A 57671-nucleotide genomic window follows, 5' to 3' on the forward strand; every position below is an offset into this window, starting at 1 on the left:
CGCTTTCATTTCCTTGAGGATATCCGTCAGTTTATCCTTGTCATTCAGGGACATGCGGACGCGGATTTCTTTTTCCTGCAAGCGGTTCGGGCCGATTTTGCCGACGATCCACGGCAAAAACTCGACGCTGATTAAAATGAAAATGAGACTGACAAATGCTTCTTTATAAAAGCCCGCTCCGATGGCGACGCCAAGGCCGGCTGCTCCCCAGATCATCGCTGAAGTGGTCAGGCCGGAAATGACGTCGTTGCTTTTTCGTAAAATTACGCCCGCTCCGATGAAGCCGATCCCTGATATGATTTGTGCGGGAAGCCGCAAAGGGTCCATCATGATTCTGTTTGACCTTGGAAAATGGTATGCCGCATCAATGCTGATCATTGTCAGAACACAGGAACTGATCGCAATCACGATGCACGTTTTTAAGCCGAGCGGCTTGTTTTTCAGCTCCCTTTCGAGACCGATGACCATTCCGATTAATGTTGCGATTCCAAGCTTCAACAGCGTTTCTGTTTCAATATGCCAATCCATGCCCATGATCTCCTTTCCGACAATATCTTATATGATTGATATGATTTTCTCACAGACGCTATGGATGGACAACTGTTTTTGAAGTGCCGGTGGATGTCCTGGAACCATTCATCTGTAAGAAGCCCTATACTCCTACCATTATATTGCCGGCGTGGCATCAAAAGAATTCCGCCTGAGCAAAAAAGCCGCCGGATATCGCCCGGCGGCTTTCATAGCCTGATCATTTAAGAATGTTCTTCCTCATGCGTCTGTTCCATTTCTTCAAACATATCTCTTGCTTCTTTTGCCGGCTTGTTCGTGATCATGCTGACAGCGTAAACGACAATCAAGCTCAGGAAGAAACCAGGGATCATTTCATAGATTCCCGTCTTCTCCTGCAGACCCGTCAGAATGCAAATCAGCACGGTCACGGCTCCTGTGATCATACCGGCCAATGCGCCCCACTGGTTCATCCGCTTCCAGTACAAGCTGAGAAGGATGGCGGGTCCGAATGCGGAACCAAATCCGGCCCACGCATAGCCAACCAGATCAAGGATCGTGTTGTTCGGTGTCAGAGACAGAAGGATCGCGATGACGGCGACAAGCAGAACGCTTAGACGTCCGACAAGAACGAGTTCCTTATCCGAAGCTTTGCGCCGGAAAAACGTCCGGTAGAAATCTTCCGTCATGGCGCTTGATGTGACAAGCAGCTGGGAAGACACCGTACTCATAATCGCTGCGAGCAAAGCGGAAAGCAAAAATCCGGTAATCAGCGGATGGAATAATACCTTTGAGAACACGATAAAAATCGTTTCCGGATCTTTAAGCGCTGTACCCGTTTCATGGACATACGCCACACCGATCAGTCCGACAAGCAGTGCGCCGATTACGGAGATGATCATCCAACCCATTGCGATGCGGCGCGCAGGCTTCAGCTCTTTTACGGATGAAATCGCCATAAAGCGGACGATAATATGCGGCTGACCGAAATAGCCCAGTCCCCAGGCGAGAAATGAAATAATGCTAATGACGGTCGTTCCTTTGAAGAAATCGAGCAAGCTTGGATTGATTTCTTCGATCACATTGAAAGTCGGCGTAATTCCGCCTAATTGAGTAAAGGCAACGATCGGCACGAGCACTAAAGCGATAAACATAATCAAACCTTGCACAAAGTCAGTGAGACTGACGGCCAAAAACCCTCCGAACAGCGTATAAGCAATCACGACTGCGGCCGTTAAGAAAAGACCCATTTTATAATCGAGGCCGAACGCCGTTTCAAACAGTCTTCCTCCGGACACCATACCCGCCGACGTGTACAGTGTGAAAAACACCATAATGACGATGGCTGATGCCAGGCGCAAGATTCTCGTCGTATCATTAAACCGATTTTCGAAAAAATCCGGAATTGTAATCGCATCGTTTGCTACTTCTGTATATGTGCGCAGCCGGGGAGCGACAACCAAGTAGTTCACATAAGCTCCGATTGTTAAACCGACGGCAAGCCAGGCGCTCGAAAGTCCTGTCACATACATGGCTCCGGGCAGTCCCATCAGCATCCAGCCGCTCATGTCCGACGCGCCGGCCGATAAAGCCGTAACAGCAGGCCCAAGGCCTCTGCCGCCGAGCATGTAGTCATTCAAATTGGATGTTTTTCTGTAGGAATACCAGCCGATTAAAAGCATCGCGGCAAAATAAATCCCTAACGAAATAAATATTTCAACACTCACGTTTCATATCTCTCCTCTTTAAAAATAATGTGGCATCACCTCTTTAAAATTTTCGACAATACTGACTTGCGGTACGAAGAAAATTGCAGGGCCCCCTCTTTAAAAAATCAAGTATTGGAATTAAGGCGCTGCCGATTAGATCGTACTTAGTTACCTAACCTATCAAACTATTCCCCATCAATCAACCGTGAAAAACATCCGATTTTATTGAAAAAGGGCGTGATGGTTTTGATAAGCATCACAATGAAAGCGCTTACAAATATTATATAAAGTAAAAATATTCTGAATATTAGTACGTGCTATTTTACTGAATTTTCATGAGCGATGAAATAAAAGCCGCCAAATGGGGCGAAGATCGCGGTTTTGTTGATTTAGAAGGCTAAAATTTGATATGATCAGTATTATGACTAAGCGAGAATAACCTTGGAGGTGTTTTTAGTATGTCGCGTATTTCTATAGAAGAAGTAAAGCATGTCGCCCATCTTGCCAGACTGGCGATTACGGACGAGGAAGCGGCGATGTTTACCGAACAGCTTGACAGCATTATTTCATTTGCAGAAGAGCTGAACGAAGTCGATACAGAGAATGTTAAACCAACAACGCACGTATTGCAAATGAAGAATATCATGAGGGAAGATGTCCCTGATAAAGGACTTCCGGTTGAAGATGTCGTCAAAAACGCGCCTGATCATAAAGACGGCTACATCCGCGTGCCGTCAATCTTGGACTAAATAAAGGAGGGAGCGAGAAAACATGTCACTGTTTGACCATAAAATATCTGAATTAAAACGTCTCATACATAATAAAGAGATCAGCATATCAGATTTAGTCGATGAATCTTACAAACGGATTCACGAAGTTGACGGAAAGGTACAAGCCTTTTTGCAGCTTGATGAAGAAAAAGCCCGCGCATACGCCAAAGAATTGGACGAAGCGCTTGATACCCGTGATGAGCACGGCCTTCTTTTCGGGATGCCGATCGGCATTAAAGACAATATCGTAACAAAGGATCTGCGGACAACGTGCGCAAGCAAAATTCTCGAGAACTTTGATCCGATTTATGACGCAACCGTTGTTGAGCGTCTTCATGAAGCTGAAGCGGTTACCATCGGAAAGCTGAATATGGATGAATTCGCGATGGGCTCTTCCACAGAGAACTCAGGCTTTAAAAAGACAAAAAACCCGTGGAACCTCGAAACCGTTCCGGGCGGATCAAGCGGAGGCTCAGCGGCTGCGGTTGCGGCCGGAGAAGTGCCGTTTTCACTTGGATCTGACACGGGCGGATCGATTCGCCAGCCGGCATCCTTCTGCGGCGTCGTCGGCTTAAAACCTACATACGGACGCGTTTCCAGATACGGCCTTGTCGCATTTGCTTCTTCATTGGATCAAATCGGCCCGATCACAAGATCTGTCGAAGACAACGCCTACCTTCTGCAGGCGATTTCAGGCGTCGATAAAATGGATTCGACGAGCGCCAATGTGGACGTGCCCGACTATTTGTCAGCGTTAACCGGCGACATTAAAGGACTTAAAATCGCCGTGCCGAAAGAATATCTCGGCGAAGGAGTGGGAGAAGAAGCGAGAAATTCCGTGCTTGAAGCGCTGAAAGTGCTCGAAAGCCTTGGCGCGACATGGGAAGAGGTATCGCTTCCGCACAGCAAATACGCGCTGGCGACTTACTACCTGCTTTCTTCATCTGAAGCATCAGCAAACCTGGCGCGCTTCGACGGCATCCGCTATGGCTACCGCACGGACAATGCCGACAACCTGATCGACCTGTACAAACAGACGCGTTCCGAAGGATTCGGAAACGAAGTCAAACGCCGCATCATGCTCGGTACGTTCGCGCTCAGCTCGGGCTACTATGATGCATACTATAAAAAAGCGCAAAAAGTCAGAACACTGATCAAAAAGGACTTTGAAGACGTATTTGCAAACTATGACGTCATCATCGGACCGACTACGCCGACGCCGGCATTTAAAATCGGCGAAAAAACGAGTGATCCGCTGACCATGTACGCCAATGACATCCTGACGATTCCTGTCAACCTTGCGGGCGTCCCGGGAATCAGCGTACCGTGCGGATTGGCGAACGGCTTGCCGCTCGGCTTGCAAATCATTGGCAAACACTTTGATGAGAGCACAGTATACCGCGTCGCCCACGCATTCGAACAGGCGACAGACCATCATAAAGCAAAACCTGAACTGTAAGGGGTGAAAAAACATGAACTTTGAAACGGTAATCGGACTTGAAGTCCACGTGGAGCTCAAAACAAAATCGAAAATTTTCTCCAGTTCTCCAACGCCATTCGGCGCAGCGGCCAACACGCAGACAAGCGTTATCGACTTAGGCTATCCGGGTGTACTGCCTGTGTTGAACAAAGAAGCCGTCAATTTTGCGATGAAAGCCGCAATGGCACTCAACTGTGAAATTGCGACAGAAACGAAATTCGACCGGAAAAACTATTTCTACCCCGACAACCCGAAAGCTTATCAAATTTCACAATTTGATAAACCGATCGGTGAAAACGGCTGGATCGAAATCGAAGTCGGCGGAAAAACGAAGCGGATCGGCATTACCCGCCTTCATTTGGAAGAGGATGCAGGAAAACTGACGCATACAGGCGACGGCTACTCCCTTGTCGACTATAACCGCCAGGGAACTCCGCTCGTTGAAATCGTCTCCGAGCCCGATATCAGAACGCCTGAAGAAGCTTATGCCTACCTTGAAAAACTGAAATCAATCATTCAGTATACAGGCGTTTCCGACTGTAAGATGGAAGAGGGCTCGCTCCGCTGCGACGCTAACATCTCGCTCCGTCCAATCGGACAAGAGGAGTTCGGTACAAAGACAGAGCTGAAAAACCTGAACTCATTCGCCTTTGTTCAAAAAGGCCTTGAGCACGAAGAAAAACGCCAGGCGCAAGTTCTTTTGTCAGGCGGTGTCATTCAACAGGAGACGCGCCGTTATGATGAAGCGTCCAAAACGACGATTTTGATGAGGGTCAAAGAGGGATCTGACGACTACCGCTACTTCCCTGAGCCTGATCTTGTCGAGCTTTACATTGACGATGAGTGGAAACAGCGCGTGAAAGACAGCATTCCTGAGCTTCCGGACGAGCGCCGCAAGCGCTACATCGAAGAGCTTGGCCTGCCTGCCTATGACGCGAAAGTGCTGACTTTGACAAAAGAAATGTCCGACTTCTTCGAAGCGGCCGTCGAAAAAGGCGCAGACGCGAAGCTGGCATCGAACTGGCTGATGGGTGAAGTGTCGGCTTACTTGAACGCCCAGCAAAAAGAGCTTGCCGATGTCGAACTCACACCTGAAGGCCTTGCCGGATTGGTCAAGCTGATCGAAAAAGGAACGATTTCATCGAAAATCGCGAAAAAGGTCTTCAAAGAATTGATTGAAAAAGGCGGAGACGCAGAAAAAATCGTCAAAGAAAAAGGCCTTGTGCAAATCTCTGACGAAGCGACGCTCAGAAAGCTTGTCACAGAAGCGCTCGACAACAATCCGCAATCGATTGAAGACTTCAAAAACGGAAAAGACCGTGCAATCGGCTTCCTTGTCGGCCAAATCATGAAAGCTTCAAAAGGACAAGCAAACCCGCCGATGGTCAACAAGCTTCTTCTTGAAGAAATCAATAAACGATAACCCAAAAAACCTTGGAGTGAAATTCTCCAAGGTTTTTTCATTATTCCACGACAGGCGTCAAAGAATCACCGTCCCATATCTCTCCCTTATTCAGCGTCCATGGATGAAGATAGAGGGTGTCCGCTCCCTTATTCACAGCTGGGCTCCACTCATCGTTCCACGCCAGGAAGAACGCCGTTTTCGGGTATTTTTCTTTGATTGCATGGATAAATCGCGCGTAATCTAGCCCGCCGTTTGTCTTCTGCGGTCCGACCTCTGTAAAGGCAAACGGCTTGTTCAGCGATGTGAGCTCTTCGTATCCATCAATGGCGTACGGGTCATCAAAATAAGCGTCTAGCCCGACAATGTCCACATATGATGCGCCCGGATAAAAGTCTGTTTTAAAGTCTCTGTTGGCGTCTGGCGCATACACCCACAACAGATGATCTAAGCCCCTTGTCTTTGTCATATAGTCATAGATTTTCACATAGAGCTGTTTGTACAAGGAGATTCTCTCGCTGTCTTTTTGATTATATTGCGTCAGCCCCCACCAGAACCATTCGCCGTTCATTTCGTGAAGGGGTCTGAATAGAACGGGCACACCTTCATTTTCAAGCTCCTGGAGGCCATCCGCGATTTTGTTCAGCATCGCTTCAAGCCGTTTTCCTTCGGGCGTGGAAGAATCTAAAATTCTCTCATACTGGCTGTTTGAAATCTGAGTTTTATAATGTCCAGAAGTAAACGCGGGGTTTGCGAGGTGCAGGCTGATTTGCGGAATGCCTCCGCTTTTCCAATATGCGATCAAATCACGGTTGCAACTGTAGTCAATCGTATCGGCGATCTCCTCCGGCTCCAGCCATCCTCTTGCATAATCGCAGCCGTAAATGGCTGGCAGCTGTCCTGTTGCCTGTTTGATCCGGTCGGCTTCAGCCATTGAAAATGTGTCGAGGCTGTATCCTCCGAATGCCCCGGACATCACCCGGCTTTCCGTCCGATTGGCCAGGTGGGCGAGCCAGTTCATCACCGCTTTCGTCGTCAGCTGGGCATTTGGATTCACCGGAGAAACGGTGTGTGCGTAGCTCGGCTGCGAAACGGCAAAAGCGAGGAGCAGCGCGAAGATGGAACAAACGATGTTTTTTTTCACTAAGGTAAAACCTCCTGAAACATATAGATTGTCTTAAGCGATCTTATTATACATGCTGCTTCCAAAATATACATGATCAGATTGTCGGATTGTAAGGGAAGAAAAAAGCAGCCGCAGGGCTGCTTTACGAATGAAGGAAACGGGTGATCATTCCATATAGATGCTGGACATTGTCCTGATGCTCCAAGTTTGTCAGCATACCTTGAAGCACGGGTGTGCGGGGCGAATCTTTTCTCAGCTCTTCCTCGATCACATCTAGTGTAATGAGAATGTCTTCCGGCAGCGCCGGCTGACGTTTGGCATCTTCAAGCTCCCGTAAAATCGTATGTTTATCGGCCGTATTGCCGGCGTTCCGATAATAGCTGTACGTCCGTCCGGCCAGGATCGGCTGCTCCCCGTTTTGAACCATGCCATCAATCATGTCATCGATTCTTCTCATAATAAAATCTGCAAGTTCGTAAAAATCGATGTCCAGTTCATTAAAGATAAACAAATTTTGATAAGACTGCACGATGCCTTGAACGATCACGGACAAGTCTGACAGATAAGGCTTCACAATGTCACCGTAGGCGGCTGACAGCGCATTTTGATACGTCTCGTGGAATTTTTGGCTGACATTTTTAAAATATTCTTCGATCTTGCTGTTTTCCGGTATGCTGTGTTCGCTGATCATCACGAGAATAAAGTCGCGGTGCTCTTTGCTCTCGCTGAATTGATAAGCAATCTGCTCCTTGAACGTTTCCTTTGGAGGGAAATTCTTTTGCTGGATGATCTTCATATTTTCCATCGTTCGATCGATATAATACTTAATGATCGCAAGCAAAAGCGCTTCTTTCGACTTGAAATGCAGGTAGAAAGCTCCTTTTGAGATATTGCATTCATTGGCGATGTCCTGAATCGTTGTGGAAGCAAAACCGTTTTTCGCGAACAGGTGCAGGCCTGCTTTAATGATTTTTTCTTCTTTTTCTGTCATGAATGTACCCCTTTAACACTTCTTTAAAATTGAATAAATTTTAACATATATAAGTTGACGCTGTTTACTTTTGAAGTTTATTATTGTATAGAATGACCAGTCAGTCAATCTGTATTCTGAAAATGATATACACAATGGAGGTCGTAATGAATTCTATCATTAATTTTGTACTAAAGAACAAGTTCGCTGTGTGGCTGATGACGATTATTGTTACGGTTGCCGGCATTTATGCGGGTTTAAATATGAAGCAGGAATCAATTCCTGATGTGAACATGCCTTATTTGACCATCAGCACGACATACCCCGGAGCCACTCCGAGCCAGGTAGCTGATGAAGTCACAAAGCCGGTTGAACAAGCCGTGCAAAACCTGGACGGCGTCAGCATTGTAACGTCCACTTCGTATGAAAACGCATCATCGGTGATGATTGAATACGAGTATGAGAAGGATATGGACAAAGCGAAGACGGAAGCCGCTGAAGCATTGGCGAATCTCGATCTGCCGGACAATGCAAAAGAGCCGAGCATTTCACGCTACAGCATGAATTCTTTCCCGATCCTCGCGCTCAGCGTGTCCAGTGATAAAGACGATCTTCAAAGCTTGACGAAAAAAGTGGAAGACAGCCTCCTGACGAAGCTTGAAGGCCTTGAAGGCGTAGCTTCCGTTCAGCTTTCCGGACAGCAGGTTGAAGAAGTCGAATTTTCATTTAAAAAAGACAAATTGAAGCAATACGGGCTTGACGAGGATACAGTCAAGCAAGTGATTCAAGGTTCTGATGTGACGACTCCGCTTGGGTTGTACACATTCGGCAAAGAAGAAAAATCGGTCGTCGTCAGTGGCGATATCGAAACAATTAAAGACTTGAAAAATATGAGAATTCCAGCGGCGTCTGCCGGAGGCGCAAGCGCTCAAGCCGGAGCGCAAAGTGCGCAAGCGGCCCAGGGGGCGCAGGCTCAAGCCGGAGCACAGAGCGCCGCGCAGGCTCAGCAGAGCACGGGAATCCCGACGGTTAAGCTGTCTGACATCGCAACGATTAAAGATGTCAAAAAAGCCGAATCCATTTCACGAACCAATGGTAAAGACAGCATCGGCATCAGCGTCATTAAAGCCAACGACGCCAATACCGTCGAGGTAGCCGACAACGTAAAAGCTGAACTCGAACAATTCAAAAAAGACCACAAAGGCTTTAAATACAGCTCGACATACGATCAAGCCGAACCGATCACCGAGTCGGTCGAGACGATGCTGAGCAAAGCGATTTTCGGAGCGATCTTTGCGGTTGTGATCATTCTCTTATTCCTAAGGGATATCAAGTCAACGTTAATCTCGGTCATTTCGATTCCATTGTCATTGTTAATCGCACTGCTCGTCCTGAATCAGCTTGATATCACGCTGAATATCATGACGCTCGGCGCCATGACGGTCGCCATCGGACGGGTTGTCGACGACTCGATCGTCGTTATCGAAAACATTTACCGCCGCATGAGGCTGAAAGATGAGCCGCTGCGCGGAAAAGCGCTCGTGCGCGAAGCAACGAAAGAAATGTTCATGCCGATCATGTCATCAACGATCGTGACGATCGCGGTATTCCTGCCGCTCGCACTCGTCGGCGGTCAAATCGGCGAATTGTTCCTGCCGTTTGCCTTAACGATTGTATTCGCGCTTGCTGCATCCCTCTTGATCGCGATCACGCTCGTGCCGATGCTTGCGCACACCCTCTTCAAAAAATCGTTGACAGGTGCGCCGGTGAAGGCGAAAGAACACAAGCCTGGGGTACTGGCCAACTTCTACAAAAAAGTGTTGAATTGGTCGCTCAGCCATAAATGGATCACATCGATCATCGCGGTTCTGATGCTGGTCGGAAGCTTGTTCCTCGTGCCGCTGATCGGAGCGAGCTACTTGCCTTCTACAAAAGAAAAAATGGTGCAGATCACATACACTCCTGAACCGGGAGAAACGAAAAAAGAAGCGGAAAAGGAAGCGCAAAAAGCTGAAAAAATCCTATTGGACCGCAAACACGTCGATACGGTTCAGTATACGTTAGGAGCGGGAAATCCGCTGATGGGCGGAAGCTCAAACGGCGCGTTGTTCTATATCAAATATGAGGAAGACACGCCTGATTTTGATAAAGAAAAGGACAATGTTCTAAAAGACATTCAGAAGCAATCCAAACGCGGAGAATGGAAAACTCAGGATTTCAGCTCTTCAGGCAATAACAATGAGTTAACGTATTATGTGTACGGAGATTCAGAAAAAGAGATTAAAGGCACTGTAAAAGAGATCGAAAAGATTATGAAAGACCAAAAAGACCTGAAAAACGTAAGCTCAGGCCTGTCCAGCACATATGACGAATTTACTTTTGTCGCTGATCAGGAGAAGCTGAGTAAACTTGGGTTAACGGCATCACAGATTTCTCAGGCGCTCATGAAAGAAACATCGCAGGCGCCGCTTACAACCGTGAAAAAAGACGGAAAAGATCTTGATGTCACGATTAAAACAGAAGAAGAAACATATAAAAGCGTCAAAGATTTAGAAGACAAAAAGATCACAACTCCGACCGGCCAGGAAGTGAAAATCGGCGATGTCGCGAAAGTGAAGGAAGGCACGACATCTGACACGATTTCAAAACGCGACGGCAAAATCTATGCCGATGTCACGGCGGAAGTCACATCAGACAACGTCACGGCCGTATCAGTCGACGTACAGAAAAACATCGACAAGATCGACCTGCCTGACAACGTCACAATCGATACCGGCGGCGTATCCGCTGATATCGAAGATTCCTTTACAAAACTCGGACTCGCAATGCTTGCGGCGGTTGCGATCGTCTACCTCGTGCTTGTGATTACATTCGGCGGAGCACTGGCGCCATTTGCGATCCTGTTCTCGCTGCCGTTTACCATCATCGGCGCCTTGGTGGGACTTTACGTATCAGGAGAAACAATCAGCTTGAACGCAATGATCGGAATGCTGATGCTGATCGGTATCGTCGTCACAAACGCGATCGTCTTAATCGACCGAGTCATCCATAAGGAAGCGGAAGGGCTCTCAACGAGAGAAGCACTCCTTGAAGCCGGCTCTACAAGGCTCCGTCCGATCCTGATGACGGCCATCGCCACAATCGGCGCCCTGATTCCATTGGCGCTCGGATTTGAAGGCGGCAGCCAGGTCATTTCAAAAGGGCTCGGCGTCACCGTTATCGGCGGTCTGATCAGTTCAACGCTCCTTACCCTTCTGATCGTACCGATCGTATACGAAGTACTGGCGAAATTCCGCCGGAAAAAACCGGGTATGGAAGAAGAGTAAGATGGTATAACATCAACCCCTTGGAATGGACACAGGAAATGATCCATTCTAAGGGGTTTTTTCTTTGAAGAGACGATCGTCGGTGTTTAACAAAAATATCCTGTGTTATGCTTTGTTAGAAAAGGCAACTTGATGAGGAGGCATTGAATGGAATCGAAAGGAAACAGCGAACCAAGCCCCAAAATCGTAAAGCGGCTCACCTGGATCATACCGATCGTGTTGATCGGAGTCATTTTTCTCTTAAAAAATATGAGAAATCCTGTGACTGATGTTTTATTTTATATTGTATGTGCAGGTGTCATCATCTTAGTGATTTTCAGCATCATAAAAGAGACAAAAAGCAGATGAAGCAAGTTTTGAACTTGTCGATAAAGGTTGAAATGATCTTCATCGACAAGCTTTTTTAATGCTGGTGATTTCTTTACCGATCCCGGCGAAGAAGTGGTTAATCATTCGGATTGATCACAGCCAGCAACTGATGATCTTCCCATTTTCCGTTAATCTTGACGTTTTTCCGGGCGATGCCTTCTTTGTGAAAACCCGCCTTCTCCAGCACCCGGATCGAGGCAATATTATGGGGCATGACGCCAGCTTCGATGCGATGGAGCTTGAGATCGTTAAAGGCGAACTCAACCATCAGCTTGACGGCTTCGGTCGTGTAGCCTTTGCCATTGTGCTTCTGATCCAAAAAATAGCCGATGAAGGCGCTTTGCAAGGAACCGCGCAGCACCTGGAAAAGGTTGATCGTTCCGATCAGCGCATCGTTTGCAGGATCAAAGATGCCAAAATAATAATCTTCATCATTCTGCATATTTTCATATAATCTTTGAAGCCTCTTCTTTTGTCCTTCGATTGTATAAAACTCCTCGTTCCGCTCCATTGAAAACTGTTCAAAAAACGGGCGGTTTGCGTTCTGCAATTCGAGGCATGCCTCGGCGTCTTCAGCCGTGAGCGGCCTGATATAAATGTTTGTCCCTTTTTTGATCATGGAAAGTCTCCTTTTATAAAGATGGAATACGGTCGGCTCTTTTCATCAACTCTTCAAAATACGCAAAAAATTGATCCCTGTCGACTTGATCAACGACTTTGACCATTCTGCCGTCAGGATGCTCTTCTGTCGTTCCTTGGCGCGGGCTTTCCGTATGGACAACCGCCTTGACAGTGCGCGATCGTGTCATATCAACTGCGCCGAGTGTCAACGTCGTCAGCACATCCCAAAGGTAGTATGTCGAATTCGTTTCGTTATGGACAAGCGGCGGACACATCGCATAGCATTGGCCGATAAAGTCGATCCCGATATGTTTTCTGAGGCTCGCCCAATGGGAGCGGATTTCGTTTGTCAAAGGCACCTGGTTCGTGCTTTCAAGCGCGACCATTTCGATCTGAATGTCGCTCTCGAATACCGTCTTCACGCTGTAAGGGTCCCAAAAAGCGTTCCATTCCGCCGTCCCGTCGTGCTCAGGCTCTTCTACATTTCCTTTCTCAAGGAAGGTGCCACCCATCCAGACAAGTTTTGCAATGTGTTTTATGATCGCCGGCTCTTCCTCAAGCGCCCTCGCCAAGTCTGTCAGCGGGCCGGTGAACAGCAGTGTTACCGGTTCGGGGCTCTGCCTCACGCATTCAATTAGATGAAGGTGAGCGGGCAGGTCTGACACCGGAGTCCGGACTTCGCCTTTTTCATTTAAAATCGGCAGAGCGTCGACATAAAAGGCGTGCATGCGCCACTCCTTCGGGAACGGGTGCACCCCTCTCGAATCGGATGCCGCAGTCTCGACCTGGTACGAACCGAAGCGGTCAATGATTTTTCGACTGGCACTGAGAGCAGGCTCCAAATAGCAATCCGCCGGTATGACGGATGTTCCGATCAATTTGACATCTTCCATCTGCAATAGCAGAAATAAAGAGACGAGATCATCGACGCCTCCGTCATGGTTAAAATAAACGGGCTTTTTCACAGCAACATCTCCTTTTTCTTAATATTAATTATTTTACATCAATTAGATCCTAAAGTCTTTTTTACCATTAATTAGGATATTTTATCTAAAATTAAACAAATGATGATACCCATTTTGTTGCGATTTTTTCAACAACTAGTATAATTAAAGGTTGTTGGTAAAGAAATGATACGGATACTCTAATAGGATGATGAAAACATGAAACGTGCACGAATCATATACAATCCGACTTCCGGACGAGAAATCTTCAAAAAAAACCTTGCCCAAGTTCTGCAGAAATTCGAGCAGGCAGGCTATGAAACGTCATGCCATGCGACAACAGGGGAAGGAGATGCCGTACAGGCCGCCAGACACGCCGCTGAGCGGGAATTTGACTTAATTGTTGCGGCCGGAGGAGACGGCACATTAAATGAAGTCATCAACGGACTGGCGCCGTTGGAACACCGCCCCAAGCTCGGAGTCATTCCGGTCGGAACGACGAATGACTTTGCGAGAGCGCTCGGCATTCCGCGCGAGGATATTTTAAAGGCGGTTGACACAATACTAGAGGGAGAGGCCCGTCCGATTGACATCGGCCGCGTCAACGGCCAATATTTCATCAATATCGCCGGCGGCGGACGCCTTACAGAACTGACATATGACGTACCAAGCAAATTGAAGACGATGCTCGGCCATCTTGCCTATTATTTGAAAGGAATGGAAATGCTCCTTCCTTCACTGCGGCCGACCGAGGTCGAAATCGAATACGACGGCAAGCTGTTTGAAGGAGAAGTAATGCTGTTTCTCGTCATGCTGACGAACTCCGTCGGCGGCTTTGAGAAGCTCGCCCCCGACTCAAGCTTGAATGACGGCATGTTTGACCTCGTCATTTTAAAGCGGACAAACCTCGCCGAATTCATCAGACTTGTCGGACTTGCCCTCCGCGGCGAACATATCAATGACGAGCATGTCATCTACACGAAAGCAAACCGCGTCAAAGTGACGGTCAAAGACAAAATGCTCCTAAACCTTGACGGCGAATACGGCGGCGAACTGCCGGGCGAATTCGAGAACCTCTACCGTCATATCGACGTCGTCATGTCAAAAGAAAAAGCGAGAAAATTGGATGAATGAACTTGGTCTAAAGAGCTGGCCAAGTTTTTCTTATAGCAGGTGAAAAAGATGAAACAAAAAGCCCCCGTTCAAAAAAATGAATATTACAATGTCGTATTTGAAGATTTAACACACGAAGGAGCCGGCGTCGCCAAAGTCGACGGCTTCCCGATTTTCGTGCCGAACGCGCTGCCTGACGAAAAGGCGCAGATCAAAGTGACTCGGGTCAAAAAAGGCTTCGCCTTCGGCCGCCTCATCGACTTGAAAGAAGAAAGCCGCTACCGAACGGACGCGCCGTGCCCGATCTACAAACAGTGCGGCGGCTGCCAGCTTCAGCACATCAACTACGAAGGCCAGCTTCTTTACAAGCAGAAGCAAGTCAAAGACGTGCTTGAGCGAATCGGCAAGCTTGATTTAAGCCGAATCACCGTCCACCCGACACTCGGCATGGAAGACCCGTGGAACTACCGAAACAAAGCGCAGGTCCCTGTCGGCGAAAGAGAAGGCGGTCTGATCGCAGGCTTCTACCAGCAGCGCAGCCATGAGATCATCGACATGAACGAATGTCTGATCCAGCAGTCGGAAAACGACCGCGTCGTTCAAGCGATTAAAGAGATTTGCGGCAAATACGGCATCAAAGCGTACAACGAAGAACGCCACAAAGGCTGGCTCAGACACATCATGGTCAGATACGGCGCCGTCACAGGCGAAATGATGGTCGTCTTCATCACAAGGACAAACGACTTCCCGCACAAAGCGAAAATCGTCGAGGAGATCACCGCGGCATTCCCGCACGTCAAATCGATCGTCCAAAACATCAACCCGAAAAAAACAAACGTCATCTTCGGCGACGAAACAACCGTCATCTGGGGAGAAGAATACATTTACGACTCAATCGGCGGCATCAAATTCGCCATCTCCGCCAGATCGTTCTACCAAGTCAACCCAGAGCAAACGAAAGTGCTCTACGACAAAGCGCTTGAATACGCCGAACTAAACGGCGAAGAAACCGTCATCGACGCCTACTGCGGCATCGGCACGATCTCGCTGTTTCTGGCGAAGCAGGCGAAAAAAGTGTACGGTGTTGAGATTGTGCCGGAAGCGATTGAGGATGCGAAACGGAATGCTGAGTTGAACGGTATTGAGAACGCTGAATTTGCCGTCGGTGAAGCGGAAACTGTGATTCCTAGGTGGTATGAGGAAGGTATCAAGGCTGACACGCTTGTCGTCGACCCGCCGCGCAAAGGCTGCGATGAGGCTTTGCTGCGGACGATTATCGAGATGAAGCCGAAGCGTGTAGTGTATGTGTCTTGTAACCCGGGGACTTTGGCGCGCGATTTGCGGGTGCTTGAGGATGGCGGGTATTCGACGCTTGAGGTGCAGCCTGTTGATATGTTTCCGCATACGAGCCATGTAGAGTGTGTGGCTGTTCTTGTCAAAAAAGATAAATAAAGTTTAAAAATATAAGCCTCTCCAACCCAGGAGAGGCTTATAATGTTTATATGAATGTTCCATTTCCTGCATAAAGTCCTACTTAATAAAGAGGTGTATCAAAATAGACCATAAAATCTCGAATCAACTAACGATTAGTGAACAAATGAAATGCGTTTTATCAACATATCAACAAGCAAAAAATGAGGAGTTTAAGGGACATCCTCTTTCACACCTTATTTGTCATGAAATAAAGGATACTCTTTTTAAAGTTGTTGACTTAGATCCTAATATATATCATGTAGCAGGTTCGGTTGGAAAAGGCCGTTGGGCTGAGATTCCTTGGGTTTCAATTTTTATAAAGAACTTAACGACTTCGGCGACAAGAGGCTACTATATTGTTTACTTATTTAGTGCAGATGGAAGCGGTGTTTATGTTAGTTTGAATCAAGGATGGACCTACTTTAAAGAAAAGTATGGAACAAAAATAGGTAGGGCCAAAATCCAAAAAACAGCTTCTATTATTAGAGAAAAACTAAATACCATACCTCAAAATATGAATCTTTCAAATATCGATTTAAAGGGCGAAGGTGATCTTGCGAGAGGGTATGAGTTAGGACATGTATGTGGTCGTTTTTATGATGTAAGCAATTTTCCAAGTTCAGAAGATATCATAAGCGATTTACAAGCTTTATTAGTTACATACAAAGAAATAGAAGGTCTTATTGGAAATCGATCGATAGAACAGTTTAATGATTTTATTCTGTTGCAGGAAGACGGCCAATTTTTAGAAGACCGGGTTAACGAAGAGGAGTATCAGATAGCGGCTCAAACCTTCATCATATCCGAGAATACGAATGTGGGATATGAAGTCAGTCAAAAGAGAGAACGTCCGCAACCAATCATTAATCAAGGTGGTCAAAGGCAATGGACAAGACATGCAAGTCTTGCCTCAAAAGCTATGATGCTTTCAAACTATACTTGTGAAATTGACCATTCCCATCAAACCTTTATCTCTAAATCTACCAACAAGCCTTATGTTGAATGCCATCATCTTGTCCCTATCGCCAAGCAAGATGGATTCAAATATGACTTAGATCAATTGGCAAACTTGGTAAGCCTATGTCCACACTGTCATCGTCTTATTCATTATGGTCAAGATGAGGAGAAAGAAAAACTGTTGAAAAAATTGTATGATCAGCGGAAGGATCACTTGAAAAAGGTAGGAATTGAAATTACCTTTTCAGAACTTAAACGAATATATGAAATGTCGAATATTTAGATTCAAATTACGGGCCTTGGACAAGCGCTACCAAGGCTTTTTGATGTTTAACATAATAGACAAAAGGTTATTGCAAAAATTTACATATGTGATGAGATCATTTTAATAATAGATAACAATCTTAAAGGGAAAGAGGAGTTCGGCATGAGCAAGTTCGGTTCAGAAGTGGTTGCAGGGGTGTTAAACGAATTCCATTTGGCAATTAAAAAGCATAAATATTGAACAGGCGAAGTCAATGTTTTTCGAGATGGAAGAGAATTAAAATGTGCTCGTCTACTTCTCGCTGCTTGAGAAACGGTGTCAGTTGATACTTTGCTGCGGACGATGATTGAGATAAAGCCGAAGCGTGTAGTTTATGTGTCTGTAAACCTGGAGTCTTGGCACACGATTTGCGGGTACTTGAAGATATTTATCATCGCCATTGAGAATAAATGCAGGCCATTCGACCAAGAAATTTCCTTCTTCCGAAAAAACCAAAATAAATGTTGACGCTTTCATAAAACCGATATATACTTTAATCAAATCCAATATTGATAAATTAGACATGTGACTGGTCATGCAGGCAGGATCTAAAACCGATAAATTTTTTAATTTGTCGGTTTAGGTCCTTTTTTTATTGCCTAAATATAGGTCTCATGTTTTAGAAAAGGGGGAGAAACAGTGAATTACACACAAACAGCAAGAGACGTATTGCAGCATGTCGGCGGTAAAGAGAATATTGCCCACTTGGAGCATTGTTCGACACGACTCCGTTTTACATTGATTGATCAAAACAAGGCAGATGTACCGGCACTTGAGAAAACACCAGGTGTCATCGCTGTCCGTATGTCGGGCCAATGCCAGGTTGTAATTGGAAACGATGTCATTGAAGTCTATGAGAAATTGACTGGCCTTCTCGGAGGATCACCTTCTGAACAAAATGGGTCTTCCCATCAGCCGAAGGAAAAGCGAAAAGTGGGGACTGTACTATTAGACTTCATTGTCGGTGTTTTTCAACCGCTTGTTCCAGCCATTGCGGGTGGAGGGATTTTAAAATCGTTTCTCCTCCTATTATCGCTATTCGGATTAATTGATGCCAAAGGGCAAACGTATCAGATTTTAAATATGGTTGGCGATGCGCCGCTTTACTTCCTGCCATTGCTGGTAGCCGTGACGACAGCCAATAAGCTAAAAGTGAATCCGCTTGTTGCATTATCGGCAGTCGGCGCTCTTATTCTGCCAAACATGACGGCGATGCTGACAGAAGGCGCTCAATTATTTTCATTCGATGTGAAAAATATTGCGTATGCCTATCAGGTGTTTCCGGCGATTTTATCTGTCCTGTTGTATGCACAGATGGAAAAATGGTTTACTCGTATTTCGCCAAAACCCATTCGTATCTTCTTCGTACCGATGATGTCTTTGGTTATTACAGTTCCGATCACTCTCCTGTTGCTGGGACCAATCGGTTTTACAGCAGGGCAAGGCTTCACAGCACTCATCCTTGCTATGTTTGATAAAGTAGGCTGGGTTGCAGTTGCGTTCCTGGCAGCAGTCCTTCCATTTATGGTGGCATCAGGGATGCACAAAGCGATGGTGCCTTACGCTGTAACAACAATGGGCAATCTCGGAAAAGAAGCACTTTACTTGCCTGCATCACTTGCACATAATCTCGCTGAAAGTGGGGCGTGTTTCGCAATTGCCCTTCGTACAAAAGATAAAGTGCTCCGTTCAACTGCCATTTCCGCAGGGATTTCTGCATTCTTTGGCATTACCGAACCGGCATTATACGGGGTGACATTACAAAATAAACGTGTGCTGAGCAGTGTCATAATCGGTTCTTTCACCGGCGGCATCTTCGTTGGACTTGTCGGACTTCAAGCGTTTGTTCTTGTTGGACCTGGTCTTGCAAGTATGTCGATGTTCATATCTGACGAGCTTCCGCGCAACTTCATGTTTGCAGTTATCGGTTTTGGCATCTCATTTGTTGTTGCTTTTGCTGCTGCCTTTATTTTCGGAAAAGATCGAAAGATAGAAGAAAAGAAAAAAGAAGCAGAGCCAGGTGTTTTCGCTGAAAAACTTGGCGCAGATGAGACGTTCAAAAGTCCAGTCATCGGTCAAATGATTTCACTGTCTGATGTAGAAGATGACATATTCTCTTCAAAGGTAATGGGAGAAGGAATTGCCATTATTCCTTCAAAGGGTGAACTATATGCACCGATAGATGGCGAGATTTCTCTTCTCTTTGAAACAAACCATGCACTCGGTATGAAAACAGCAAACGGAGTTGAGGTTCTTTTCCACATTGGAATCGACACCGTTCAGCTAGAGGGCAAGTTCTTTAAACCATTGGTAAAAGTGGGGGATCAAGTCAAAGCGGGTGATCTGCTCATTCAATTTGAACTGGAGAAAATTAAAGAAGCAGGTTATGATCCAGTTACACTAGCAGTTATTACGAATACGGATCAATATGATATAAAAGTCACGCAATTAAAAGAGGTCAATCGTCAAGATACATTGATGGTTGTTACACAATTAGGAGGGTAATCATGATGACAAAAACAAAAGGATTTCCGAAAGACTTTTTATGGGGCGGGGCGATTGCCGCAAACCAAGCAGAAGGAGCCTGGAATGTTGATGGAAAAGGACCGTCTGTTGCTGATATTGCCATGTACCGTTCGAATTTGAGTGTAGAAGATTATGAAGGACACCTTGCTGTTTCTTCTGAAAACATTGATCGTGCAATGAAAGACCCAGACGTAAAAAAATATCCGAAGCGCAGAGGGATTGACTTTTATCATCACTATAAAGAAGATTTGGCTCTCTTTGCAGAAATGGGTTTTAAAACATTGCGTATATCGATTGCATGGAGCCGAATTTTCCCGACAGGAGAAGAAGCTGAGCCGAACGAGAAAGGCCTTCAGTTTTATGATCGTCTGTTTCAAGAAATGAAAAAACATAACATTGAACCGATCGTGACTCTGTCACATTATGAAATGCCATTAGCACTTAGTGTGAAATACAACGGATGGGTTGAAAGAAAAGTGATCGATCTCTTTGTGAAGTTCGCAAATGTGTGTTTTGAACGCTATAAAGATGTCGTAAAATACTGGCTTACCTTTAATGAAATTGACAGTATACATCGCCATTCTTTCATTACAGCGGGAATCATTCCTGATCGCTGTCCTGAAGGGAAAATAGAGGAAACGGTTTATCAAGCATTGCACCATCAATTTGTGGCATCCGCTCTTGTGACTGCAGATTGTCATCGCATCATTCCCGGCAGTCAGGTGGGATGTATGCTAACAAAACTCACGACATACCCGCACACTTGTCATCCGAATGATGTAGAACGCGCACTGAAGCAAAACCTTGATAACTATTTCTATGCAGATGTTCAAGTGTTTGGCGAATATCCGCCATTGATCAAACGCATGCTGGAACGAAAAAATATCAATATTAAGATGGAAGCGGACGATCTTGCCATTTTGAAAGAACATACGGTAGACTTCGTTTCGTTTAGCTACTATATGTCCCTGACAGAATCTGCACAGGAGGGGCTGGAAAAAACAGATGGCAATACGATTCGCGGTGTGAAAAATCCATATTTGCCGTCAACAGATTGGGGTTGGCAAATCGATCCGGTCGGCTTAAAGATTTCGCTCATTGAATTGTATGATCGCTATCAAAAACCTCTCATTATTGTGGAGAACGGTATGGGTGCGAAAGATGTTGTCGAAAGCGATGGATCGATCCATGATGACTATCGTATTAGCTATTTCAGAGAGCATTTCCGTCAGATGAAAGAAGCCATTGAAGAAGGTGTTGATCTCTTTGGATATACCAGCTGGGGACCCATTGACATTATTAGTGCGGGAACATCTCAAATGTCCAAACGATATGGATTTATCCATGTTGATCAAGATGACGATGGCAACGGGACATTGAAGCGCTCACGTAAAGATTCATTCTACTGGTATAAGAAAGTGATTGAGACAAACGGAGAAGTATTAGACTAAAAAACCGCATTCATGAAAAGGTGATGGCGATGTTTAAAATAAAAAAAGTTTTAAACTCGAGTGTGGTACTGGCTGTAGACCAGAACCGACAGGAGATGGTTTTATGCGGCAGGGGCATCGGTTACGGACGAAAACCTGGGAATATGATTGAAGAAAAACAGGCTGATCAAGTCTTTATGCCAGTAGACAATATGAAGGCAAAGGAATTTCTCCAACTGTTGGATTCAATTCCGCAAGAATTTATTGAATTGACCCAGCAAATTGTTCAGCATGCAGAAGAAAGATTAAAAACAAAGCTAAATTCCGGTGTATACTTCACATTAATGGATCACTTGAATTTTGCAGTAGAGCGTTATAAAAAGAACATCAATATTACGAATCGCGTCTACTGGGAAATTAAAAACTACTATACGGAAGAGTTTGAGGCAGGGAATTATGCGCTTCAGCTCATTAATGAAACATTTGGGATCCAATTGCCGAAAGAGGAAGCGGCAAATATTGCGTTCCACTTAATCAATGCATTAGGTGAAGAGACAGAGTCAAAAGATGGAATGAAATATGCAAAAATGATCGGGAGCATTGTCAACCTTGTCCGTTACACATTAAACATGAAATTAGATCAAGAAAACATCCACTACAGCCGATTTATCACACACGTTAAATTTTTCGTTGAAAGATTTTACGCTGATAAATTGCTGGCAAATCAGGAGAATGAATTATTTGAGCAAATTGCTAATTTATATCCGCAAGCAATGGATGTAGCTTTCAAAATTAAGGATTATATCAAGCAGGTACACGGAAACGTCATTCCGAATGATGAACTGACATACTTGGCAGTCCATATTCATCGATTGATTTCTTATCAGCAATTAAAATAAATGAAGAACCACTTGCCTTTGTGGAAGGCGAGTGGTTTCTTGTTTTTGAAAAAGAAGGAGCGTTTTTTGTTTATAGGCAAGATGAGTTGTTGATCACTACCAACAGTTGAAATTGACAACAAAAGGCTTTTTCAATTGTTGACAAAAACAGATTACTAATTGACAAAAGGTCATTACAAAAATTTACACGTGTGATAAGATCATGTTAAAGATAGAGAACAATCTTAAAGAGAAAGAGGGGGGTTCGGCATGAGCAAGGTCGCTTCAGAGGTGGTTGCGGGGGTGTTGAACGAATTCCATTTGGCCATTAAAAAGCACGATACTGAGCAGGCAAAGCATCTTTTTGATGAGGCGAAGTCGATGTTTTCCGAGATGGAAGAGGATCAGAATGTGCTGGCTTATTTTTCGCTTCTTGAGGAGCGGTACCGGATGATGCTTTATGATGCGAGGGGAGAGCGGCTGCCGCGGGAGTCTTATTTTAATGATTCGCAGATCGAGTGCATCGAGCAGACGGATCATATGATCGATTACTATTTCTATTTTTTTGAGGCGATGCATGAAGCGTACAACAAGAATGTTGAGCGGGCGATCAGCCTGTACAAGGTTGCCGAGAAAAAACTGGCGAAGGTGCCCGATCAGATTGAAGCGGCCGAGTTTTATTTTAAAGTGTCCTGGCTGTATATGTCTCTCCGGCAAAATGCGGTTTCTCTCAATTATGCGAGAGACGCGATGAATATTTACAAAATGCATGACGGGTACGAAAAAAAGCTGGCGATTTCCCAGGTTGTGATGGGGACAAATTACATGCAGATGCAGCGCTTTAAAGATGCGGAGAAGTACTTTGAAGAATCGATTGAAATTTCCAAAAAGATTGACGATTCGTTTTTAGAAGCGATGCTTCATCACAATATCAGCATTCTGTATTCCAATTCCGGCCGGTCTCAGGAATGCATTCTCGCCGTCCAGCATGCTTTGAGCAACGCCGAATGGTGCGAGTCATACTACTATATCAACTCGCTTTACATGCTGATCAGAGAGTTTTTCAAAATCGGCGAAACAGAAGCGGCCCTGTTCTATTATAAAAAAGGACAGGAGGAATTAAAGAAAAACGGGAATAAGCATTATGAAAAGAAAATAAATATTATTTATGAGCTGTATTGCCATGAAAACGTAAAAAGCATCAAAGACGACATCCATTCCTTGGACGAGATGAATGATTTAGACGGTGTCTGCGACCTTTCTTTGCTCATTTCAAGCTATTTTGAGAAAAAAGGAGATGACAAGAAAGCGCTGGAATTTGTTAAAATATTCATGAAAGCCGAAAACAAAATGAGATCATTAGGGAGTGAGGTATTGTCATGAAAAAATTGATTCTTTGCTTGTCGTTAACTGCTATGGTCTTAGGCGGAGCTGCTTTATCCCAAAGCCACAATCAGGCGTCAGGCGGCATTCAAACAGCGGAGCTGCCGGTTGGGGGTTAATGTTCGCTGAAGTCCTTTTACAGGGCTTCTTTTTTAAATCATGAAACGGGGTGTGGAATTACAATGAATCTGCTAGAGCATGAGATATAAAAACCTTCCATATTCGCGAGAGGCCCTCCAATCGTTTAAAACATATTAAAACATTAAAATTGGAGGGGAATATCATGAATGACAAAACATTTTTATTATTTTTAAAACACGCAGATAAGCCTTTCAGCGGCTGGGATTTTTCTTTCATTGAAGACACAGGACGAATGAAAAGCGACCTGCTTTCATGGTCATACGGAAGCATGGCTCTGTCTCTTATCCAGGATTCCGAATCAATGTTGGATATGGGGACAGGCGGCGGAGAATTTTTATCGAAATTGGGGCCGTTTCCTTCGTCAGCATACGCTACTGAATGTTATTTGCCAAATGTGCCAGTCGCAAAGGAACGATTGACGCCTTTAGGGGTTCAGGTCGTTCAAATTGATGATGATGAAGATCTTCCATTTGAATCCGACCAATTTGACCTGATCATCAATAAACACGAATCATATTCAGTACAAGAGGTGAGGAGAATCCTTTCAAAAGGAGGACGGTTTCTCACTCAGCAAGTCGGCGGGCTTGATTGCGAAGAAATAAATGAAAAACTTGGTGTGCCGCTAAATGAAGAATTTAAGGATTGGGACTTGGAAACAGCGTTAAAAGAGATGGAAAAGCATGATTTTAAGATTTTAAAAAGCAGAGAAGAGTGTCCGACTCAAAGGTTTTATGATATTGGGGCTCTGGTCTATTATTTGAAAGCCATTCCCTGGCAGGCGCCCGGTTTTGAAGTGAATCAATACAAGGATGAATTGTACGAGATTCATAAAATGATCGAAGAAAAGGGTTATTTTGACGTCACACAGTACCGGTTTATGATTTTAGCGGAAGCGATTTAAGAAGCAAAAGAGCCTTTTGACATTCGAAAAGGCTCTTTTTCATTCTACAGAAGGAGTACCAGGAATCAAGTCGAATCTTTAAAGGCATACGATTGTAAATCCGTCCGCAGGCGATTATATTCTCCCCGCCAAACCAACTATGGAGGCCGCCATCATGAACCACCGCCAATTAGACCGCTACCTGCGCCAATTAGACCTGATTGAAAAAATCCAAATCAAGACGGGGGAAAATGTTCCCGACTTTGACGGCAAGGAGCTGCTTGTGGAGAACGACAGTGATATTCCCCGTTTACAGGAAAACTATTTTTTTGATAAAGGGCCGATTTTTATCAGCAAACATCACCGTTTTGCGGATATGCCCCTCCATACGCATTCATTTATAGAAATCAATTATATTTACTCAGGCGAATGCCGGCAAATCGTGAACGGGCAGGAAATCAAGCTGGCAAAGGGACAGGTTTGCCTGCTTGACCAAGATGTGCCGCACAGCATTCCAGCGCTTGGCGAAAATGATATTTTAGTTAATATCATCATGAAAAAAGAAACGTTTTCGTCGGCCTTTTTTGGTCTTCTTCACAATACGGGAATCGTTTCAAATTTTTTGGCGAATGCCGTTTTGGAAGATCAATCCCATGACCGCTATATTTTGTTTCACTCACAGGACAATGGCAATTTGCAATATATCTTAAAAAATATGCTGTGCGAGTTTTTTGATCCGCAGGATTATTCGTTTGAGATGCTGAATTACTACATTCCCGTCATGTTTACCGAATTAATGAGAGTGTATCAAGTCGATAAAAACTTTGAATTCGCACGTACAGGCGGTAAAAGCAGCATCATCGAGATTCTGCATTATATTGAACAGCATTACCGCGACTGCACCTTGACGACGTTGGCGAAAGCGTTTAGTTTTAATCCGAATTACTTGGGCAATATGCTGAAAGAACGGACAGGTCAAACATTTGTCGAGCTGGTGCAGATGCAGCGGATGATTCGCGCAGCCGCGATGCTGAGAAAAACCGGAAAAACGATTGATGAAATTTCTTGCAAGGTTGGCTATGAAAATTTAGGCTATTTTTATCGTACGTTTAAAAAGCATTTTGGAGTGACGCCGAATCGCTATCGAAAAGGTTTATAAATGAAATTTTCGGATGAAATAGGACGGCGTGCAGCTCCAGGCATGGCAATAGCTGTTGATTAACTGGCTTCCGTACGGCGAAAATGATTTGTCGTTTGGATCGTACGCTTCCCAAAATGCATCCGCGCCGTCTTTGATCATTTCCCCCCAGTAGCCCTTGATATGGCTGACAGCTTGTTCCTTTTCGCCGACTTGAATAAGCGCTTCGACCAAATAATGGTGCATATACGGCGTTGTCAGGCCGATGCCGGGCTGTTCTGACAGTAGCCGCTGCATGAGCTGGCGATTTTCCGCTTCGGGCAGCACTTCCGCCAACACCATCCAAATCTGGCTTGCCCATGAGATCTGCTTTTCCTTTCCGCTGAGGAAATAACCCATTTGTTTATCCCATAAATGAGCAATTGCGACAGATGAAGTTTCTTGCAGCTGTTTTTGTAAGAAGCGCCCCTTGTCGCTCTTCAAAACTTCTGCCAGCTTCAGCGCCTGTTTCATTGCATAAATTAAGACTCCTTGTGAAGCTGCCTGCTTGTTAAGCTTTTCATGCCAGTCAATAAATGAATACCACGAATCATCGTCTTTGACGAGGCCGTCGTCGTCCAAACGATCAAGCGCAATTTCAATTTGTCTGAATGCAGTTGGCCACAGTTCAACAAGAGTGCTAAGGTCTTCTGCGGCAAAATAGTAATCATGCAGCGTGGTGACAAACAGCAGAGAATAGTCGAAAAAATACGTGTCATCCGCAATATATGCCGGTGCGGTATATAAATTGGCGGCAACCTGGCCGTTTTCATCGGGCAGGCCCGCAAACAAATACAAACAGCGCTTGACGAGCTTATCGTGCTGAAAGGTTTCGTAATTAGCCAAAGCCTGCAGGCGCAAGTCGCCGAGCCATAAACGCCGGTCCCGCTTCGGTCCGTCTTCAAACACATCTTGCATGCAATTTTGCAGTGTTTTGACGCTCACCTTGTCGATCTCACGCATCATTTCGTCTTCGTGAATGAGCGGTTTGACGCGCGAGTTGTCGGCGGAAGTTACTGTCCTGCATGCGATTTCCTCAAAGGCCACCCGGTATTTAGGCGATGTATCCAGAACTTCGAACTTCACATAGCGGAAACTGTAGCGGCGCGGCAGCTCGACAAGCCCCGGCATGATATCGATATAAATCGTTTCTTCCTGCAGCCATGAGCTGCTGATCCATCCGTTATATTGAGAGAACGGCTCAGCCATTTCAACCGGCATTTCTCCGAAAGTCAGCCGCAGACGGAGCGGGGCATCCGGGGGACTGCCGACAGGTTTGATGAACATGCTGATAAAGCCGACAAGGTGTGTGCCAAAATCGAGAATAAAATGATCGCCTTTACCGTAATCGCGGCCGGCAAGCTCCGCGGCGGGGGCTGTATGATGGATCCGCCATCCGTGTATGGCTGACGGATCTTCAGAGATTGCGGCAAAATGATCCGGGTGCGCGACGGTTTGCAGGAGCTCCGGCTTTAATTGCTCTGCGGTTTTAATGAAATTTTCATTTCGTTTAATCGTTCTTTTGTTTGTTTGAATTTTCTGTTTGTTCATCGTGAATATCCCTCATTTCTGGCTAGAGTGCGGTCTGATGGTCATCGGTTTCGGCTTTTTGGCTGCGTACGTCAAGTTCGGCCCGTATTTGAGGATACATTTTATCCAAGTTGTAAAAGCACATCGTGATCATTGAAAATACAACCAAAATGGCAGGAATGATTAAATAGCCCAGTTGGATGGCCAAAAGCGCCGAGTCGGGCTGCGTCTGGTTCGGTACGTAGCTGCCCCATGTCAGGAGCATGCCCGACAACGCCCCGGCGAACGCAAACGTTAATTTTCCCATAAATCCGTTTAGTGCCATCATCAACCCGGATGCGTTGATGCCTGTTTTCCATTCGCCGTAGTCGACCGGGTCGGCCTGCATCGAAAAATAGATCGCCTGCCTGAGTCCGTAGCCTGATGCAGCAATCACAGCGCCGATGATCAAACCCGCAACATTTACATTTGCAATCAGCATGACAATAATTCCAGCGAGATTGATGGCGCTTGCGGTCATGAATAATGTACGCTTATACATTATCCGCGCGAAGAGCGGTGTCATCAGCGTGCCGAAAACCGGAACGAATGCACTGATTGTGGCGATGACGCTTGCCAAATCGGGACGGCCGATATTATAAGTGAAAAAGTAGATTAAAGTCGCTTGCTGAAGAAAATATGAACCCCACATAAAAACGATATTGAGCATGAAGATGTACCACGGTTTATTCCCTTTCAATCCGGAAAACGACGTTTTCAGCGTCACTTTTTGCCGCCTGATCTTAACCTTTTCCTCAACATTTTTAAATGTAAAAAAGAACAGCAACATCCCGATGACGGCGAATATCAGCATTGTCCAGAAGAACCCTTGAGCTTGAGAGCCGCCGCCGAGCGCATCGACCATCGGAAGCGTAAGCGCGCTGACTGCCGTCGCTCCGATCAGCGCAAAGACAATCCGAACCGTTGCAAGCGTCGTCCGTTCATTGGTGTCGCTCGTCAAGCTCGGCAAAATCGAAGCCATCGGAATATTGACCATCGTATACGCCGCCGACAACCCGATATACGTGATATAAGCGTAAACAAGCTTGCCCGCTTCTCCGACATCGGGCACTAAAAACGTCAGTACTGCCAAGAGGCCGAACGGAATCGCGCCGATTAAAAAGTAGGGTCTCGATTTTCCCCAGCGTGTATTGGTTTTGTCGATGACGACGCCCATCAGGACATCAGTAATCCCGTCCACAAATCTCGTCAGCAAAAAGAGCAAGCTGACATGGGCAGCCGCGAGCCCTGCGACATCCGTATAGTAAAACAAGAGGTAAAGCGTGATCATCTGCCATATTAAATTGCAGGAAAGATCGGCGGCGCCGTATCCAATGCGCTGCCGCCAAACAGATACTGTCGATGCCATTAGTGTTCCTCCAATCTTATCTTTTTTCAGATGGAAGGGTTATGCGGCCGCTTGCCTTCTTCCAATATAATTAAAGCGCTTACAATATTAATTGGCAATGAACTTATTACAGAATAAATTACGCTTTTTACAGGTTTTAAAAGAATAAACCGGAATATAAGAAGCCGAAAAGAAGCAGCGGGATGAAGCAGCTTTTAATGAACTTTTTCACCAAAGGACGAAAAAGGATGCCCCCGAGTCCGGACATCCTTTCTAGTTTTCTGGGAGATAAGCAGAATTAAATTATTCGAGTTTGCAAATGGTATTTTTCGTTTTCCTGTATGTATAAAGTACGCCGCCTATCGTTATGATTCCCCCGGCCAGTGATAGAAAAGCGGGAACTTCGCCTATCCATACCCATGATATGAAAAGTGTTGCAGCTGGCGTTAAATAAAGCGAAACCGCGGCTTCTGATGATCCTCTGTGTGAGGTGATATAAGCAAGCGCAAAATAGGGGACAACGGTAGGAAGCAATCCTAAATAAACGACACTTGAAGTAGATTGAATGGAAGCATGACAAAGCTCTTCGAATAGCCCGGGTAAAAAGAACAGCATTGGGATGGTTCCTCCCCAAATCGCGTATGAAACAAAAGGGATAAAACCGTATTTCTGAATGTAGCGTTCTTGAAAAACGAAATAGATGCTCTCACATATCGCGGCCAGTAAAATGAACAACATCCCAGCCGCCGTGTTTTCAAAGTTTCCGGCGCCGAGTGAAATAAGCATGACGCCTAAAAAGCTGATCCCTGATCCGATCCATTTCGCTGCACCAAATCGTTCTGCGAAAAACAGCCTCGCTAACAATGCTGAAAAAATAGGCGTTGTCGTGACCATGAGACTTGCTACTCCGGCGCTGACCGTTTCCTCGCCTAAATTGAGCAATGTGTGGTAGGCGGAAAAACCTAAAATACCGAGCAGCAAAATGATAGGGATGTCCTTTGCTTCCGGCAGGCGCATCCGAACGGCAGCCGCCAGCAATATTAAAGCCGAAGAACCTGACAGCAGACGAAGCAGTGTGAGATGCTGAGGCGTATAGTCTTCCAGCCCCACTCGAATCCCCGGAAAAGCCGAAGCCCAAAAGCCGATCATCAGGCAGTATGACAACGTGATGTACATCCTCTGTTTCTTCATCATTTTTCAATCTCCTTTTTTAAAAAAACCAACCGGTTTAAATGTGTGTATCCATCTTAATAGACGTTTGATAAAATAGCTTCAACCAGTTTTAAGAATATAAAGCCAACCACTTATCGATAAAAGGAGATCCATTTATGCCCCGCGTGCCAAAATACAAACAAATCATTCAATTTATAAAAGAGAAGATTGCAAATGGAGAATGGCCGATCGGCACCAAAATTCCGAGTCAGCGTTCATTGGCAGAACATTTCGGTGTGAATAGAAGCACGGTGATTACAGCTTTGGAAGAATTAATAGCCGATGGATTAATAGAAGGCAGAATGGGGAAAGGCACGATCGTTATAAACAATACATGGACATTGTTGGCCAAACATTCAACGCCTGATTGGGATAAATACGTAGCAGCCGGATTCCAGCAGCCCAGCCGGAAAACGGTTCAAGAGATTAATCAATCTGAATCGAATTCAACATTAATACAGCTCAGCAAAGGCGAGCTTTCGAATGATTTGTTTCCGCTGGACATCATGAAGGGGATGATGGAGAAGGTTGCTCAAAACATGGATGCCTTTGGATATGAGGAGCCGAAAGGCTATCTTCCTTTAAGAGAGGCGTTGAGCAGCTATTTACAAACGGTCGGCATCCACGCTTCCCCGTCTTCTATCTTAATTGTTTCCGGTGCGCTGCAAGCATTGCAGTTAATCGCAATGGGGCTTTTGCAAAGCGGATCAACCGTTTTTCTTGATCAGCCGTCTTACCTTTATTCTCTGCATGTCTTTCAATCTGCAGGGATGAGGATGACCGGATTGCAAATGGATGCAGAAGGCCTGATGCCAGAGACCATCAAGATGACACCAAACATGCGGGCGAGAGCGATTTTGTATACCAATCCTTGTTTTCAAAATCCGACCGGAGTGTTAATGTCCAAAAAGCGGAGGGAAGAGATTCTGGCTTTCAGCAAACAACATCAGCTGCCTATCATTGAAGATGATATATACCGCGAATTATGGATTGATGCCCCGCCGCCTGCTCCGATGAAAGCGATGGACAAAAACGGCCGCGTCTTATACATTGGCAGTTTTTCGAAAACGTTGAGCCCGGGGTTAAGAATCGGCTGGATCGTCGGCCCGGAACCGGTCATTGAACGTTTATCAGATATTAAAATGCAGACGGACTACGGCTCAAGTTCACTGTCCCAGAGAGTGGCAGCCGAATGGCTGACATCTGGGCATTATCAGAAACATTTGGAAAACGTCAGAGAACAGTTAAAAATAAGAAGAAACTTTGTGTTGCATGTGTTAGAAACAGAGTTGGAAGGACTCGCAAAATGGAGCGTTCCAGCAGGCGGCTTCTTTATTTGGCTGAAGATATTGCCGCCGGTATCGATGAAAACTCTTTATGCCAAAGCACTTTCAAAAGGAATTCTCTTTAATTCCGGGGCCATATACGGACAGGAAAGGGGCGAGTACATGAGGCTGTCATATGCATTTGCTTCTTGTGAAGACCTGAAGAAAGGGATTACGCAATTAAGCGGACTGATTAAAATGCTGTCTGGATGATGTGAATGTGTTGAAAATATTTATTCCAAAAGAAATAAATTTTACCTTATTTTTGTTAAACTTAAAAAGAATTTTAAATACATCATGACAGGAGAAAACTCATGCGTAAGCAAATGTCGGTTTATTTTTCTCTGGCTCTCGCCATGGCGATCGTCGGGAGCTCGGTTGTTGTCGGCAAGCTGATGGTGAAGACGATTCCGGTGTTTTTGTCGTCTGGCATTCGTTTTTTTATCGCGGCTGCCGTTTTAATGATCTTGCTTTTTGGATTGAGAAAGGCATTCCCGCTCTTTCGAAAAAAGATGTCTTTATTCTTTTGCTGCAGTCTTTTACGGGTGTCTTTCTGTTCAGCATCTGCATGCTTTACGGGGTTATGCTGACGACGGGGATGGAGAGCGGCATTATTACGAGCACGACGCCGATGGCTGTCGGTGTTTTGGCTTTCTTCTTATTAAAAGAAAAAATAGAAAAGAGAATGGCCGCCGGCATCGTGCTCGCCGTTATCGGCGTGATGGCGATCAACCTGTTCGGGATCGGCGGCGAAGCGGGGAGCCCTTATGCATTGATAGGAAATCTGTTAATCGCGGCCGCAGTGATCGGTGAAGCGATGTTTACGCTAATGGCGAAATTGCTGTCGCCTCATATTTCCGCATTGGCGATTTCGGCGTTTGTTTCGTTGTTCGGTTTTTTGTTTTTTCTGCCGTTTGCGGTCATTGAGGCTGTCTCGTTTGATTTTAGCGGGCCCGGGCTTCTTGATTGGTCATATGTCCTTTATTATGCGCTAATTGTTACAGTGCTTGCTTTTTACTTGTGGTACAATGGCGTGACGAAAGTGCCGGCGAGCGTTTCCGGGATTTTCACTTCGGTTCTCCCCGTATCGGCCGTTGTGCTGTCAGGCGTCATTTTGAAGGAGCAATTCACATTCCTTCATTTGATCGGAAGCGTGTTTGTGATTGCCGGAATCTTTGTCACGGTTGTGAAGAAGGAGCAGAAGAAAAACAGCGGAAAACTCGCGTCTTAGGGCGGATTTCCAAAAAAATGTCGTAAATTCGATGCATCAATTTGATGAAATCGCCCGGCCCTGCGGTATAATAGATTTTGTGAATGAAAGATTCAATGTTGAAAGAGAGTGGTTACATCATGGGCCGTAAATGGAACAATATAAAAGAGAAGAAAGCGTCCAAGGATGCGAATACGAGCCGAATCTACGCCAAGTTCGGCCGCGAAATCTATGTGGCGGCAAAGCAGGGAGAGCCCGATCCCGAACTGAACCAGAACCTGAAATTCGTGCTTGAGCGCGCCAAAACATACAATGTCCCGAAAGCGATTATTGAGCGGGCGATCGAAAAAGCGAAGGGCGGCTCTGAGGAAAATTACGACGAGCTACGCTATGAAGGCTTCGGTCCGAACGGAGCGATGGTGATCGTTGACGCGTTGACAAACAACGTCAACCGCACGGCTGCTGATGTGCGCTCCACATTTGGCAAAAACGGCGGAAACATGGGTGTGAGCGGATCTGTCGCTTACATGTTTGATCCGACGGCCGTCATCGGCTTTGAAGGCAAAATGGCTGATGAAACGCTCGAATTATTGATGGAAGCGGATATCGATGTCCGTGATGTTTTAGAAGAAGACGATGCGGTGATCGTCTATGCTGAGCCCGATCAGTTCCACGCCGTACAGGAGGCGCTGCAAAACGCCGGCATCACAGAGTTCACGGTGGCCGAGCTGACCATGCTCGCGCAAAATGACGTCGCCCTTCCAGAGGATGCGCGCGCCCAGTTTGAAAAGCTTATTGACGCGCTGGAAGATTTGGAAGACGTTCAGCAAGTTTACCATAATGTCGATTTAGGGGCGTAAAAAGAAATCGGGGAGGAAAAGGATAGATGAACAGGACGAGTGCCTGTTTTGTCTATCTTTTTTATTTGTAAAGTGAACTTGACATCTGATTGTTTGTTAAGTATACTTTACGTATAGTAAACTTTACATTTCCAATGGAGGAAAGATGAAAACGTTAATAAAGGAAAAGCGCACTTCGCTGAACATGACACAAGAAGAATTGGCTAAAAGGCTCGATGTGTCAAGGCAAACAGTGATTTCCCTTGAAAAGGGAAAGTATAAACCTTCACTCGTTCTGGCGCATAAACTGGCTCAAATTTTTGAATGTCTGATTGAAGATTTATTTATTTTTGAGGGGGATGAAAATATTGACTGAAACGATGGCAAACATATTGATCGCTTTAGCGGGTTTAGGAATAGGCGTGCTCGGGATCGTAATTGTTTACAGCGTAAACAGACGGATTGGCAAAAAAGAGAGGCTGTTCGATGAACGTCAACAGAAGATTAGCTATCAGGCTAAGGCGCTATCCTGGAACATTACAATGGCCGCCATTTTAATTGCCTGGGCGTTGGTGATCATTTTCCAAGGGATATCCTTTTCATTTTTCTTAATAACAGGTTTATATATCCTGCAATGTTTATCAATGCTGATCACAACCGTTTACCTTGCGCAGAAAAATTAAGCGGTGCTGTTCCCCTTGTATCCGGATTTTACCGATTTGTCGGTGAAATCTTTTTTTATATCCAAAAGACCCATAAGATTGAATTTTCTTGAAAGACTGCCGATACATATGATGTAGTCTAACTTTTCCCAAAACTGTTTGATAGGAGATGGACTGAATGATTCAAATGACTGATCTCAACCGTCAATACATAGGAGGGGAATGGAGAGACGGCCAAAGTGAAAGCGTATTGGCCGATCTGAATCCTTTTACCCATAAAACGATTGCCTCTTTTCGGAAAGCGACGCGGGAGGATGTCGATGCGGCGTACAAAGCTGCGCTTGAGGCGAAAAAGAAATGGGATGGCGTCAATCCCTATGAAAAAAGGGCGATTTTAGAAAAAGCCGCAGCTTATATTGAAGACAATAGGGAAGCAATTGTGTTTCTCATTATGGAGGAGCTTGGCGGAACACGGCTGAAAGCAGCTTTTGAAATCGATCTTGTCGTTAATTTGATCAAAGAAGCGGCAGGCTTCCCGCTCAAATTGGAAGGCAAAATTCTCCCTTCACCGGTTGATGGGAAAGAAAATCGGATATACCGCATTCCTGCGGGAGTGGTCGGCGTCATCAGTCCGTTCAACTTTCCGTTCTTTTTATCTGTAAAATCGGTTGCGCCTGCGCTTGGCGCCGGGAACGGCGTTGTCCTAAAGCCGCATGAAGAAACACCGATTTGCGGCGGCACGCTGATTGCAAAGATTTTTGAAGAAGCCGGTCTTCCGGGGGGACTTCTGAATGTTGTCGTCACGGATATCGGGGAAATCGGCGACAGCTTCGTTGAGCATCCGATTCCGAGAATCATCTCGTTTACCGGATCAACGAAGGTCGGCAGCTATATCGGGCAGCTGGCGATCAAACATTTCAAAAAACCGCTGCTTGAGCTCGGCGGAAACAGCGCACTGATCGTTCTCGAGGATGCCGATTTGGAATACGCCGTCAATGCCGCGGCTTTCAGCCGCTTCACACATCAAGGGCAAATTTGCATGTCGGCCAACCGGATTCTCGTTCAAAAAGAAGTGTATCCGGAATTTTTAAAGCTGTTCAGTCAAAAAATCTCCGGGCTTAAAACTGGTGATCCGCTGGATCCTGAAACTGTGATCGGCCCTGTCATTAATGAACGCCAAGCTGAACATTTAAGAAAATCGATTGAAAAAGGAATCGAAGAAGGCGCCACACCGTTTCTCAAAGGCGATATTAAAGGCAATCTTGTCGAGCCGACGATTCTTGCGGATGTCACGCCTGATATGTCTGTCGCCAAGGAAGAGCTGTTCGGCCCGGTTGTATGCGTCATGCCGTTTGAGACCGAAGCAGAAGCGGTTGAGATCGCGAATGACACTTCGTTCGGACTGAGCGGAGCCGTACATACGGGAAATGTGGAGCGCGGCGTTGCCATCGCAAAGCAAATCGAGACGGGCATGATCCATGTCAATGACACCACGATCAACGACGAGCCGCATGTCGCTTTCGGCGGTGAAAAGCAATCGGGGATCGGAAGGCTGAACGGCGAGTGGAGCCTTGACGAATTTACGACATTAAAATGGATTTCCGTCCAGCACCAGAAAAGGATTTTTCCATATTAAAAGGAGGATTTGATACATGAATGAAGCAGTAAAAACGGACATCCACCCGCTGCTGGATGCTTTTGTGAAAGTGGCGCCGTTTCTGAATCAGCTGATCCAGGACGATGTGACAGTGGGGATTTACGATACTGAAAAGCTGATCGTCAACATTCCGGGAAAGACATTTTCCCTTGATGTCAAAGCGGGTGACCCTTTGCAGGAAGGCGATATTATTACAGACGCCATCCGTCAAAACAAAAAGAAAGTGAGCATGGTACCTAAGGAGCTGTTCGGCTTCCCTCTTGCGGCGAGAGCGATCCCGCTTCACGACGAGAACGGAAGGGTTATCGGCGGAGTCGGGCTCGGCACGAGCCTTGAAAAATCGGATCAGCTTCACCGCGTCGCGGAAAGCCTGTCGGTCATCGTCGAGCAGACGGCATCAGCCATTCAGGATATCGCCGAATCTGTCAGCGGATTCTCCGGGCAAATGTCCGACATCTCCAAGCAGGCGAAAGAAGTCAGTGAAAGCGCCGGAGAAATCGAGAAAATTTCAGTCACCGTAAAAGGCATTTCAGATCAAAGCAACCTGCTCGGACTGAACGCGGCGATTGAAGCGGCGAGAGCCGGTGAATCAGGAAAAGGGTTCTCCGTCGTTGCCGACGAAATCCGCAAGCTTGCGACACACTCAAAAGAAAACGTCGGTCAGATTGACCAAATCACAAAAAAAATCCACGCGTTATTGAAAGACCTTGAGCATTCGATCGAAGTCATCAATGAACATACGAGCGGCCAGGCCGCCGGCGTTGAACAAATTTCCGCCACGATGCAGGAGATCAGCAGCAACGCGCAAAACCTCGCCAAGATGGCGGAACACCATTTTGAAGACTAGATATAGAAAAAAAACTGCCTGACAATGTGTCGGCAGTTTTTTTATTTAACATTACTGCATTAGCGATCGAAATGACTAACGCTAAATATGGATCATGAGTATGTTATACTGCAGTTCCTTCAAACGTGTAAAGAAGAGACGAAATCAAATAACTATATATTAAAAATAACTCCGATAAGAGAATAGATAATGACAGTTGAAAAAAGAATTGTCATATGAATCAGAGAGTAAATAAACATGGATTTTGCCCAATTCTCTGAATCCATTTTTTTGTAACCATACACACTAAGAATCAACCATATAACACCTAATAGAAGGGCAACCAGCATAATGCCAAGGCTTAAAGAAATAAAAAGGAGACTTGTCCCGATAAGGATGATTAAATAAATATTAGTTTGTATATATGTTCTTTTAACTCCTTTGACAACAGGTAGCATTGGAACTTTCGCAGCCTTATACTCATCATTTTTTCGAATGGCTATAGCATAAAAATGAGGCATTTGCCATATCACAGATGTCACAAAAAGACCGAGAACAGCAGGATGTGTGATGTCCGGATAGACAGCTGACCATCCAATGAGAGGCGGCATAGCTCCGCCGAGACTCCCGACCTCTGTATTGTAAACTGTTCTTCTTTTACTCCACATGGTATACGGGACAATATAAAAAAACAATCCTAGAAACCCTAGGAATGCCGCCAGATAAGTGGTGAACGCAAGAATTATTACTCCGGAAATCGCCATAAAGATACCGAGCCATAGAACTGTTTTAGGCTTTATTTCTCCTGTAACAGTTGGTCTGTTTTTGGTTCTCTCCATAAGAGCATCTATATCTCGGTCATATAAGTTGTTAAAAGCTCCTGCCGCTCCCATTACTAAAATAGAACCAATTAAAGCAAAAATGATTTCTGGTAATTTCTCAGAAAGGCTGATTTTAAAAGTGTATAAAGATAATGTTAATCCAGAAAACATCGGAATAAGGTTAGATTTAATAATTCCTGTTTTCATGGTTTTTGACAATATGATGGACACAGGCTGCTTATCCGTTTTGATATTATTTTCAATTTGCATGATTCTTCTCCTTTTTTAATGGCCACACGTTGATTTAGAGAAGTACTAGTGATTAATGGATTAAATTATGATACCTTTCAGAATATACATACTATATGGTATATTAATTCTTAGTGGTATGATTGTCAAGAAGAGGAGGAAGAAGAATGCTTAGAAGAAGGTTAACCCAAAAAGAGCGAAAAGAGGAAACGCGTCAATTGCTGTTAGAATCGGCTGTTGAGATTTTTTCAGAGCTTGGCTTTCATGGGGCTTCTGTTGAAAAAATTGCTGAACATGCCGGATTTAGCAAAGGAGCGGTTTATTCAAATTTTAAATCTAAGGAAGAGCTCTTTCTGGCCTTATTGGAACAACAAATGAATCTACATGTGAATAACATCGATCAAATCATAGATAAACAGCATTCACTTTCACATTTTATTGAAACAATGAATGATCATTTTGTCTCAGTGGTGAAAGAAAATCATAAATGGATGATTTTAAATATGGAGTTTCTTCTTTATGTGATGCGTAATGAGTCAATGCGCTACAAATGGTCTTGCATGATTAGGGAGTCTGTGGACCGGATCTCCAAGTCTGTTGCGAAACTAATGTCGAAAGAGAATCATGAGATTACGCTATCTTCGGAAGAAATCGCTTGGACTATTTTTTCACTGGAAAATGGTCTTGCGATATTCAATTTTATTAATGGAGAAAGCGTCCCGATGAATTTATATGGAAAAGCACTAAAAAATTTGCTTTCAGCCTATGAATGACGGTAGGAAAAATTAAATGTTAGATTCAACTTTATACAATTTAATTCAACAAATAGCTGAAGGTAGCAACAAGAGTGCCTGAGGCCAATTTATGAATAAATTGGCAGCATTAATGGGGAAAGGCTTATAGAAATGCTTTAGTGTTTCTTCAAAAACATTAATGTGTTTTAAAACCCAAAAGGTGAATTAATCGTATATTAAAAGGTGGTGATATTTTGAAATTTAACAAATTAATGAAGAGTTACTTAAATGAAATAAACACTAATGGCAAATTAATAAAAGAATATAATATTTCAGATATATTTGAACGCATAGTACCTGAAGTGATAGAGTGGGATAGCTGTGTTCTTATTAAAAATATAGAAAGTACGGATTTGCCTGATTACTTTTCGCCCAATCGGTTTATCAAAAACAGAACCGAATTAGAGATCATACACAATCATTTTCATTTAGATGAATATACAAATAAAGAATGTTCGCCTTTGCAACTTCTCTCTAAAGGAATTCAAATAATGAAAAAAATAGAGTCTGTTTTAAAAGAGCAGTTTCCACGATTGAGCTTTTATTTAGCGATGTCTTTTGACAAAAATGATTTGGACTGTACCATTAGATTCCATACGATTAGAGAAAATGAAGAATGCTGGCTGGACGAAGATCTTGAAAGTTATCGAGAAGCTATTTTAGTCTATATTGTTTCAAAAGTCGAATTGGGGTGATTCGTTGACCATTCCATAAACAGAGGGGAAATTTGTTCCATATCAACAAATTCATTTTTTAGACCAAAAAATCAAAATAGAGATTCATCAATCATTACATAGAAATGAATCAGATCGGCAGTTATAAGAAATTGAACATTTTTCTTACTTTGATAATCTTGAATGTACAATAGTTTCTCATATTATGTATGAGATCTCTCAATGAAGCTTTTTCATTACCAAAATAAAAGGAGTTTATCTGAATTAATCAGCGGCTGCTCTTTCTAGCCTCAGTTTCAATGTTAATTTAAATTTTATTTTAAATTTTTTAGAGGAATTTTCCCCGGTCAAAGCGAAAGTGATGGAATGGAAACCGCTTTCAAGGGGGATGGGATAGATGAGAGTATATACAACGACTAAACTGACCGGATTGTTATTGGGGCCGATCAGTTTTTTGCTGATTCTCGGCTTGATACCGGAAGCTGAGCTGGCCTACGCGCCGCGGATCGTTCTTGCGGTTACAGCTTGGACGGCCGTCTGGTGGATTACGGAAGCCGTGCCGATTCCGGCTGCGTCGCTCTTGCCAGTCATTTTGCTGCCGACATTGGGCGGTTTAGATATGGAAACGACGGCTAAAGCATACGGCGATCCGATTGTGTTTATGTATATGGGGGGATTTATCATTGCAATCGCCATCGAAAAATGGAACCTTCATAAACGGATGGCTTTGCATATTTTGAAGCGGATCGGGGCTGAAAGCCATAGAATCGTGCTCGGTGTGATGGTAGCGACGGCGTTTTTATCGATGTGGATTTCAAATGCTGCCACCGCTTTAATGATGCTTCCCGTAGCGCTAGCAGTCATTAAAGAAGTACAGGAAAAAGAAATTTTAAAAGGCGAATCGCTGCAGAAGTTCAGCAAAAGCATTTTGCTGGCTGTCGCGTATGCGGCGTCGATCGGCGGACTTGCTACATTGGTCGGTTCCGTTCCGAATGCGGTCTTTGCCGCGATGTCCAAACAGATGCTCAATCACGAAATTATGTTTTTTGAATGGTTTTTATTCGGGTTCCCGGTTTCCGTTCTGTTTCTTGCCATTTTATATGTTTATTTAACGAAAATGAAATTTAAAGTGAGCACCTTTCAAGGAAAAAAACCTGATTTTATCGATCATGATTTAAAGGCGCTTGGCGCAATGACGAGGGAGGAAAAATCGGTTTTTGCCGTTTTTTTGTTAACCGCATGTTTGTGGATGTTCAAATTCATCCTGCCGTTTCAAATTTCAGATACATCGATCGCGATTTTCGGAGCGGTTCTGCTGTTTTTAATTCCAAGTACAAAAGATGAACGGATTTTGGAATGGAAGGATATGCAGACGCTGCCATGGGGGCTGCTTCTGTTGTTTGGAGGCGGCTTGTCGCTTGCGGCCGGTTTTTCGGCGACCAATCTGACGGCGTGGATCGGCGGCAAGCTCAAGCTGTTGGAAGGCCACCCTTACTTATTTGTGCTGATTATTTTGACGGCTGCGATTTTATTTATGACCGAAATCATGTCGAATACGGCTGTCGCCAATATGGTGATTCCGATGACGATCGGCCTTGGCGCCGCGCTTCAAGTCGAGCCGTACGGGCTGATGGCGGCAGCTGCGCTTGCTTCATCATGCGCCTTTATGCTTCCGATCTCCACCCCGCCGAATGCCGCCGTCTTCAGCTCCAATCTGCTGACGATGAAGGATATGGTCAGGGCGGGCTTTTGGCTCAATATTGCAGGTGTCGTCTTGATCGTGATCAGCGTATATTTCTGGCTTCCGGCCGTCTTTCTATAATGTCCGTGAAAAAGCTCTCACTAGTTTTCTCGCATCATCTGCATTAAAATAAGGTTATGACATTACGTTAGGATTGGTAGACAGATGAGCATTTTTAAAGCGGAAGGTTTATATAAAACTTACGGAGATAAAACATTATTTGACCATATATCGTTCCATATCGAAGAAAACGAACGGATCGGTTTGATCGGACCGAACGGAACGGGAAAAAGCAGTTTGCTGAAAGTGATCGCCGGCCATGAATCGACCGAAAAAGGAGACATCACCAAGCCCGGCAGCCTCCATATCGAGTACTTGGATCAGGATCCTGATTTGGACGGCCCTGAAACCGTGCTTGAGCACATTTATTCGGGAGATTCCGTGATGATGCGGACGATGAGGGCGTATGAGCAGGCTCTTCAGGAGCTGAATGCGTCGCCTGATGATCCGAGGAAGCAGGAAAACCTGCTGGCGGCACAGGGGAAAATGGACGAACATGGCGCCTGGGACGCGAATACGGCGGCAAAAACGATTTTGACGAAGCTTGGCGTCGCGGATGTGGCAAAAGAAGTGAGCTCGCTATCCGGGGGGCAAAAAAAGCGGGTTGCGATCGCGAAAACATTGATTCAGCCTGCTGACCTCCTTATTTTGGATGAGCCGACAAACCACCTTGACAATGAAACAATCGAATGGCTTGAAGGCTATTTGAGCGGATATCCGGGCTCCGTCGTCCTCGTCACCCATGACCGCTACTTTTTAAACAGGGTGACCAACAGAATCTATGAACTGGATCGCGGGCGCCTATACACATACAAAGGGAACTACGAAGTGTTTTTGGAAAAGCGGGCCGAAAGAGAAGCGCTCGCCGAACAAAGCGAAACGAAGCGGCAAAACCTTCTCAGAAGGGAGCTTGCTTGGCTGAGAAGGGGAGCCAAAGCCCGTTCGACAAAACAAAAAGCAAGAATTCAGCGAGTGGAGGAACTAAAGGAACAGGACGCGCCTGAAACTGGTTCTTCCCTTGATTTCGCCATCGGTTCCCACCGTCTCGGCAAGCAGGTCATTGAAGCGGAAGGCGTTGATATCAGCCGCGGCGGCAATCAGCTTGTCCGTTCATTCGATGAATTGATTGTGCCGGGGGATCGGATCGGCATCATCGGACCGAACGGGATCGGAAAAACAACGCTTTTAAACGCGCTTGCCGGGCGCATTAAGCCTGACGGAGGGCAGATCACGATCGGCCAGACCGTAAGAATCGGCTATTATACACAGGATCACAGTGAAATGAACGATGCGCTGCAAGTCGTGGAATACATCAAGGAGACGGCTGAGGTCGTCAAAACGGCCGACGGACAAGTGGTCACAGCTGAGCAGATGCTGGAAAGGTTCCTCTTTCCGCGGGGCATGCAGCGCAACTTGATCCGCAAGCTGTCAGGCGGGGAAAAGAGGCGCCTTTATCTCTTGAAAGTGTTGATGGAGGAGCCGAACGTCCTGTTCCTCGATGAGCCGACAAACGACCTTGATACCGAGACGCTCGGGGTGCTGGAAGATTACTTGGAGCAGTTTCCCGGCGTTGTCGTGACCGTATCTCATGACCGCTATTTCCTTGACCGCGTAATCGACAGGCTGCTTGTATTTGAAGGCGGCGGAAACGTTTCGCGTTTTCAAGGTTCATACAGCGAATATATGGAGAAGCAAAAGGAAACGAGCCGTCAAAAGCCGGCGCCTGAAGCCGCTGAACCTGTCAAACCTGAGAAAAAGAAAAGGAAGAAGCTGTCTTATAAAGATCAGCTGGAATGGGACGGCATCGAAGACAGAATCGCCGGTCTGGAAGAAAAGCATAAACGGCTTGAAGAGGAAATCGCAGCCGCCGGCAGCGACTTCGCCAAGATTCAGGCATTGATGGAAGAGCAGGCGCAAACAGCCGCAGAACTCGATGCGGCAATGGAGCGCTGGACAGAGCTGTCTCTGATGATCGAGGAGCTGGAACAATCGTAATGGAAGCTGCCGGGAAATCCCGGCGGTTTTGATGTAAAAAAAAAGGAGTTCGAACAAATATGCCTTTTGAAGAGGTGCTCAGCTGTCTGCTGATGGCCGCATGATGTGTTCTCTTGTTTTGTAAAAGCAATGGGTACCGCAAAGAAACCAGAAGAGGCTGGCTGGCATTCTTTATGATGTTCAGCATCGTCTGCTTGATCACACTTATCATTAAAGTTTATTGATAAAAGCTCGGCCATTCTTTCGGCCGGGCTTTTTAACATTTGGAAAACGACAGCCGCGCCACGGCATCATGCATGTGAATCGATTCTTCGTTCCGGCATTCGATCTCAAAGGCGGAGATCCAGTTCATTTCGTATAAGTCGGCAGCCGTTAAGCGAATGACGTCTTCTACAAATCTTGGATTCTCATAAGCCTGTTCAGTGACTCTCTTTTCATCGGGCCTTTTTAAGACGGGATGGAGCTGTGCGCTTGCGTTCGTTTCCGCTGCGGCAAGAAGCTCGCTTTTAAAATCTTCCGGCATCTCCGCCTGTTCATTGATATGCGCGGTGATCTTGATGATGCCGCGCTGGTTATGGGCGCTGTATTCGCTGATTTCTTTTGAACACGGGCAGAGCGTCGTCACATGGGCGGTGATACCGGCGGTTTGTGAAAAGCCTTTGTTTTCATGATAAGAGACTGTCATATGGATATCGGCGTGCATCAGTCCGGACAATTTGGTTTCCGGGCTGAGGCGTTCGAAATACCATGGAAAAGTGACGGAGACGGATGCGCTTTGCTGCTCCATATTGTCAGCTAAATCCTTCGCAAAATCTTTCAGTGTATGGAAGTCAACCGTCCAGTTTGCTTCGTAGTAGCGCTGCAGCTGTTCTGTCAGGCGGCTCATATTGATTCCTTTGCAGTCGCGCGCAAGGCTCGTCGTAAAGGAAAAAGCGCCGATCGTCGTTTGTGTAAACGGCTTGAGCGAGGATGCAATCAGTATCGGATGCGAAACGTTTGAGACACCGACATGGTCAATGTCAAAAAAATAGTCGTTCGGTGTATTTTGAATATCCTTCATCTGTTCTTTATCGGTCGGTTTTATTCCTTTCACGGCTTCGACAGATCCGAAGCGGCGGTGGCGTTCGGGTTTTGCGGGCAAATGCAGTTTACGTTCCATTGATGAGACCCCTTTCTGTGGTAAATCGAAATAGTTCCTATTTATTTTGAGGGAATGCTGTGATAAAATCAAGTGGTCATGTCTAAAGCATGTAATTTAAATCGAAATGATTTCGTTTAGGGAGTGGTTGTTTTGCAGCATAGCGAAATCGTCATTGTTGGAGCGGGACCCGCAGGTATTGGAATGGGGATCATTCTGAAAAAACTCGGTTTTCAATCGTTTACAATTTTGGAAAAAGACCGTGCAGGAGCTTCATTCCGAAGCTGGCCTGAAGAAATGAAACTGATAACACCGTCCTTTACCGGGCAGGGATTCGGGGCTTTGGATTTAAATGCTGTTGCTCCGGGAACATCCCCTGCCTTTACTTTTCACCGCGAGCACTTGAGCGGGCGGGAGTATGGAGATTATTTGGCGCTTTTGGCCGATCATTTTCAACTTCCAATTCAAGAAGGCACATCGGTTCGCAGCGTTCATAAAGCCGACAGCGGTTTTTCAGTTGAAACTAATAAAGGCATGATGATGGCCAAAGACGTTATTTGGGGAGCCGGTGAATTCCAATTTCCGAAATATTCGTTTCACGGTGCAGAGATTGGCATCCACAACAGCAAGGTCGCCAGATGGAGCCAATTTGAAAAAGCCCATTATTACGTAGTAGGCGGCTATGAAAGCGCAATGGACGCGGCGGTTCAACTGGCGTCCTATGGCAGCGATGTGACGGTTGTGATGCCGAATTCGCTCAGCGAAAACGCTGAAGCCGATCCAAGTCGGTCGCTTTCACCTTATACATGGGAGCGTCTTGAAGATGCGTATGAAAAAGGGAAAGTTCAGTTTTTGGAAAAAGCCGTTGTAGAAAAACTGGCGAAAAACGGACCAGCCTATGATTTATATTTGTCAGACGGGAGGAAAATACGCTCGGAAACACGGCCGATTATCGCGACAGGCTTTCATTCCGGCGCAAAACAAATCGAGCATTTGTTTGAATGGGGAGAGAACGGCAAGCCGCTTTTAACGAATGAAGACATGTCGACCGTGACGGACGGTCTTTATTTAATCGGGCCGAGCGTTCAGCACCAAAACGCCGTCTTCTGTTTCATTTATAAATTCAGGCAGCGATTCGCCGTCATCGCTGAGCATTTGTTGAAAAAACAAAGGTTTTCGATCGATGAAAAGGTGCTGACAGAATACAGGGAAAATCAAATGTTTCTCACGGATTTGAGCTGCTGTGAGGTGCAGTGTGAATGCTGAAGGAGCCAACGCGGCGGCAGCGCATGCTCTTCATCGGACTCGAATCGGTCGGAAAAACAACGCTATTTTCCGCGATCACTGATCAGAGTGCAGGCGAAGCAGCCAATGTGAAAGGATCGACGATATTTGCGGCTGAACGGGAGATCAAAAGCCTTCCGGGCTGGCAAGCCATTGATACACCGGGCATTCGGGAGGATGACAGGGTGTCGAAAAGAGCGCTGAAAAAAGAGATCGAAAAGGCCGATGAGGTGGTTGTCGTCTTGCGCGGCACCCATTTTTCAGAAGAGCTGAACGCGGTCTTGGACCTGATTCCGCCGGATGCCCGGCGCGTCTGCTTTATCGTTACGTTTCAGGATAAAATGACGGACGCCATGCGCCGGACGCTTTCTGAGCAAGTGGCCAAGCACAGTCTCCCGGTCCTGCTGGTTGATACGAGAACCGTGACAGACGATAAAAAAGAACGGATCATCGCTTTTTTAAGAAAAGAGGCTGAATTTCATCCGCTCAAACGGAGGCGGATGAAACAGATTGAACTTGAAAGTGTGACTGTTCAGCAGTTTGTGTTTCATCGTCCCGTAGTGGGGCCTGTTGTGAGCACTGCACTTTTATGTTTGTTATTTATGGCGCCGATCGTATTGGCTTATCATACATCAGAGTGGATGCAGCAATACGCAGACAAATGGGCCGTTGAACCGCTCCAAAATACGGTCGGAGGCTTGCCGTCATGGCTGAGCGCGGCATTGGCGGGGAATTATGGCCTGTTATCCCTTGGCATTTACTCGTTTGTTTGGGCGTTTCCTGTCGTTCTGTTTATGTCTATAGCGAATGCGGCAGCAGATGATTCGGGTTTAAAGGACCGGATCGTCAATTCATTGGACCTGCTGATGCGGAAGATCGGTCTGAACGGCCGCGATTTAGTTCCGCTTTTGACCGGATTTGGCTGTAATGTCGTTGCCGTTCAGCAGACGCGGTCGTGCAGCATGTGTACGAGAAAGCGTTGTGTATCATTTATTTCTTTCGGATCAGCGTGCAGCTACCAAATCGGCGCGACACTGTCAATTTTTCATGCTGCGGGAAGGGAGTGGCTGTTTATTCCTTACCTCGCTGTTCTTGTAGCCGCAGCGGCCGCTCATAACCGGATATGGTATCGCGTCGATCAGAAATGGGCCGCTTACTTTGAGCACCGGCAAACGTTTTTGCAGATGCCGTCCTGGAAAGGGATCGTCTTTCGAGTAAAAGAAGTGCTTCAGCAATTTATCTTTCAGGCGATGCCGATCTTTCTCATCATTTGCCTGGCGGCGACAGTATTGAATGAACTCGGTGTCTTCCGTCTTGTGACATTGCTTGTCTCACCTGTTTTAAGCCTGTTCGGTGCTCCGGAAGAGGCGGCGCCGGGCCTTGTTTTTTCTCTGATCAGGAAAGACGGCATTCTCTTGTTCAATGAAGGGAATGGAGCGCTTCTTGATGTGCTGCCGGGGGCAACGCTCTTTCTGCTCATTTACTTGGCATCAACCTTTACTCCATGCATGGTGACGGTTTGGACAATTGCCAAGGAACTGGGGATGAAAACGGCTGCAGCCATTATGGGAAAACAGATGGCCACTTCAGTTGTTTCGGTTTTGATCATCATGATCATCTGGAAGCTGACGCTTTGCATTTTTAAATAAATTGTGGTGAAATAAAATATAAATCGTAATTATTACGATTTGATACGAGGAAGGAGAATGAAAAAATGAGTAAAAAGATTCCTGTAACAGTATTAAGCGGATACCTGGGGGCGGGTAAAACGACGCTGCTGAATCACATATTGCAAAACCGCCAAGGGCTGAAAGTCGCCGTTATCGTTAATGACATGAGCGAAGTCAACATTGACGCCGGGCTTGTCAAGCAAGGCGGCGGCCTGTCGAGAACGGATGAAAAGCTGGTCGAAATGTCAAACGGCTGCATTTGCTGCACACTCAGAGAGGATTTGCTTGTTGAAGTCGAAAAACTGGCGAAGCAAGGAAATATTGATTATATCGTGATCGAATCGACCGGTATCAGCGAACCGATCCCGGTCGCTCAGACGTTCTCTTACATCGACGAAGAATTGGGCATTGATTTGACCCGGTTCTGCCGCCTGGACACAATGGTCACGGTTGTCGACGCCAATCGTTTTTGGCACGATTTTCAGTCGGGGGACAGCCTGCTGGACCGGAAAGAGGCTGTCGGTGAAGAGGATGAACGCGACATCGCCGATCTGCTCATCGATCAAATCGAGTTTTGCGATGTGCTGATTTTGAATAAATGCGACCTTGTCTCTGAGGAAGATCTGAAAAAGCTTGAGAAAGTGCTGAAAACGTTGCAGCCTAAAGCAAACATCATCAGAGCGGTCAAAGGAGAGGTCGATCCGAAGGTCATCTTAAACACCGGTCTCTTCAATTTTGACGAAGCAAGCGGTTCAGCAGGCTGGATCAGGGAATTAAACCAAGGACACCACCAGCATACGCCAGAGACTGAAGAATACGGAATATCTTCGTTTGTATACGAAGCGCGCCGTCCTTTTCATACAGAGCGGTTTTATAATTGGATTCGTTCGCTGCCGGAAAACGTCGTCAGGGCGAAAGGAATCGCCTGGTGTGCGACGCGCAACAGCCTTGCCCTTTTGATGTCGCAGGCGGGTCCTTCCGTGTCGCTGGAACCGATCTCTTATTGGGTGGCTGCGCTGTCCAAGCCGGAACAGGAACAAATCCTCAGTCAGAACCCTGAGCTATTAAAAGAATGGAATGAAGAATTCGGAGACCGCCACACAAAGCTCGTCTTTATCGGGTTGGATCTGTCGCCGTCAGAAATTACCGCCGAAGCGGATCGATGCCTTTTAACAGATTCGGAGATGGCGGACGACTGGTCGCTTTTATCCGACCCGTTCGATTGGCAGATTGAAAGAGCAAGATAAGTGGACTTCCATATTAAGACAAAAGAGAGACATCTCTTTTGTCTTTTTTTATTTCAAACAAACCGGTGTTTTGTACACCATGTTGACATATCAGAAAAGGAATACTAATATTTTATTGTAATGTTAACTAAAATTATTTATAGGTTAACATATAAGTGCGGTGTTTGAAGGGGGGATGAAAGCATGAAGGGGAAAGCGTATTACAGTGTGAGAATGAGAGCCTCCGAGAACGGTCCCCATGAAGAGGGGGGAAAACACATATCCGGAGGAGAGCGGCTTGCGCCTTTTATCGGTTTAAAGGATGCCGTCAGCGATTTATTGGAAAAAGCATTGTCTCATTCGCGGGGCAAGCCGGACTTTATGCAAATTCGGTTCGATCTTGTAAACGAACCGATAAAGCTTGTTCAACCTTTGCACATTGAAACGAATGAAACGGAATCAGCGGAAGAAGGACAAGCGCTTGCCCGTGAGCTGATCAGCCGCGCCGGCGTACCGGAAAACGCGGTTGACAAAGCGTTTCAAGGCATTGCCGAATACTCGGACGTAAGGGGCGCCGTTTTGTTTGACATTCATTCAGGCCGGAGGATTGATGGAAGAAAAGAAAAAGGAGTGCGCGTCTCACGGCTCGATTGGCCGGAAAACGATTTTCAAAGGTGGGCGGCTTCGTGCGGAATGCCGCCAAATCCGCGGTTGAAAGAGGCGCTTGCCATCGCTTCAAAGGTATGTGAGCACCCGGCCGTCGTCGCCGAATTATGCTGGTCAGATGACCCTGATTACATAACGGGCTATGTTGCCGCCAAAAAGCTGGGTTATCAGAGGATTACAAAGATGAAAGAGCATGGAGACGAAAGCGGCTGCCGGATTTTTTTTGTTGATGGATTAGCAGATGTAAAGAGCTGTATAGTCGGTTTGGAAAAACAGCCTGTATTCATTCGGTCGGGAGGTAAATCATGAATCAATCATTCGTTGAAAAAAGCAAACAATATCTTTGGCTGCCTTTTACCCAAATGAAAGACTATGACGAAAACCCGCTGATCATCGAAAGCGGGAAGGGCATCAAGCTGAAAGATATCGACGGCAGGGAGTACTACGACGGATTTTCTTCAGTATGGCTCAATGTCCATGGCCATCGCAAGAAGGAACTGGATGAGGCCATCAAAAAACAGCTCGGCAAAATCGCTCATTCGACATTGCTGGGGATGACAAATGTTCCTGCGACAGAGCTTGCCGAGGTGTTAATCAAGATCACGCCGGAAAATCTGACGCGTGTTTTTTATTCGGACAGCGGCGCTGCAGCAATGGAAATCGCGCTGAAAATGGCCTTTCAATATTGGAAAAACATCGGCAAGCCGGAGAAACAAAAATTCATTTCGATGAAAAACGGCTATCACGGAGATACGATCGGCGCTGTCAGCGTCGGTGCGATCGAGCTTTTCCACCATGTATACGGGCCGCTTATGTTTGAAAGCTTTAAGGTAAACGTTCCTTACGTATACCGCTCGAAAAGCGGCCACCCGGACGAGTGCCGCGATGAATGTCTCGCAGAACTCGAACAACTCCTGAGCGAGCGGCACGGTGAGATCGCCGCGCTGTCGGTCGAATCGATGGTCCAAGGGGCATCAGGGATGATCGTGATGCCTGAAGGATATTTGGCAGGCGTCCGGGAGCTTTGTACGAAATATGATGTTTTAATGATTGTCGATGAAGTGGCAACAGGCTTCGGCCGAACCGGGAAAATGTTTGCCTGTGAGCATGAACGTGTTCAGCCTGACTTGATGGCGGCTGGTAAGGCCATTACCGGAGGCTATTTACCAATCGCCGTAACTTTTGCGACAGAGGAAATTTATCAGGCATTTTATGATGACTACGACAAACTGAAAACGTTTTTCCACGGCCATTCGTACACGGGGAACCAGCTTGGTTGTGCCGTTGCTTTGGAAAATTTGCGCCTGTTCGAATCGGAAAAAATCGTCGCTCAAGTTGTCGAAAAATCGAAAATACTGGAATCGCTCTTTCATGATCTGGCAGCGCTCCCTCATGTCGGCGACATCCGTCAGCTCGGTTTTATGAGCGGGATCGAGCTCGTTCAGTCGAAGGAAACGAGGCAGCCTTATCCGTCTGAAGAGCGAATCGGATACCGGGTGTCTTTGAAAATGAGAGAGCTTGGCATGCTGACAAGACCGCTCGGGGATGTTGTCGCATTTCTTCCTCCGCTCGCCAGCACCGCCGATGACTTGCGCGCCATGGTGGCCATTATAAAAGAAGCGATTCAAGAGGTTACAGGCTGTGCACATTGACGAATGGCTCAGTAGCCGGCTCGCAAAGACGAAGGCAGCCGGGCTTTACCGCTCGCTTAAACTGCCTCAAGCTGAACGTACGAATTGGGCGTCAAACGATTATTTGGGTCTGGCCAACGACAAACGGCTGATTCACGCCGCAGAAACGGCGCTCCGCAGCTTTGGAGCCGGAAGCACAGGATCAAGGCTGACGTCCGGCAATACCGCATGGCATGAAAAACTTGAGCGGAAAATCGCCGGTTTTAAGCAGGCGGAATCGTCTCTCTTGTTTTCAAGCGGATATTTGGCCAATGTCGGCGTGCTTTCGTCTTTGCCTGAAATAGGAGACGTCATATTAAGCGACCAATTGAACCATGCCAGCATCATCGACGGCTGCCGCCTTTCAAAAGCTGATACAGTTGTTTACCGTCACAAGGATATGAATGACCTTGAAGAAAAGCTCCGCGCCGCACAGAGCCGTGCACGTCGCTTTATTGTGACAGACGGCGTGTTCAGCATGGACGGCACGATTGCGCCGCTTGATGAAATCATGCTGCTCGCCAAGCAGTACCGGGCCTTTGTCATCGTTGATGATGCCCACGCAACTGGGGTTTTGGGAGAAGCCGGCAGGGGAACGAGCGAGTTTTTCGGCGTCTCTCCCGATGTTGTCATCGGCACGTTAAGTAAAGCTGTAGGCGCAGAAGGCGGCTTCATCGCGGGCTCTAAAACATTGATCGATTTTTTGCTGAATCATGCGAGAACATTTATCTTTCAAACGGCTGTCCCGCCCGCAAGCTGTGCGGCGGCATGCAAAGCTTTAGACATCATCGAAGACAGCCGGGATAAACGCCGGCTTTTGCAATCATCGGTGAACACGCTCAAACGGGGTCTCGAGGATATCGGGTTTACGGTCAAGGGAGAAGATACGCCGATCATACCGGTTATGATCGGAGATCCCCAAAAAGCTGTTCGATTTGCAAGCGGCCTGAAGGAGAAGGGAATTGATGTCCCGGCCATCCGCCCGCCCGCTGTTGCAGAAGGAGAGAGCCGGATCAGGTTGACCGTCACCGCAGACCGCAGGTTGAGAGAGATTGAAGAACTATTAGAGGGGTTTAAATTAATGGGAAGAGAGTTGAACTTGGTGAAATGAAGGGTTTTTTTGTAACGGGAACAGATACGGGAGTCGGGAAGACGTTTGTCGCTTGCGGCCTTGCCGCTTTGTTGAAAGAGCAGCATGTTGATGTCGGCGTGTTTAAGCCGTTTTTGAGCGGCGAGCTCACTAGCGATCCGCAGAGTGATACAGCTCTTTTGAAGACCATGTCTGAAACGTCTCTCACTGATGAAGAGGTTACGCCTTTTGTATTTAAAGAGCCGCTTGCACCTTACACAGCTGCGAAGCTCGAAGGGAGGACCGTCGGGCTGGAAGATGCCGTGAACCATTGGAAAAAGATAAAGGATCGGCACGATTGCTTCATCGTTGAAGGGGCAGGCGGGATTGCGGTGCCGCTCGGAGAGGATTATTTCGTCAGCGACTTGATCAAAGCGCTCGATTTGCCGGCTGTCATTGTGGCGCGTCCCAATCTCGGAACGATCAACCATACGTATTTAACCGTCCAATACGCAAAACAAATGGGGATACGCGTGATCGGCATCGTGATCAACGGCATCAGCAGCCGGCCGGGACTTGACGAACAGACGAATCCGGACATGATTGAAAGATTTTGCGGTGTGCCACTCCTTGGCGTAATACCGAAGCTTGAAGACGCTTCACCAACACAAATTCAAAACATGATCAAGGATCATGTCGATGTTTCCTTGATTATGAATCAAATGCAAATGGGGGCAGAAAAATGAATCAGTGGATGGAACTTGCAGAACGTGTGCTGGATGGCGGAGAAGTAACTGAAAAAGAGGCGCTTTCCATCTTGGAATGTCCGGATGACGAAGTTCTCCTGCTTATGCATGCCGCTTTTCAAATCAGAAAACGCTACTACGGAAAAAAAGTAAAGCTCAATATGATTATGAATGCAAAATCCGGCCTTTGTCCGGAAAACTGCGGCTATTGCTCGCAGTCTTCGATATCAAAAGCGCCGATCGACAGCTACCGGATGGTCGACAAAACGACCTTGCTTGAAGGTGCAAAGCGTGCACACGATTTAAATATCGGAACGTACTGCATCGTGGCGAGCGGCAGAGGCCCGTCCAACAGAGAAGTCAATCAAGTGGTCGACGCCGTTAAAGAAATTAAAGAAACGTACGGCTTAAAAGTCTGTGCATGCCTCGGACTGCTAAAACCCGAGCAGGCTGAGCGGCTGAAGGAAGCCGGAGTGGACCGGTACAATCACAACATCAATACATCAAAAACCAACCATTCAAACATTACAACGTCCCATACGTATGATGACAGGGTGAACACTGTGGAAACAGCCAAAAAATCCGGGATGTCCCCATGTTCGGGCGTCATCGTCGGGATGAAAGAGACGAAGCAGGATGTCGTCGATATGGCGAAAAGCTTAAAGGCGCTTGATGCCGACTCGATTCCGGTTAATTTTTTGCATGCGATCGACGGGACTCCGCTGGAAGGGGTCAACGAATTGAATCCGCTTTATTGTTTAAAGGTTCTGGCTTTGTTCCGCTTTATCAACCCGACAAAGGAAATCCGCATTTCAGGGGGGCGCGAAGTTAACCTCCGCTCCTTGCAGCCGTTGGGGCTGTATGCCGCCAATTCGATCTTCGTCGGAGACTATTTAACAACGGCAGGACAGAATGAAACAGAGGACCATAAAATGCTCCATGATTTAGGATTTGAAGTCGAATCGGTGGAAGAAATGAAAGCCAGTTTACAGCAGTAACACGGGGGAGATATAACATGACGACAGAGCTGCACGAGGCAGGGCCGAGCCTGAAATCGGATTCGGATTTTTGGAGAAATCCATATTTGTTTTACGATAAGCTGCGGTCGGTTCATCCTGTATATAAAGGAACCGTTTTAAAGCATCCGGGCTGGTATGTCACCGGATATGAAGAAGCGGCGGCGGTTTTGAGGAACGCGGCATTTAAAAACCGCGTTCCTCTCCCTGAAGCTTCAACAAAATATGAACAACTTCAGCATTTGCAGCGGAATATGATGCTGTTTCAAAATGAGTCCAGCCATAAGCGGATGCGGACGATTGTCGGCAAAGAATTCATGCCGCAGAAGGCGGCAACTTTCCGTCCTGTTATAGAAGAAACCGTCCATGAATTGCTCGATCAGCTTGAAAACAAGAAGTCGGCTGACATGGTATCCGAATTTGCCTTTCCTTTGGCAAGTCTTATCATTGCCGGGATGCTCGGCGTTCCCGCAAAGGAAAGATATCAATTCAGGCAATGGACGGCCGATCTCATTCAAACGATTGATTTGACCCGCACACGAAAAGTGCTGGCAAAAGGCGGGGATACCGTTGCCAAGCTGACGGCGTATTTTAAAGATTTGATTGCAAAGCGAAAAGCTCATCCTTCTGAAGACCTGATCAGCACACTCGCCGGTCATGAGCAGCTCGCCGAAGATGAAGTGCTTGCGACGTGCATCCTGCTTGTGATTGCCGGACATGAGACGACGGTCAACCTTTTGACGAACGGATTGTTTTTGCTCATGAACCATCCCGGCCAGCTCAGCGCACTGAAAGAAAATCCGCTGTTGATTGAGTCAGCCGTCGAAGAATGCTTGCGCTATGAAAGTCCGACGCAGCTGACAGCGCGCACTGCGTCAGAGGACTGTGAAATCAACGGGAAAGTGATCAAAAAAGGAGAGCACGTATACATCCTTTTAGGAGCCGCCAACCGCGATCCGAAGATATTTCAAAACCCGCATGTATTTGACATCACGAGAAAACCGAATCCGCACCTTGCCTTTGGAGCCGGTACACACGTATGTTTAGGCTCAGCATTGGCGCGGCTCGAAGCACAAATTGCCATTCCCGCACTGTTGGAGCGGCTGCCTAAGTTGAAGCTCGCTTCATCAGACGTTCCATTTCGCAGGTTAATCGGCTTTAGATCGCTGGCCGAGCTGCCTGTTATCCTCAATTAAAGACGAAAAAGGGGGCTGGCATACAGATGCCGGCCCCTTTTAATCTTTCTTTTCATTTTGCGTGATATAGGTTTCCAGAAGTGTCTTTAATTCTTTGACTTCCGCCCGCAGTTCTTTGATTTCTTTTGTATCCTCTTTCAGCTCGCCTGTCTCATCTTCTATTTCCTGAGAAATTTTTTGTGCATTATTTACGATTTCCCCGACGATCAAGTTGATCATAATGAAAGTCGCAATGACGATAAATGAAACGAAATAGAGCCATGACCAGCCGCTCTCGGCAAAAATCGGCCTGAATATGCCGCTTGCCCACGATTCGAGCGTAAAGGTTTGAAACAGTGTCAGAAGGCTGAGCTGCAGATTGCCGAAGTATTCCGGCGCGATGGCAGAGAAGAACATCGTACCGATGACGGCGTACACGTAAAAAATGATGCTCATCAGGATAATGACGCTGCTGATGGTCGGAATCGCCATAAACAGCGCATTGACGATCCGTCTTAATGAGGGAACGGAAGTGATCGTCCGCAGCACCCGCAGCACCCGGAAGATACGGAGAACGCTGACGAAATTCGTATTGTAAAGAATCAAACTGCCGGCGACGATCACGAAGTCAAAAACGTTCCAGTTGTTTTTAAAAAAGTGCTGTTTTTGAACGAATAGTTTAAGAGAAAGTTCGATTATAAATATCGTTAAAAACAAGCAATCCACAATAAAAAATACTTTTTGATAAGGTTTAAAGAAAGCGTAAGTTTCCAAACCGATTGAGATGGCATTCAACACAATGACCGTCGTTATGAATGACTGAAACAGCCGGCTTTCAATCAATGCCGAAACTTTGCTTTGAACTGAGAATCGATTTTGATGAGTGTTCACTCTTGTTATTTGTCCTCCTGTTTTGATGTCCATTTCTATGATACGTTACAGCAGCAGGATGATGTCAAGTCAGTTGTTTTATTTTTGCATCGAAAAACTTAACGTTTACGTAAAAGTGTAATAGTAGTATAATAGAAAAGAAGAAAAATCTCGGGGGGATATGGACGTGGAGTGGATGAAGATTGATCAAATGGCCAAGCGAAGCGGCCTGACGAAAAGAACGATCCGCTTTTACGAAGAAATCGGTCTGCTTTCTTCACCGAAGCGGACGGAAGGCGGTGTCCGTCTTTACTCTGAAGACGATCTTGAAGAGCTTGAAAGAGTGATCAGCGCGAAGGAAGTGCTGGGATTCTCACTGCAGGAACTCCAGCAGTTCATGGAAACGGGCAAGCACCTGGAAATGAATAAAGAAGGATATCTTTTATCGCTGGACAAACGGGAACGAAAAGAAAAGCTCGAAGACATTCAGAGGATGCTGAATGAACAGATGAGAATGATTGATGAAAAGATTGAAAAATTTCAATCATTCAAGAAGCGCTTGGAGGGTATGCAGGCAAAAGCCGAGAATGCGCTTCAATCAATTGATTAAACAAGACAAACGCTATTTTTATAGCGTTTCTTTATTTGGAAAGAAAGGTTTGATAGATAATGAATGAACAACCACCTGAGAACTCAAGTATGTTTAAACAGCCAAAAGCGGTCTGGGCCGTAGCCTTTGCCTGCGTGATCTCGTTTATGGGGATCGGGCTCGTCGATCCGATTCTGCCGGCGATCGCCCGGCAGCTGCATGCTTCTCCCAGCCAGGTTTCGCTTTTATTTACAAGCTATCTGCTTGTCACAGGTTTTGCGATGCTTTTATCAGGCGCCGTATCGAGCCGGATTGGAGCAAAGCTGACGTTAATCAGCGGTTTGATCCTGATCATCGTCTTTGCAGGCCTGGGCGGGCTTTCGCATTCCATCTCTCAGCTCGTCGGCTTCCGCGGCGGCTGGGGACTCGGAAACGCCATGTTTATCTCCACTGCGCTTGCCGTCATTGTCAGCGTGGCATCAGGCGGAAGTGCAAAAGCCATCATTTTGTATGAGGCGGCTTTGGGATTGGGCATTTCGGTTGGACCGCTTGCCGGCGGAGAGCTTGGCACAATCTCGTGGAGAGCGCCGTTTTTCGGCGTATCGGTTTTAATGGCAGCTGCTCTTTTGGCCATCTTTTTTCTTTTGCCGCCTGTTCAAAAACCGCAGAAGAAAATATCCGTCAGCGCACCGATCAAAGCGCTTCGTTATAAAGGGCTATTGACGCTTTCAGGAGCCGCATTCTTATATAATTTCGGTTTCTTCACCCTGCTTGCATATTCGCCGTTTGTTCTTAACTTAAATGAACGGGGCCTCGGCTATGTCTTTTTCGGCTGGGGGCTGTTTCTTGCAATCACCTCCGTTTTCATCGCTCCGGCCGTACAGCGGATCTTTGGAACCGTCCGTTCCCTGATCCTTCTGTTTATGCTGTTTGCAGCTGATTTGCTCGCGATCGGCATTTGGACGGAGCATATGGCGCTCGTCATCGGGGCGATCATCATTGCCGGTGGTATTCTGGGCATGATCAATACGATTTTGACAACAGCGGTGATGGAAGCTGCGCCTGTCGAACGGTCTGTCGCTTCATCTGCCTACAGCTCCATCCGGTTCATCGGCGGAGCCATTGCGCCTTGGATCGCAGGTGTATTAGCCGATCATTTTACTGCGCATACTCCTTATTTTGCAGGATGCATCGCCGTGCTTGCCGGCATCGCCGTTTTGGCTGGAGGCCGCCGTTATTTGGCAGGCATCAAAGCCGGTCATTAATGAAAAAAGCTTGTTTCCCTAAAAGGAAACAAGCTTTTTTGTTTATAAAACTTTCGTTGTCCATGACTCGCAATTCCATGTTTCTGTCGCGATGTCCATATAGAATTCAGGTTCGTGAGAGATGAGCAGGACGGAGCCTTTGTATTCTTTCAAAGCTCTTTTTAATTCTTCTTTTGCTTCAACATCAAGGTGGTTTGTCGGTTCATCGAGTACAAGCAGGTTTGTTTCTGAATTGATAAGCTTGCATAGTCTGACTTTTGCTTTTTCCCCGCCGCTTAATACGGAAACCCTGCTTTCGATATGCTTTGTCGTCAGTCCGCACTTCGCCAGGGCCGCGCGGATTTCGTACTGTGTAAAGGACGGAAAGTCGTTCCACACTTCTTCTATGCATGTGTTGTTGTTGGTTTCTTTGACTTCCTGCTCGAAATAGCCGATATGAAGGTGTTCGCCGCGTTCGACTTCTCCCGACAGAGGTGAAATTTCCCCCAGGAGGCTTTTCAGCAATGTTGTTTTTCCGATGCCGTTGGCTCCGTACAGAGCGATTTTTTGTCCCCGCTCCATTCTCAAGTTCAGCGGGCGGGACAGCGGCTCATCATAGCCGATGACGAGCTCTTTCGTTTCAAAAATCAGCTTTCCGGATGTTCTTGCTTGTTTAAAGTGAAATTCAGGCTTCGGTTTTTCCGAAGGGAGCTCGATCATATCCATTTTATCGAGCTTTTTTTGTCGGGACATCGCCATATTTCTTGTGCTGACGCGCGCTTTGTTGCGGGCGACGAAGTCTTTCAGCTCTGAAATCTCCTGCTGCTGTTTCTTGTAGGC

49 protein-coding genes and 1 pseudogene (2 of these 50 running past the window's edge) are annotated in these 57671 nt (G+C 46.1%); 37 read left to right on the forward strand and 13 right to left on the reverse strand.

The window, feature by feature from the left end:
• A protein-coding gene (locus MKX80_RS03850; RefSeq protein ID WP_085959527.1) for an MgtC/SapB family protein crosses the window boundary here: on the reverse strand, window positions 1-534 show its 5' portion. 165 nt of this gene lie to the left of the window's left edge; the window shows 534 of its 699 coding nt (coding positions 1-534); its start codon is at window positions 532-534; the stop codon falls past the left edge of the window.
• Window positions 535-752: 218 nt separating this feature from the next.
• Entirely contained in the window at window positions 753-2234 is a 1482-nt protein-coding gene (putP, locus tag MKX80_RS03855; RefSeq protein WP_020450465.1) for a sodium/proline symporter PutP, read from the reverse strand.
• Between the two features lie 440 nt (window positions 2235-2674).
• Between putP and gatC the strand changes: the two genes are divergently transcribed.
• Genes gatC through gatB form a run of 3 tightly spaced genes read left to right on the forward strand, consistent with a single transcriptional unit; the run spans window position 2675 to window position 5889 of the window.
• Complete coding sequence (gatC, locus tag MKX80_RS03860) at window positions 2675-2965, forward strand: Asp-tRNA(Asn)/Glu-tRNA(Gln) amidotransferase subunit GatC (RefSeq protein WP_003179590.1); 291 nt, start codon at window positions 2675-2677, stop codon at window positions 2963-2965.
• A gap of 22 nt (window positions 2966-2987) precedes the next feature.
• Window positions 2988-4445: an Asp-tRNA(Asn)/Glu-tRNA(Gln) amidotransferase subunit GatA gene (gene gatA, locus MKX80_RS03865; protein ID WP_023855604.1), complete on the forward strand. Its 1458-nt coding sequence runs from the start codon at window positions 2988-2990 to the stop codon at window positions 4443-4445.
• 13 nt (window positions 4446-4458) lie between these two features.
• Window positions 4459-5889 (forward strand): Asp-tRNA(Asn)/Glu-tRNA(Gln) amidotransferase subunit GatB, encoded by a 1431-nt coding sequence (gene gatB / locus MKX80_RS03870; RefSeq protein WP_003179599.1) that lies wholly within the window; start codon window positions 4459-4461, stop codon window positions 5887-5889.
• 40 nt (window positions 5890-5929) lie between these two features.
• On the opposite strand, the gene MKX80_RS03875 is transcribed toward gatB, so the two are convergent.
• Both MKX80_RS03875 and MKX80_RS03880 read right to left on the reverse strand, forming a co-directional pair.
• A complete protein-coding gene (locus MKX80_RS03875; RefSeq protein ID WP_268343527.1) occupies window positions 5930-7012 on the reverse strand; it encodes a glycoside hydrolase family 26 protein in 1083 nt (360 codons plus the stop codon).
• A gap of 124 nt (window positions 7013-7136) precedes the next feature.
• A complete protein-coding gene (locus tag MKX80_RS03880; protein ID WP_268310996.1) occupies window positions 7137-7985 on the reverse strand; it encodes a TetR/AcrR family transcriptional regulator in 849 nt (282 codons plus the stop codon).
• Between the two features lie 146 nt (window positions 7986-8131).
• Here MKX80_RS03880 and MKX80_RS03885 point away from each other — a divergent pair, with 146 nt between their 5' ends.
• Window positions 8132-11290 (forward strand): efflux RND transporter permease subunit, encoded by a 3159-nt coding sequence (locus MKX80_RS03885; RefSeq protein ID WP_182069088.1) that lies wholly within the window; start codon window positions 8132-8134, stop codon window positions 11288-11290.
• 147 nt (window positions 11291-11437) lie between these two features.
• Entirely contained in the window at window positions 11438-11638 is a 201-nt protein-coding gene (locus MKX80_RS03890) for a hypothetical protein (protein ID WP_182069086.1), read from the forward strand.
• 97 nt (window positions 11639-11735) lie between these two features.
• Here the strand turns inward: MKX80_RS03890 and MKX80_RS03895 are convergent, their stop codons facing one another.
• Window positions 11736-12278, reverse strand: coding sequence for a GNAT family protein (locus tag MKX80_RS03895; protein WP_182069084.1), 543 nt, complete (start codon window positions 12276-12278; stop codon window positions 11736-11738).
• Window positions 12279-12291: 13 nt separating this feature from the next.
• Complete coding sequence (locus MKX80_RS03900) at window positions 12292-13245, reverse strand: nucleoside hydrolase (RefSeq protein ID WP_182069082.1); 954 nt, start codon at window positions 13243-13245, stop codon at window positions 12292-12294.
• Window positions 13246-13443: 198 nt separating this feature from the next.
• On the opposite strand from MKX80_RS03900, the gene MKX80_RS03905 reads away from it, so the two are divergent.
• The 10 genes from MKX80_RS03905 (at window position 13444) to MKX80_RS03950 (ending at window position 25468) form a co-directional block, all read left to right on the forward strand.
• Window positions 13444-14358, forward strand: a complete 915-nt coding sequence (locus MKX80_RS03905; RefSeq protein WP_142782115.1) for a diacylglycerol kinase — start codon at window positions 13444-13446, stop codon at window positions 14356-14358.
• 48 nt (window positions 14359-14406) lie between these two features.
• Window positions 14407-15789, forward strand: a complete 1383-nt coding sequence (gene rlmD, locus MKX80_RS03910; RefSeq protein WP_268314134.1) for a 23S rRNA (uracil(1939)-C(5))-methyltransferase RlmD — start codon at window positions 14407-14409, stop codon at window positions 15787-15789.
• Window positions 15790-15934: 145 nt separating this feature from the next.
• Window positions 15935-17050 (forward strand): DUF3578 domain-containing protein, encoded by a 1116-nt coding sequence (locus MKX80_RS03915; RefSeq protein WP_268293196.1) that lies wholly within the window; start codon window positions 15935-15937, stop codon window positions 17048-17050.
• Window positions 17051-17710: 660 nt separating this feature from the next.
• A complete protein-coding gene (locus tag MKX80_RS03920) occupies window positions 17711-19576 on the forward strand; it encodes a beta-glucoside-specific PTS transporter subunit IIABC (RefSeq protein WP_268325264.1) in 1866 nt (621 codons plus the stop codon).
• Between the two features lie 5 nt (window positions 19577-19581).
• Window positions 19582-21048: a glycoside hydrolase family 1 protein gene (locus MKX80_RS03925; protein WP_276561374.1), complete on the forward strand. Its 1467-nt coding sequence runs from the start codon at window positions 19582-19584 to the stop codon at window positions 21046-21048.
• Window positions 21049-21077: 29 nt separating this feature from the next.
• Window positions 21078-21926, forward strand: coding sequence for a PRD domain-containing protein (locus MKX80_RS03930; RefSeq protein ID WP_154999004.1), 849 nt, complete (start codon window positions 21078-21080; stop codon window positions 21924-21926).
• A 249-nt stretch (window positions 21927-22175) separates the two neighbouring features.
• The gene (locus MKX80_RS03935; RefSeq protein WP_154999002.1) at window positions 22176-23288 is read left to right on the forward strand and encodes a Rap family tetratricopeptide repeat protein; all 1113 of its coding nucleotides are present in this window, start codon (window positions 22176-22178) and stop codon (window positions 23286-23288) included.
• Complete coding sequence (locus MKX80_RS03940) at window positions 23285-23407, forward strand: PhrK family phosphatase-inhibitory pheromone (protein WP_268342533.1); 123 nt, start codon at window positions 23285-23287, stop codon at window positions 23405-23407. The genes MKX80_RS03935 and MKX80_RS03940 overlap by 4 nt, the downstream gene beginning before the upstream one ends.
• Before the next feature lie 164 nt (window positions 23408-23571).
• Complete coding sequence (locus MKX80_RS03945) at window positions 23572-24330, forward strand: class I SAM-dependent methyltransferase (RefSeq protein ID WP_154998998.1); 759 nt, start codon at window positions 23572-23574, stop codon at window positions 24328-24330.
• Between the two features lie 154 nt (window positions 24331-24484).
• A complete protein-coding gene (locus MKX80_RS03950; protein WP_216931037.1) occupies window positions 24485-25468 on the forward strand; it encodes a helix-turn-helix domain-containing protein in 984 nt (327 codons plus the stop codon).
• Here the strand turns inward: MKX80_RS03950 and MKX80_RS03955 are convergent.
• From MKX80_RS03955 to MKX80_RS03965, 3 genes are all read right to left on the reverse strand, one after another.
• Window positions 25463-27037, reverse strand: coding sequence for a sugar hydrolase (locus MKX80_RS03955; RefSeq protein ID WP_268328270.1), 1575 nt, complete (start codon window positions 27035-27037; stop codon window positions 25463-25465). The genes MKX80_RS03950 and MKX80_RS03955 overlap by 6 nt on opposite strands.
• 22 nt (window positions 27038-27059) lie before the next feature.
• Window positions 27060-28424 (reverse strand): glycoside-pentoside-hexuronide (GPH):cation symporter, encoded by a 1365-nt coding sequence (locus MKX80_RS03960; RefSeq protein ID WP_216931033.1) that lies wholly within the window; start codon window positions 28422-28424, stop codon window positions 27060-27062.
• Between the two features lie 282 nt (window positions 28425-28706).
• Window positions 28707-29594: a DMT family transporter gene (locus tag MKX80_RS03965; RefSeq protein ID WP_216931133.1), complete on the reverse strand. Its 888-nt coding sequence runs from the start codon at window positions 29592-29594 to the stop codon at window positions 28707-28709.
• Between the two features lie 137 nt (window positions 29595-29731).
• Here MKX80_RS03965 and MKX80_RS03970 point away from each other — a divergent pair, with 137 nt between their 5' ends.
• The 7 genes and pseudogenes from MKX80_RS03970 to MKX80_RS04000 all read left to right on the forward strand — a co-directional run bounded on the left by MKX80_RS03970 (window position 29732) and on the right by MKX80_RS04000 (window position 36155).
• Window positions 29732-31153 (forward strand): PLP-dependent aminotransferase family protein, encoded by a 1422-nt coding sequence (locus MKX80_RS03970; RefSeq protein WP_268324639.1) that lies wholly within the window; start codon window positions 29732-29734, stop codon window positions 31151-31153.
• A 98-nt stretch (window positions 31154-31251) separates the two neighbouring features.
• Window positions 31252-32171 (forward strand): annotated as a pseudogene (locus MKX80_RS03975) (DMT family transporter); the annotation flags it as partial.
• Window positions 32172-32290: 119 nt separating this feature from the next.
• On the forward strand, window positions 32291-33010 hold the full coding sequence (locus MKX80_RS03980) for a YebC/PmpR family DNA-binding transcriptional regulator (protein WP_154996464.1): 720 nt from the start codon (window positions 32291-32293) through the stop codon (window positions 33008-33010).
• Window positions 33011-33155: 145 nt separating this feature from the next.
• Window positions 33156-33365 carry a helix-turn-helix transcriptional regulator gene (locus tag MKX80_RS03985; RefSeq protein WP_020450493.1) on the forward strand — a complete coding sequence of 70 codons (210 nt, stop codon included), beginning with the start codon at window positions 33156-33158 and terminating at the stop codon, window positions 33363-33365.
• Window positions 33349-33672 (forward strand): DUF2178 domain-containing protein, encoded by a 324-nt coding sequence (locus tag MKX80_RS03990; RefSeq protein WP_234112716.1) that lies wholly within the window; start codon window positions 33349-33351, stop codon window positions 33670-33672. The genes MKX80_RS03985 and MKX80_RS03990 overlap by 17 nt, the downstream gene beginning before the upstream one ends.
• A 157-nt stretch (window positions 33673-33829) precedes the next feature.
• On the forward strand, window positions 33830-35287 hold the full coding sequence (locus MKX80_RS03995; RefSeq protein WP_268342534.1) for an aldehyde dehydrogenase family protein: 1458 nt from the start codon (window positions 33830-33832) through the stop codon (window positions 35285-35287).
• A 16-nt stretch (window positions 35288-35303) separates the two neighbouring features.
• Window positions 35304-36155, forward strand: a complete 852-nt coding sequence (locus MKX80_RS04000; protein ID WP_023855786.1) for a methyl-accepting chemotaxis protein — start codon at window positions 35304-35306, stop codon at window positions 36153-36155.
• Window positions 36156-36307: 152 nt separating this feature from the next.
• On the opposite strand, the gene cyoE is transcribed toward MKX80_RS04000, so the two are convergent.
• Entirely contained in the window at window positions 36308-37225 is a 918-nt protein-coding gene (gene cyoE / locus MKX80_RS04005; RefSeq protein WP_182069070.1) for a heme o synthase, read from the reverse strand.
• Between the two features lie 146 nt (window positions 37226-37371).
• Here cyoE and MKX80_RS04010 point away from each other — a divergent pair, with 146 nt between their 5' ends.
• From MKX80_RS04010 to MKX80_RS04025, 4 genes are all read left to right on the forward strand, one after another.
• On the forward strand, window positions 37372-37977 hold the full coding sequence (locus MKX80_RS04010) for a TetR/AcrR family transcriptional regulator (RefSeq protein WP_182069069.1): 606 nt from the start codon (window positions 37372-37374) through the stop codon (window positions 37975-37977).
• Window positions 37978-38192: 215 nt separating this feature from the next.
• Window positions 38193-38693 (forward strand): hypothetical protein, encoded by a 501-nt coding sequence (locus tag MKX80_RS04015; RefSeq protein ID WP_216931024.1) that lies wholly within the window; start codon window positions 38193-38195, stop codon window positions 38691-38693.
• Between the two features lie 376 nt (window positions 38694-39069).
• A complete protein-coding gene (locus tag MKX80_RS04020; RefSeq protein WP_268342535.1) occupies window positions 39070-40494 on the forward strand; it encodes a DASS family sodium-coupled anion symporter in 1425 nt (474 codons plus the stop codon).
• 84 nt (window positions 40495-40578) lie between these two features.
• Complete coding sequence (locus MKX80_RS04025; RefSeq protein WP_268342536.1) at window positions 40579-42468, forward strand: ABC-F family ATP-binding cassette domain-containing protein; 1890 nt, start codon at window positions 40579-40581, stop codon at window positions 42466-42468.
• A gap of 256 nt (window positions 42469-42724) precedes the next feature.
• Here the strand turns inward: MKX80_RS04025 and folE2 are convergent, their stop codons facing one another.
• Complete coding sequence (folE2, locus tag MKX80_RS04030; RefSeq protein ID WP_268342537.1) at window positions 42725-43627, reverse strand: GTP cyclohydrolase FolE2; 903 nt, start codon at window positions 43625-43627, stop codon at window positions 42725-42727.
• Window positions 43628-43759: 132 nt separating this feature from the next.
• On the opposite strand from folE2, the gene MKX80_RS04035 reads away from it, so the two are divergent.
• The 9 genes from MKX80_RS04035 (at window position 43760) to MKX80_RS04075 (ending at window position 54149) form a co-directional block, all read left to right on the forward strand.
• A complete protein-coding gene (locus MKX80_RS04035) occupies window positions 43760-44872 on the forward strand; it encodes an NAD(P)/FAD-dependent oxidoreductase (RefSeq protein ID WP_326849644.1) in 1113 nt (370 codons plus the stop codon).
• Window positions 44866-46539, forward strand: a complete 1674-nt coding sequence (locus tag MKX80_RS04040; RefSeq protein WP_268342539.1) for a nucleoside recognition domain-containing protein — start codon at window positions 44866-44868, stop codon at window positions 46537-46539. Before MKX80_RS04035 ends, MKX80_RS04040 begins: the two co-directional genes overlap by 7 nt.
• A gap of 65 nt (window positions 46540-46604) precedes the next feature.
• Window positions 46605-47807 carry a GTP-binding protein gene (locus tag MKX80_RS04045; RefSeq protein WP_268315864.1) on the forward strand — a complete coding sequence of 401 codons (1203 nt, stop codon included), beginning with the start codon at window positions 46605-46607 and terminating at the stop codon, window positions 47805-47807.
• A gap of 183 nt (window positions 47808-47990) precedes the next feature.
• Window positions 47991-48761, forward strand: a complete 771-nt coding sequence (gene bioW / locus MKX80_RS04050) for a 6-carboxyhexanoate--CoA ligase (RefSeq protein WP_268342540.1) — start codon at window positions 47991-47993, stop codon at window positions 48759-48761.
• The gene (bioA, locus tag MKX80_RS04055) at window positions 48758-50104 is read left to right on the forward strand and encodes an adenosylmethionine--8-amino-7-oxononanoate transaminase (protein WP_268342541.1); all 1347 of its coding nucleotides are present in this window, start codon (window positions 48758-48760) and stop codon (window positions 50102-50104) included. The genes bioW and bioA overlap by 4 nt, the downstream gene beginning before the upstream one ends.
• Entirely contained in the window at window positions 50094-51233 is a 1140-nt protein-coding gene (bioF, locus tag MKX80_RS04060; protein ID WP_268342542.1) for an 8-amino-7-oxononanoate synthase, read from the forward strand. Before bioA ends, bioF begins: the two co-directional genes overlap by 11 nt.
• Window positions 51230-51937, forward strand: a complete 708-nt coding sequence (gene bioD / locus MKX80_RS04065) for a dethiobiotin synthase (RefSeq protein WP_154996432.1) — start codon at window positions 51230-51232, stop codon at window positions 51935-51937. Before bioF ends, bioD begins: the two co-directional genes overlap by 4 nt.
• A complete protein-coding gene (gene bioB / locus MKX80_RS04070; protein WP_154996430.1) occupies window positions 51934-52935 on the forward strand; it encodes a biotin synthase BioB in 1002 nt (333 codons plus the stop codon). Before bioD ends, bioB begins: the two co-directional genes overlap by 4 nt.
• A gap of 17 nt (window positions 52936-52952) precedes the next feature.
• Window positions 52953-54149, forward strand: coding sequence for a cytochrome P450 (locus MKX80_RS04075; RefSeq protein WP_339227991.1), 1197 nt, complete (start codon window positions 52953-52955; stop codon window positions 54147-54149).
• Between the two features lie 39 nt (window positions 54150-54188).
• Here the strand turns inward: MKX80_RS04075 and MKX80_RS04080 are convergent, their stop codons facing one another.
• A complete protein-coding gene (locus tag MKX80_RS04080; protein ID WP_268327670.1) occupies window positions 54189-55019 on the reverse strand; it encodes an ion transporter in 831 nt (276 codons plus the stop codon).
• Window positions 55020-55185: 166 nt separating this feature from the next.
• On the opposite strand from MKX80_RS04080, the gene MKX80_RS04085 reads away from it, so the two are divergent.
• Window positions 55186-55608, forward strand: a complete 423-nt coding sequence (locus MKX80_RS04085) for a MerR family transcriptional regulator (protein ID WP_003179703.1) — start codon at window positions 55186-55188, stop codon at window positions 55606-55608.
• A 59-nt stretch (window positions 55609-55667) separates the two neighbouring features.
• Window positions 55668-56852, forward strand: coding sequence for an MFS transporter (locus MKX80_RS04090; protein WP_268293162.1), 1185 nt, complete (start codon window positions 55668-55670; stop codon window positions 56850-56852).
• A gap of 42 nt (window positions 56853-56894) precedes the next feature.
• Here MKX80_RS04090 and MKX80_RS04095 read toward each other — a convergent pair whose 3' ends face one another.
• A protein-coding gene (locus MKX80_RS04095; protein ID WP_020450520.1) for an ABC-F family ATP-binding cassette domain-containing protein crosses the window boundary here: on the reverse strand, window positions 56895-57671 show its end. Its footprint extends 780 nt past the window's final position; 777 of the gene's 1557 nt are visible here — the last part of the coding sequence; the start codon falls outside the window, past its right edge; it ends in the stop codon at window positions 56895-56897.

Origin of the sequence: Bacillus sp. FSL K6-0972 (assembly GCF_037976035.1) — a bacterium.
In the GTDB taxonomy this organism is placed as follows: Bacteria; Bacillota; Bacilli; order Bacillales; family Bacillaceae; genus Bacillus; species Bacillus haynesii.

What these genes read in the sequence shown, in the direction of transcription:
- gatC (WP_003179590.1), top strand. Translation starts at nt 2,675, where the DNA reads ATGTCGCGTATTTCTATAGAAGAAGTAAAGCATGTCGCCCATCTTGCC.
- gatA (WP_023855604.1), top strand. Translation starts at nt 2,988, where the DNA reads ATGTCACTGTTTGACCATAAAATATCTGAATTAAAACGTCTCATACAT.
- gatB (WP_003179599.1), top strand. Translation starts at nt 4,459, where the DNA reads ATGAACTTTGAAACGGTAATCGGACTTGAAGTCCACGTGGAGCTCAAA.
- MKX80_RS03880 (WP_268310996.1), bottom strand. Translation starts at nt 7,985, where the DNA reads ATGACAGAAAAAGAAGAAAAAATCATTAAAGCAGGCCTGCACCTGTTC.
- MKX80_RS03885 (WP_182069088.1), top strand. Translation starts at nt 8,132, where the DNA reads ATGAATTCTATCATTAATTTTGTACTAAAGAACAAGTTCGCTGTGTGG.
- MKX80_RS03890 (WP_182069086.1), top strand. Translation starts at nt 11,438, where the DNA reads ATGGAATCGAAAGGAAACAGCGAACCAAGCCCCAAAATCGTAAAGCGG.
- MKX80_RS03895 (WP_182069084.1), bottom strand. Translation starts at nt 12,278, where the DNA reads ATGATCAAAAAAGGGACAAACATTTATATCAGGCCGCTCACGGCTGAA.
- MKX80_RS03905 (WP_142782115.1), top strand. Translation starts at nt 13,444, where the DNA reads ATGAAACGTGCACGAATCATATACAATCCGACTTCCGGACGAGAAATC.
- rlmD (WP_268314134.1), top strand. Translation starts at nt 14,407, where the DNA reads ATGAAACAAAAAGCCCCCGTTCAAAAAAATGAATATTACAATGTCGTA.
- MKX80_RS03915 (WP_268293196.1), top strand. Translation starts at nt 15,935, where the DNA reads ATGAAATGCGTTTTATCAACATATCAACAAGCAAAAAATGAGGAGTTT.
- MKX80_RS03925 (WP_276561374.1), top strand. Translation starts at nt 19,582, where the DNA reads ATGACAAAAACAAAAGGATTTCCGAAAGACTTTTTATGGGGCGGGGCG.
- MKX80_RS03930 (WP_154999004.1), top strand. Translation starts at nt 21,078, where the DNA reads ATGTTTAAAATAAAAAAAGTTTTAAACTCGAGTGTGGTACTGGCTGTA.
- MKX80_RS03935 (WP_154999002.1), top strand. Translation starts at nt 22,176, where the DNA reads ATGAGCAAGGTCGCTTCAGAGGTGGTTGCGGGGGTGTTGAACGAATTC.
- MKX80_RS03940 (WP_268342533.1), top strand. Translation starts at nt 23,285, where the DNA reads ATGAAAAAATTGATTCTTTGCTTGTCGTTAACTGCTATGGTCTTAGGC.
- MKX80_RS03945 (WP_154998998.1), top strand. Translation starts at nt 23,572, where the DNA reads ATGAATGACAAAACATTTTTATTATTTTTAAAACACGCAGATAAGCCT.
- MKX80_RS03950 (WP_216931037.1), top strand. Translation starts at nt 24,485, where the DNA reads ATGAACCACCGCCAATTAGACCGCTACCTGCGCCAATTAGACCTGATT.
- MKX80_RS03955 (WP_268328270.1), bottom strand. Translation starts at nt 27,037, where the DNA reads ATGAACAAACAGAAAATTCAAACAAACAAAAGAACGATTAAACGAAAT.
- MKX80_RS03960 (WP_216931033.1), bottom strand. Translation starts at nt 28,424, where the DNA reads ATGGCATCGACAGTATCTGTTTGGCGGCAGCGCATTGGATACGGCGCC.
- MKX80_RS03965 (WP_216931133.1), bottom strand. Translation starts at nt 29,594, where the DNA reads ATGAAGAAACAGAGGATGTACATCACGTTGTCATACTGCCTGATGATC.
- MKX80_RS03970 (WP_268324639.1), top strand. Translation starts at nt 29,732, where the DNA reads ATGCCCCGCGTGCCAAAATACAAACAAATCATTCAATTTATAAAAGAG.
- MKX80_RS03980 (WP_154996464.1), top strand. Translation starts at nt 32,291, where the DNA reads ATGGGCCGTAAATGGAACAATATAAAAGAGAAGAAAGCGTCCAAGGAT.
- MKX80_RS03985 (WP_020450493.1), top strand. Translation starts at nt 33,156, where the DNA reads ATGAAAACGTTAATAAAGGAAAAGCGCACTTCGCTGAACATGACACAA.
- MKX80_RS03990 (WP_234112716.1), top strand. Translation starts at nt 33,349, where the DNA reads ATGAAAATATTGACTGAAACGATGGCAAACATATTGATCGCTTTAGCG.
- MKX80_RS03995 (WP_268342534.1), top strand. Translation starts at nt 33,830, where the DNA reads ATGATTCAAATGACTGATCTCAACCGTCAATACATAGGAGGGGAATGG.
- MKX80_RS04000 (WP_023855786.1), top strand. Translation starts at nt 35,304, where the DNA reads ATGAATGAAGCAGTAAAAACGGACATCCACCCGCTGCTGGATGCTTTT.
- cyoE (WP_182069070.1), bottom strand. Translation starts at nt 37,225, where the DNA reads ATGCAAATTGAAAATAATATCAAAACGGATAAGCAGCCTGTGTCCATC.
- MKX80_RS04010 (WP_182069069.1), top strand. Translation starts at nt 37,372, where the DNA reads ATGCTTAGAAGAAGGTTAACCCAAAAAGAGCGAAAAGAGGAAACGCGT.
- MKX80_RS04020 (WP_268342535.1), top strand. Translation starts at nt 39,070, where the DNA reads ATGAGAGTATATACAACGACTAAACTGACCGGATTGTTATTGGGGCCG.
- MKX80_RS04025 (WP_268342536.1), top strand. Translation starts at nt 40,579, where the DNA reads ATGAGCATTTTTAAAGCGGAAGGTTTATATAAAACTTACGGAGATAAA.
- folE2 (WP_268342537.1), bottom strand. Translation starts at nt 43,627, where the DNA reads ATGGAACGTAAACTGCATTTGCCCGCAAAACCCGAACGCCACCGCCGC.
- MKX80_RS04040 (WP_268342539.1), top strand. Translation starts at nt 44,866, where the DNA reads ATGCTGAAGGAGCCAACGCGGCGGCAGCGCATGCTCTTCATCGGACTC.
- MKX80_RS04045 (WP_268315864.1), top strand. Translation starts at nt 46,605, where the DNA reads ATGAGTAAAAAGATTCCTGTAACAGTATTAAGCGGATACCTGGGGGCG.
- bioW (WP_268342540.1), top strand. Translation starts at nt 47,991, where the DNA reads ATGAAGGGGAAAGCGTATTACAGTGTGAGAATGAGAGCCTCCGAGAAC.
- bioA (WP_268342541.1), top strand. Translation starts at nt 48,758, where the DNA reads ATGAATCAATCATTCGTTGAAAAAAGCAAACAATATCTTTGGCTGCCT.
- bioD (WP_154996432.1), top strand. Translation starts at nt 51,230, where the DNA reads ATGAAGGGTTTTTTTGTAACGGGAACAGATACGGGAGTCGGGAAGACG.
- bioB (WP_154996430.1), top strand. Translation starts at nt 51,934, where the DNA reads ATGAATCAGTGGATGGAACTTGCAGAACGTGTGCTGGATGGCGGAGAA.
- MKX80_RS04075 (WP_339227991.1), top strand. Translation starts at nt 52,953, where the DNA reads ATGACGACAGAGCTGCACGAGGCAGGGCCGAGCCTGAAATCGGATTCG.
- MKX80_RS04090 (WP_268293162.1), top strand. Translation starts at nt 55,668, where the DNA reads ATGAATGAACAACCACCTGAGAACTCAAGTATGTTTAAACAGCCAAAA.